Annotated in this window: 53 protein-coding genes (2 of these 53 only partly in view); 23 read left to right on the top strand and 30 right to left on the bottom strand. The window is 63.6% G+C overall.

Annotated features, from left to right (window positions below):
• On the top strand, nt 1-295 hold the 3' portion of the coding sequence (locus ACFPK0_RS01405) for a sugar kinase (protein ID WP_377337858.1). 725 nt of this gene lie to the left of the window's left edge; only the last 295 of its 1,020 coding nucleotides appear in the window; its start codon lies beyond the left edge, outside the window; its stop codon occupies nt 293-295.
• A gap of 112 nt (nt 296-407) precedes the next feature.
• On the opposite strand, the gene ACFPK0_RS01400 is transcribed toward ACFPK0_RS01405, so the two are convergent.
• On the bottom strand, nt 408-896 hold the full coding sequence (locus tag ACFPK0_RS01400) for a GNAT family N-acetyltransferase (protein WP_377337856.1): 489 nt from the start codon (nt 894-896) through the stop codon (nt 408-410).
• Nucleotides 897-1,102: 206 nt separating this feature from the next.
• Here ACFPK0_RS01400 and ACFPK0_RS01395 point away from each other — a divergent pair, with 206 nt between their 5' ends.
• Nucleotides 1,103-2,587: a RimK family protein gene (locus ACFPK0_RS01395; protein ID WP_377337854.1), complete on the top strand. Its 1,485-nt coding sequence runs from the start codon at nt 1,103-1,105 to the stop codon at nt 2,585-2,587.
• Nucleotides 2,588-2,613: 26 nt separating this feature from the next.
• Here the strand turns inward: ACFPK0_RS01395 and ACFPK0_RS01390 are convergent, their stop codons facing one another.
• Nucleotides 2,614-2,862, bottom strand: a complete 249-nt coding sequence (locus ACFPK0_RS01390; protein ID WP_056606647.1) for a hypothetical protein — start codon at nt 2,860-2,862, stop codon at nt 2,614-2,616.
• A gap of 244 nt (nt 2,863-3,106) precedes the next feature.
• On the opposite strand from ACFPK0_RS01390, the gene aroE reads away from it, so the two are divergent.
• From aroE to ACFPK0_RS01375, 3 genes are all read left to right on the top strand, one after another.
• Nucleotides 3,107-3,937: a shikimate dehydrogenase gene (gene aroE / locus ACFPK0_RS01385; protein WP_056082894.1), complete on the top strand. Its 831-nt coding sequence runs from the start codon at nt 3,107-3,109 to the stop codon at nt 3,935-3,937.
• Nucleotides 3,937-4,200, top strand: coding sequence for a YkgJ family cysteine cluster protein (locus tag ACFPK0_RS01380; protein ID WP_377337851.1), 264 nt, complete (start codon nt 3,937-3,939; stop codon nt 4,198-4,200). Before aroE ends, ACFPK0_RS01380 begins: the two co-directional genes overlap by 1 nt.
• Nucleotides 4,201-4,308: 108 nt before the next feature.
• Nucleotides 4,309-4,845: an energy transducer TonB gene (locus tag ACFPK0_RS01375; RefSeq protein WP_377337849.1), complete on the top strand. Its 537-nt coding sequence runs from the start codon at nt 4,309-4,311 to the stop codon at nt 4,843-4,845.
• A gap of 32 nt (nt 4,846-4,877) precedes the next feature.
• On the opposite strand, the gene ACFPK0_RS01370 is transcribed toward ACFPK0_RS01375, so the two are convergent.
• Nucleotides 4,878-5,411 (bottom strand): gamma carbonic anhydrase family protein, encoded by a 534-nt coding sequence (locus tag ACFPK0_RS01370; protein ID WP_056606659.1) that lies wholly within the window; start codon nt 5,409-5,411, stop codon nt 4,878-4,880.
• 102 nt (nt 5,412-5,513) lie between these two features.
• On the opposite strand from ACFPK0_RS01370, the gene ACFPK0_RS01365 reads away from it, so the two are divergent.
• On the top strand, nt 5,514-7,571 hold the full coding sequence (locus tag ACFPK0_RS01365; RefSeq protein ID WP_377337847.1) for a M3 family metallopeptidase: 2,058 nt from the start codon (nt 5,514-5,516) through the stop codon (nt 7,569-7,571).
• A 49-nt stretch (nt 7,572-7,620) separates the two neighbouring features.
• Here ACFPK0_RS01365 and ACFPK0_RS01360 read toward each other — a convergent pair whose 3' ends face one another.
• Nucleotides 7,621-8,244 (bottom strand): NAD(P)-dependent oxidoreductase, encoded by a 624-nt coding sequence (locus tag ACFPK0_RS01360; RefSeq protein WP_377337845.1) that lies wholly within the window; start codon nt 8,242-8,244, stop codon nt 7,621-7,623.
• A gap of 101 nt (nt 8,245-8,345) precedes the next feature.
• Between ACFPK0_RS01360 and ACFPK0_RS01355 the strand changes: the two genes are divergently transcribed.
• Nucleotides 8,346-8,717, top strand: coding sequence for a winged helix-turn-helix transcriptional regulator (locus ACFPK0_RS01355; RefSeq protein ID WP_056082912.1), 372 nt, complete (start codon nt 8,346-8,348; stop codon nt 8,715-8,717).
• A 76-nt stretch (nt 8,718-8,793) separates the two neighbouring features.
• Here ACFPK0_RS01355 and ACFPK0_RS01350 read toward each other — a convergent pair whose 3' ends face one another.
• The gene (locus ACFPK0_RS01350; RefSeq protein ID WP_007809889.1) at nt 8,794-9,003 is read right to left on the bottom strand and encodes a cold-shock protein; all 210 of its coding nucleotides are present in this window, start codon (nt 9,001-9,003) and stop codon (nt 8,794-8,796) included.
• A gap of 259 nt (nt 9,004-9,262) precedes the next feature.
• Between ACFPK0_RS01350 and xth the strand changes: the two genes are divergently transcribed.
• From xth to ACFPK0_RS01330, 4 genes are all read left to right on the top strand, one after another.
• Complete coding sequence (gene xth, locus ACFPK0_RS01345; RefSeq protein WP_377337842.1) at nt 9,263-10,042, top strand: exodeoxyribonuclease III; 780 nt, start codon at nt 9,263-9,265, stop codon at nt 10,040-10,042.
• 109 nt (nt 10,043-10,151) lie between these two features.
• Nucleotides 10,152-10,829, top strand: a complete 678-nt coding sequence (locus ACFPK0_RS01340; RefSeq protein ID WP_056082916.1) for a YecA/YgfB family protein — start codon at nt 10,152-10,154, stop codon at nt 10,827-10,829.
• Between the two features lie 38 nt (nt 10,830-10,867).
• Nucleotides 10,868-11,614 carry a DUF4336 domain-containing protein gene (locus ACFPK0_RS01335; RefSeq protein WP_377337840.1) on the top strand — a complete coding sequence of 249 codons (747 nt, stop codon included), beginning with the start codon at nt 10,868-10,870 and terminating at the stop codon, nt 11,612-11,614.
• A gap of 106 nt (nt 11,615-11,720) precedes the next feature.
• On the top strand, nt 11,721-12,554 hold the full coding sequence (locus ACFPK0_RS01330) for a pirin family protein (RefSeq protein ID WP_377337838.1): 834 nt from the start codon (nt 11,721-11,723) through the stop codon (nt 12,552-12,554).
• A 55-nt stretch (nt 12,555-12,609) separates the two neighbouring features.
• Here ACFPK0_RS01330 and ACFPK0_RS01325 read toward each other — a convergent pair whose 3' ends face one another.
• Nucleotides 12,610-13,170: a gluconokinase gene (locus tag ACFPK0_RS01325; protein WP_377337836.1), complete on the bottom strand. Its 561-nt coding sequence runs from the start codon at nt 13,168-13,170 to the stop codon at nt 12,610-12,612.
• Nucleotides 13,171-13,562: 392 nt separating this feature from the next.
• Between ACFPK0_RS01325 and ACFPK0_RS01320 the strand changes: the two genes are divergently transcribed.
• The 4 genes from ACFPK0_RS01320 to ACFPK0_RS01305 all read left to right on the top strand — a co-directional run bounded on the left by ACFPK0_RS01320 (nt 13,563) and on the right by ACFPK0_RS01305 (nt 16,636).
• The gene (locus ACFPK0_RS01320) at nt 13,563-14,030 is read left to right on the top strand and encodes an SPFH domain-containing protein (protein ID WP_377337834.1); all 468 of its coding nucleotides are present in this window, start codon (nt 13,563-13,565) and stop codon (nt 14,028-14,030) included.
• A 177-nt stretch (nt 14,031-14,207) separates the two neighbouring features.
• Nucleotides 14,208-14,846 carry a 16S rRNA (guanine(527)-N(7))-methyltransferase RsmG gene (rsmG, locus tag ACFPK0_RS01315; protein ID WP_377337832.1) on the top strand — a complete coding sequence of 213 codons (639 nt, stop codon included), beginning with the start codon at nt 14,208-14,210 and terminating at the stop codon, nt 14,844-14,846.
• Between the two features lie 63 nt (nt 14,847-14,909).
• Nucleotides 14,910-15,764: a ParA family protein gene (locus tag ACFPK0_RS01310; protein WP_056082938.1), complete on the top strand. Its 855-nt coding sequence runs from the start codon at nt 14,910-14,912 to the stop codon at nt 15,762-15,764.
• A 2-nt stretch (nt 15,765-15,766) separates the two neighbouring features.
• The gene (locus ACFPK0_RS01305; protein WP_056606677.1) at nt 15,767-16,636 is read left to right on the top strand and encodes a ParB/RepB/Spo0J family partition protein; all 870 of its coding nucleotides are present in this window, start codon (nt 15,767-15,769) and stop codon (nt 16,634-16,636) included.
• A 120-nt stretch (nt 16,637-16,756) separates the two neighbouring features.
• Here ACFPK0_RS01305 and ACFPK0_RS01300 read toward each other — a convergent pair whose 3' ends face one another.
• The 13 genes from ACFPK0_RS01300 to ACFPK0_RS01240 form a co-directional block, all read right to left on the bottom strand.
• Nucleotides 16,757-17,290 carry a hypothetical protein gene (locus tag ACFPK0_RS01300; RefSeq protein ID WP_235578719.1) on the bottom strand — a complete coding sequence of 178 codons (534 nt, stop codon included), beginning with the start codon at nt 17,288-17,290 and terminating at the stop codon, nt 16,757-16,759.
• 95 nt (nt 17,291-17,385) lie between these two features.
• Nucleotides 17,386-17,811, bottom strand: coding sequence for a F0F1 ATP synthase subunit epsilon (locus tag ACFPK0_RS01295; protein ID WP_056082948.1), 426 nt, complete (start codon nt 17,809-17,811; stop codon nt 17,386-17,388).
• A gap of 117 nt (nt 17,812-17,928) precedes the next feature.
• Nucleotides 17,929-19,362, bottom strand: coding sequence for a F0F1 ATP synthase subunit beta (atpD, locus tag ACFPK0_RS01290; protein WP_056606683.1), 1,434 nt, complete (start codon nt 19,360-19,362; stop codon nt 17,929-17,931).
• A 125-nt stretch (nt 19,363-19,487) separates the two neighbouring features.
• The gene (atpG, locus tag ACFPK0_RS01285; RefSeq protein WP_056606686.1) at nt 19,488-20,405 is read right to left on the bottom strand and encodes a F0F1 ATP synthase subunit gamma; all 918 of its coding nucleotides are present in this window, start codon (nt 20,403-20,405) and stop codon (nt 19,488-19,490) included.
• A gap of 127 nt (nt 20,406-20,532) precedes the next feature.
• Nucleotides 20,533-22,083, bottom strand: coding sequence for a F0F1 ATP synthase subunit alpha (gene atpA, locus ACFPK0_RS01280; RefSeq protein WP_056606689.1), 1,551 nt, complete (start codon nt 22,081-22,083; stop codon nt 20,533-20,535).
• 151 nt (nt 22,084-22,234) lie between these two features.
• A complete protein-coding gene (locus ACFPK0_RS01275; protein ID WP_377337827.1) occupies nt 22,235-22,765 on the bottom strand; it encodes a F0F1 ATP synthase subunit delta in 531 nt (176 codons plus the stop codon).
• 2 nt (nt 22,766-22,767) lie between these two features.
• Nucleotides 22,768-23,238 carry a F0F1 ATP synthase subunit B gene (locus tag ACFPK0_RS01270; RefSeq protein ID WP_007082360.1) on the bottom strand — a complete coding sequence of 157 codons (471 nt, stop codon included), beginning with the start codon at nt 23,236-23,238 and terminating at the stop codon, nt 22,768-22,770.
• Between the two features lie 102 nt (nt 23,239-23,340).
• Nucleotides 23,341-23,634 (bottom strand): F0F1 ATP synthase subunit C, encoded by a 294-nt coding sequence (gene atpE, locus ACFPK0_RS01265; RefSeq protein WP_007082359.1) that lies wholly within the window; start codon nt 23,632-23,634, stop codon nt 23,341-23,343.
• Nucleotides 23,635-23,700: 66 nt separating this feature from the next.
• Nucleotides 23,701-24,519, bottom strand: coding sequence for a F0F1 ATP synthase subunit A (atpB, locus tag ACFPK0_RS01260; RefSeq protein ID WP_056082963.1), 819 nt, complete (start codon nt 24,517-24,519; stop codon nt 23,701-23,703).
• A 3-nt stretch (nt 24,520-24,522) separates the two neighbouring features.
• Entirely contained in the window at nt 24,523-24,888 is a 366-nt protein-coding gene (locus ACFPK0_RS01255) for a hypothetical protein (protein WP_056082966.1), read from the bottom strand.
• A gap of 242 nt (nt 24,889-25,130) precedes the next feature.
• Nucleotides 25,131-25,508, bottom strand: a complete 378-nt coding sequence (locus ACFPK0_RS01250; protein ID WP_007082356.1) for a phasin family protein — start codon at nt 25,506-25,508, stop codon at nt 25,131-25,133.
• Between the two features lie 247 nt (nt 25,509-25,755).
• Nucleotides 25,756-26,124, bottom strand: coding sequence for a 6-carboxytetrahydropterin synthase QueD (gene queD / locus ACFPK0_RS01245; protein WP_377337822.1), 369 nt, complete (start codon nt 26,122-26,124; stop codon nt 25,756-25,758).
• Nucleotides 26,125-26,261: 137 nt separating this feature from the next.
• Nucleotides 26,262-29,114 carry a TonB-dependent receptor gene (locus tag ACFPK0_RS01240; RefSeq protein WP_377337820.1) on the bottom strand — a complete coding sequence of 951 codons (2,853 nt, stop codon included), beginning with the start codon at nt 29,112-29,114 and terminating at the stop codon, nt 26,262-26,264.
• 137 nt (nt 29,115-29,251) lie between these two features.
• Here ACFPK0_RS01240 and ACFPK0_RS01235 point away from each other — a divergent pair, with 137 nt between their 5' ends.
• The gene (locus ACFPK0_RS01235; protein WP_056082975.1) at nt 29,252-30,031 is read left to right on the top strand and encodes a DeoR/GlpR family DNA-binding transcription regulator; all 780 of its coding nucleotides are present in this window, start codon (nt 29,252-29,254) and stop codon (nt 30,029-30,031) included.
• A 16-nt stretch (nt 30,032-30,047) separates the two neighbouring features.
• Here ACFPK0_RS01235 and ACFPK0_RS01230 read toward each other — a convergent pair whose 3' ends face one another.
• Complete coding sequence (locus ACFPK0_RS01230; RefSeq protein ID WP_377337818.1) at nt 30,048-31,169, bottom strand: amidohydrolase family protein; 1,122 nt, start codon at nt 31,167-31,169, stop codon at nt 30,048-30,050.
• A gap of 113 nt (nt 31,170-31,282) precedes the next feature.
• Between ACFPK0_RS01230 and ACFPK0_RS01225 the strand changes: the two genes are divergently transcribed.
• The 7 genes from ACFPK0_RS01225 (at nt 31,283) to hutH (ending at nt 40,217) form a co-directional block, all read left to right on the top strand.
• The gene (locus ACFPK0_RS01225; RefSeq protein ID WP_377337816.1) at nt 31,283-33,391 is read left to right on the top strand and encodes a glycoside hydrolase family 36 protein; all 2,109 of its coding nucleotides are present in this window, start codon (nt 31,283-31,285) and stop codon (nt 33,389-33,391) included.
• A complete protein-coding gene (locus tag ACFPK0_RS01220; protein ID WP_377337814.1) occupies nt 33,388-34,314 on the top strand; it encodes an EamA family transporter in 927 nt (308 codons plus the stop codon). Before ACFPK0_RS01225 ends, ACFPK0_RS01220 begins: the two co-directional genes overlap by 4 nt.
• 15 nt (nt 34,315-34,329) lie before the next feature.
• A complete protein-coding gene (locus tag ACFPK0_RS01215) occupies nt 34,330-35,616 on the top strand; it encodes a D-tagatose-bisphosphate aldolase, class II, non-catalytic subunit (RefSeq protein WP_377337812.1) in 1,287 nt (428 codons plus the stop codon).
• Nucleotides 35,591-36,763, top strand: coding sequence for an SIS domain-containing protein (locus ACFPK0_RS01210; protein ID WP_377337810.1), 1,173 nt, complete (start codon nt 35,591-35,593; stop codon nt 36,761-36,763). The genes ACFPK0_RS01215 and ACFPK0_RS01210 overlap by 26 nt, the downstream gene beginning before the upstream one ends.
• Nucleotides 36,760-37,704, top strand: a complete 945-nt coding sequence (locus ACFPK0_RS01205) for an N-acetylglucosamine kinase (RefSeq protein WP_377337808.1) — start codon at nt 36,760-36,762, stop codon at nt 37,702-37,704. Before ACFPK0_RS01210 ends, ACFPK0_RS01205 begins: the two co-directional genes overlap by 4 nt.
• 187 nt (nt 37,705-37,891) lie before the next feature.
• Nucleotides 37,892-38,617: a histidine utilization repressor gene (gene hutC, locus ACFPK0_RS01200; RefSeq protein WP_056606717.1), complete on the top strand. Its 726-nt coding sequence runs from the start codon at nt 37,892-37,894 to the stop codon at nt 38,615-38,617.
• Nucleotides 38,618-38,687: 70 nt separating this feature from the next.
• Nucleotides 38,688-40,217: a histidine ammonia-lyase gene (gene hutH, locus ACFPK0_RS01195; RefSeq protein WP_377337806.1), complete on the top strand. Its 1,530-nt coding sequence runs from the start codon at nt 38,688-38,690 to the stop codon at nt 40,215-40,217.
• A 265-nt stretch (nt 40,218-40,482) separates the two neighbouring features.
• Here the strand turns inward: hutH and brxL are convergent, their stop codons facing one another.
• The 10 genes in view from brxL to ACFPK0_RS01145 are tightly spaced (at most 59 nt apart) and all read right to left on the bottom strand, a layout consistent with a single transcriptional unit that may run on beyond the window.
• Complete coding sequence (gene brxL, locus ACFPK0_RS01190) at nt 40,483-42,531, bottom strand: BREX system Lon protease-like protein BrxL (RefSeq protein WP_377337805.1); 2,049 nt, start codon at nt 42,529-42,531, stop codon at nt 40,483-40,485.
• Nucleotides 42,532-42,534: 3 nt separating this feature from the next.
• Nucleotides 42,535-44,880, bottom strand: coding sequence for a BREX-1 system phosphatase PglZ type B (gene pglZ / locus ACFPK0_RS01185; RefSeq protein WP_377337803.1), 2,346 nt, complete (start codon nt 44,878-44,880; stop codon nt 42,535-42,537).
• 5 nt (nt 44,881-44,885) lie between these two features.
• Entirely contained in the window at nt 44,886-46,571 is a 1,686-nt protein-coding gene (locus tag ACFPK0_RS01180; RefSeq protein WP_377337801.1) for a DUF262 domain-containing protein, read from the bottom strand.
• The gene (locus tag ACFPK0_RS01175; RefSeq protein WP_377337799.1) at nt 46,568-49,912 is read right to left on the bottom strand and encodes an Eco57I restriction-modification methylase domain-containing protein; all 3,345 of its coding nucleotides are present in this window, start codon (nt 49,910-49,912) and stop codon (nt 46,568-46,570) included. The genes ACFPK0_RS01180 and ACFPK0_RS01175 overlap by 4 nt, the downstream gene beginning before the upstream one ends.
• 13 nt (nt 49,913-49,925) lie before the next feature.
• Nucleotides 49,926-53,366: a BREX system P-loop protein BrxC gene (gene brxC / locus ACFPK0_RS01170; protein WP_377337797.1), complete on the bottom strand. Its 3,441-nt coding sequence runs from the start codon at nt 53,364-53,366 to the stop codon at nt 49,926-49,928.
• A 15-nt stretch (nt 53,367-53,381) separates the two neighbouring features.
• Nucleotides 53,382-53,933 carry a BREX protein BrxB domain-containing protein gene (locus ACFPK0_RS01165; protein ID WP_377337795.1) on the bottom strand — a complete coding sequence of 184 codons (552 nt, stop codon included), beginning with the start codon at nt 53,931-53,933 and terminating at the stop codon, nt 53,382-53,384.
• The gene (locus tag ACFPK0_RS01160) at nt 53,920-54,813 is read right to left on the bottom strand and encodes a hypothetical protein (protein ID WP_377337793.1); all 894 of its coding nucleotides are present in this window, start codon (nt 54,811-54,813) and stop codon (nt 53,920-53,922) included. The genes ACFPK0_RS01165 and ACFPK0_RS01160 overlap by 14 nt, the downstream gene beginning before the upstream one ends.
• Nucleotides 54,800-55,099, bottom strand: coding sequence for a type II toxin-antitoxin system RelE/ParE family toxin (locus ACFPK0_RS01155; RefSeq protein WP_377337791.1), 300 nt, complete (start codon nt 55,097-55,099; stop codon nt 54,800-54,802). Before ACFPK0_RS01155 ends, ACFPK0_RS01160 begins: the two co-directional genes overlap by 14 nt.
• The gene (locus ACFPK0_RS01150; RefSeq protein WP_377337789.1) at nt 55,096-55,371 is read right to left on the bottom strand and encodes a YlcI/YnfO family protein; all 276 of its coding nucleotides are present in this window, start codon (nt 55,369-55,371) and stop codon (nt 55,096-55,098) included. The genes ACFPK0_RS01155 and ACFPK0_RS01150 overlap by 4 nt, the downstream gene beginning before the upstream one ends.
• 59 nt (nt 55,372-55,430) lie before the next feature.
• Nucleotides 55,431-56,563, bottom strand: partial view of a tyrosine-type recombinase/integrase gene (locus ACFPK0_RS01145; protein ID WP_377337787.1) — the 3' portion only. 106 nt of this gene lie beyond the right edge of the window; only the last 1,133 of its 1,239 coding nucleotides appear in the window; the start codon falls outside the window, past its right edge; the stop codon is at nt 55,431-55,433.

The following is a 56,563-nucleotide window of genomic DNA, read 5'->3' as shown; positions in this document are numbered from 1 at the left end:
GGCATACAACGCCAGCCACCATGCGCTGGGCGCGATGCTGCTGGGTCGTGATGGCACCCGCGCGCTGGCACCGGTGCGGGAACTGGATGGCATCGTCGACCGCATCGGCGGCGGCGACGCCTTCGCCGCCGGCGTGTTGCATGGCCTGATGGAAGGTTTCGACGGCGCCACCACCATCCGCTTCGGCCTCGCCGCCGGCTGTCTGAAACACTCCATCCCCGGTGATTTCTGCCCGGTCGGCGTGGCCGATGTCATGGCCTTGATGGACGGGGAAACGTTCGACGTTCGTCGTTGATGATGCGCCTCTAACCTGTGGGAGCGACTTCAGTCGCGATGCTCTTGCTCTGGAGCCCCAAGGAAGGAGCATCGCGACTGAAGTCGCTCCTACAAAAAACCGCTTTGCCCGCTCAGCTGGTTTCCGCCGCCAGGTTTCCCAGCACCCGCTCGTAGCGCCAGCCATCGGCGCCGTCTTCGTAGTAGCCAGGCAGCTGGTCGATACGGCGATAACCCTGCCGCTCGTAGAGGTCGATGGCGGCAACGTTGTCGGCGCGCACCTCCAGTCGCAGGACGCGGCAGCCACGATCGCGGGCGGCCTTCGTGGTCGCCGCCATCAGCGCCGAGGCCACACCCTTGCCGCGCGCCTCGGCGGCCGTGGCCAGCGAATACAGACGCGCCACCACGCTCCCTTTGCGGAAGAACACCACGGCGGCTCCGGCCAGGAATGGGCCGGCACCATCGACCACCAACACCAGTGCAGAGTCGCTGGCCAGATGCCGCCGGTACTGCGCGCGGCTGAGCTGGTCGCTGTCGAAGGTGTGCTGCTCCAAGGCGACCAGGGCGTCGAGGTCGGCGGAGGTAGCGTGGCGGACGATGCGAGGAGGAGGTGTGGGTTGCACGTTTCGGAGTGCGGTGATGGGGAGATTTGCAGTTTAGGGGAAAGCAGGAGCGGCCCCTTCCAAAAACACCCCACCCACCCATTTACCAAACCTTCAGCGCCCACCCTTGTACCCCGCCAACGCTGTGCCAAACTGCGCGCTTTGCGCCAGCCGGCCACCTGTCATCGGGTTCGCCGCCGAAAGTCGAACATCGCCCGAGTGGTGTCATGGCCCGTTTGGTCATCGTTGTGGAAAAAGCCTCCGACTGGGGCTCGTACTACCCGTCCGTCGATGTCATGAGTGCGATGGATTACCTGCGCCAGCCGGTGGCCGCCGACGATGAACGCACCCACGTCATCAATCTTTGCCGCAGCTACAAATACCTGGGCACGGGCTATTACGTGTCGCTGCTGGCCGAGGCGCGCGGGCACAAGGTGATGCCCTCGGTGCGCACGGTGAACGACCTGCGCCGGCGCTCGCTGTACGGGCTGGACATCGTCGACCTCAACCAGAAGCTCACCCACTTCCTGCCCGCCGGCGGCCGCGACACCACCGACTTCGGCATCCTGGTCTACTTCGGCGAGACCGCGTACCCCGCGTTGCAGGATCTGGCGCGGCAGGTGTTCGAGATGTTCCCCTGCCCGCTGTTGCGGATCGAGTTCGAGCGCGATCGCGTGTGGCAGGTCAGCTCGATCAAGCCGGTGGGCCTGCACACGCTGGACGATGCGCAGGAGGACGCCTTCGCGCAGGAGCTGGACCGCTTCTCCAGGAAGCTGTGGCGCAAGCCGCGGGCGCGCAAGCTGTACCGCTACGACATCGCGATGCTGGTGGACCCGAACGAGGCGATGCCGCCGTCGAACAAGCGCGCGCTGAAATCGTTCATCGCCGCCGGCCGCGAGCTGGGCATCGAAGTCGACCCGATCGACAAGAACGACTACCAGCGGCTGGCCGAATACGACGGCCTGTTCATCCGCGAAACCACCGCCTCGGACAACCACACCTACCGCTTCTCCCACCGTGCGGAGAAGGAAGGCATGGTGGTGATCGACGACCCCACCTCGATCCTCCGCTGCACCAACAAGATCTTCCTCAACGACCTGATGGTGTCGCGCAAGCTTGCCGTCCCCCGTACGGAAATCCTCTACCGCGACGACGCCAAGGGCACGCACGAGGTGGTGGAGCGGCTGGGTTTTCCGCTGGTGCTGAAGATTCCCGACGGTTCGTTCTCGCGCGGCGTGGTGAAGGTGGAAAACGAACAGGCGCTGGCCGAGGCGGCGGGCCGGCTGTTCCAGCACAGCGCGCTGGTGCTGGCGCAGGAATACGTCTACACCGAGTTCGACTGGCGCATCGGCGTGCTCAACCGCGAGCCGTTGTATGCCTGCAAATACTTCATGTCACGCGGCCACTGGCAGATCTACAACCACGGCGCCAAGGGCACGGCCAAGAGCGGCGGCTTCGAGACGATCGCGGTGGCCGACGCGCCGCCGGAGGTGGTCAAGCTGGCCCTGAAAGCCACCCATCCGATCGGCAACGGCCTTTACGGCGTCGACCTGAAACAGGTCGGCAGCAAGCCGGTGGTGATCGAGGTGAACGACAACCCCTCGATCGACGCCGGCGTGGAAGACGCGCACCTGGGCGATGAGCTCTACCTGCGGATCATGCGCGAATTCCTGCGCCGGATGGAGCACAAGCGCCAGGGCAGCAGCCGCTGATTGGCGCCCGATTCAATCCCACACTTTCAATGCCACACGGCGCCGTGGGTGACGCGTCGGCGCCGGCGCGCCAACAACGACAGCAGCGCCGGCTCCAATCCCAGCAGCGCGACAATGGGCGCGCCGATCAGCCAGAACAACGGCGTCCAGCCCAGCAGTTCGGTGTGCGCTGGCACCAGCGTGGTCAACAGCAAAACGGCGCCGGCGACGAGCCAAAGAACCGCGATGACGAACAACCGTGGATGATGCGGGTAAGGCAACGGTGAAGTGCGCATGGCGCGGTCCGATCAGTGATGGAGGCTGCAGCCTGCAGCGCGTCCATCTCATGGATTGCGACCCGTCTGCTTTCACCAATTGCGTGTGGCATGGCCCCGAGATGACGGAGCGTTCGCCATAGTGTAGGAGCGCACCCTATGCGCGATGCTTTTCGTGACGTGGCCAATAGCAATCGCGCACAGGGTGCGCTCCTACAAAAGTGGCAACTTGTAGAATGGTTGCAGTCACCATCAGGGAATCCGCATGCCAGCCGCCCAGTTCGCCGTGTTCGGCCACCCCATCAGCCACAGCCTGTCGCCGCAGATCCATCATGCCTTCGGGCAGCAGTTCGGCATCGAGCTGGAGTACCGCGCCATCGACGCCGCGCCCGAGGCGTTTGCCGAGGCGGTGCGGCGTTTTTTCCTCGATGGCGGCCGCGGCGCCAACGTCACCCTGCCGCACAAGGCCGCCGCGTTTGCGCTGGCGAACCAGCGTAGCGAGTCGGCCATTCGCGTGGGCAGCGCCAACGTGCTGACCCTGCAGGGCGACGGCACGCTGGCCGCGCACAACACCGACGGCGACGGCATGGTGCGCGACATCACCGAGCGCCACAGCACCGACCTGCGCGGCCACACCGCCCTGCTGCTGGGCGCCGGCGGCGCGGCGCGCGGCGTGGCGTGGCATCTGCTGGACGCGGGCGTGGCCACGCTGACCATCGTCAACCGCTCGCCCGCGCCGGCCGACGCGCTGGCCGATGCCATCGGCGATCCCGCACGGGCGCATACCCGCTACTGGCAGGATCTGGCCGACATCGGCAGCTTCGACCTGATCATCAACGCCACCTCCGCCGGCGTACTCGGCACTTCGCTGCAACTGCCGTTTTCCCTCGTCGGCGCGCGGGCACTTTGCTACGACCTGTCCTACGGCGCGGCGGCCGGCAGCTTCCTGGCCTGGGCGAAAACCGCCGGTGCCCGCTATGCGTTCGACGGCCTGGGCATGCTGGTGGAAACCGCCGCCGACGCATTCGAACTGTGGCATGGCAAGCGACCGGATACCGATCCGGTCTACCACGCGTTGCGCCAGCAGTTCGGCTGATGGATGCACTGGCCTGCCGCAGCGGTTGCGGCGCCTGCTGCATCGCGCCGTCGATCAGCTCGCCCATCCCCGGCATGCCACATGGCAAACCCGCCGGCGTGCGCTGCGTGCAGCTGACCGCCGACAACCGCTGCGCGATTTTCGGCCGCGCCGACCGCCCCGCCGTATGCGCCAGCCTGCGACCGGAGCCGGCGATGTGCGGCAGTGATCGCCGCCACGCGCTGGCCTGGCTGGCGCAACTGGAAGCGGCGTCAGCGGGCTGAAACACCGGCCGCCACAGGACTGAAACACATCGTCGCTACCGTGGCGCCCACCGCCGGGGTGCGCCGCAGGCGCCGGCCCTGCGAGCGGTCGCCCATGCAGCAGGTGTCATGTTCCGTTCCCTTCTGGCCACGTCGCGTCGCCACGCCCTGGTACTCATTCCACTGGCGCTTCTGCTGGTGTCGGCCTGCGGCATCGTCTGGTACAGCCGCGTCAGCGTGGCGGCGTCGATAGCCGATATCGGCACACCCATGGCCACCGGGGCGAATGCCACCGGCGATGCCGACAGCGGGGTCACCATCCTGCTGGACCTTGCCCGCGATGCGATGCGCGACGGGCGACTGGTGGCGCCGCAAGGCAGCAATGCGTTCGAGTTCTATCTCAGCGTGCTGCAGCTCGACCCGTCGAACCTCACCGCACAGGAGGCGTTGCGCGAAACCTTTCCGCGCGCCGCGGTGGAGATCGAAGGCACCATCAACGGCGGCGAACTGGAAGAGGCCCGCCGCGAGATCGACCTGTTGCGCGAATTCGATCGCGACAACTTCACGCTGGCCCTGCTCGGCGGCAAACTTTCCGCCGCGCGCAACATCCTGACCCAGCAGCATGAGATGGAAGCCGAGCGTATCCAGGCCGCCCGCCGACGCTGAAGCCGCCACCGCGGGAAACGATCACACTCGCGCTATCCGGCGGACAGATAGACGTCTTTCAGCCGCACGTAGTGGTCGGCCGAATAGTGCAGCTGCTCGACCTGCGCATCGCTGAGCAGCCGTACGAAACGCGCCGGGTTGCCCAGCCACAACTCGCGCTCACCCACCACCTTGCCCGGCGGCACCAGCGCGCCGGCGCCCACGAAGCCGTACTTCTTCACCACCGCGCCATCCATCACGCTGGCGTGCATGCCGATCAGGCAGTAGTCGCCGATGGTGCAGGCATGCACCACGGCGGCATGACCGATGGTGACGCCCTCGCCGATCAGACAGGGAAAGCCGGGGCCGTACGGGCCGGCGTGGGCGACATGCACGATGCTGCCGTCCTGGATGCTGGTGCGCGCGCCCACGCGGATGTGGTTGACGTCGCCGCGCAGCACCGCGCCGGGCCAGATCGATACGTCGTCGCCCAGCACCACGTCGCCGATCACGCTGGCGGCGGGGTCGACGTACACACGATCACCGAGAACGGGCGCGATGCCCTTGAAGCTGCGCAGGGAATTCATCGGTCCATTCTAGCGGCGTGCGTCGCTGCAGCCTTCGTCACGCCGCCACGCTTGATTTCGCCCCGCGCGGTCGCCACGCTGGGTGCCTGAAAAGGAGCGTTCATGAGCCACGACAACCCCCTGCTTGCCGACGACACCTTGCCGGCGTTCTCGCAGATTCGACCCGAACACGTGGAGCCGGCGATCGACGCGATCCTGGCCGATTACCGCGCTGGCATCGACGCCCTCGTCGCACCCGACGCGCCGCGCGATTTCGCCACCGTGATGCTGACCCAGGAACGGCTGGAACAGCGCCTGGCGCGCGCTTGGGCGCCGGTTTCCCACCTGCATTCGGTGGCCGACAGCGAAGCCTTGCGCGAGGTGTACGGGCCGGCGGAGGAGAAGCTTACCGACTACGCGATGGAGCTGGGCCAGAACCGCCCGTTGTTCGCCGCGGTGCAGGCGTTGGCCGACGCGCCGGATTTCGCCACGCTGCCGCGCCCGCAGCGCGCCTTGGTGGAACATTCATTGCGCGACTTCCGGCTTTCCGGCATTGCGCTGGAGGAGCCGGCGCGGTCGCGCTTCCGCGAGATCGGGGTGGAACTGAGCAAGCTTTCCACCGAATTCTCCAACGCGGTGCTCGACGCCAGCGAAGCGTGGCACGAACAGATCACCGACGAACGCGACCTGGCCGGCATCCCCGAATCCGGCCGCGCGGTGTTGCGCCAGTACGCGCAGGACCGGGATCTGGACGGTTATCTGGTGACGCTGAAACAACCCAGCGTGCAGGCCGTCCTGAGCTACGCCGACAACCGCGCACTGCGCGAGCGGGTGTACTGGGCCTACCAGACCCGCGCCTCCGACCAGGGCCCGAACGCGGGCAAGTTCGACAACAGCGCGCGCATCGAGAAGATCATGGCGCTGCGCCACGAAGCGGCGCAGCTGCTGGGTTTCGCCAATGCGGCGGAGGAGTCGCTGGCGACCAAGATGGCCGGCTCGCCCACCGAGGTGATGGAATTCCTGCACGACCTGGCCACCCGCGCAAAACCCGTGGCCCAGCAGGAGCTGGCCACGCTGCGCGCGTTCGCCCATGACGAGTTGCAGCTGGACAACCTCGAACCGTGGGACGTGGGCTACGCCTCCGAGAAACTGCGCCAGCAGCAATACGCGCTGGACGAGGAGCAGCTGAAACCCTACTTCCCGCTGCCCGCCGTCATCGACGGATTGTTCGCGCTTACCGGCAAGCTCTACGGCATCACGCTGGCGCAGCGCGACGACGTCGACGTGTGGCATCCCGACGTGCGCTATTACGACGTGCGCGACGCGGCCGGCCGCATTTTCGCCGGTGCCTACGTCGACCTGTACGCGCGCAACGGCAAGCGCGGCGGCGCCTGGATGGACGTGTGCCGCGCCCGCTTCGACGATGGCGAGCACATGCAGTTGCCAGTGGCCTTCCTCACCTGCAATTTCGCCCCGCCCACCGGCGACAAACCGGCGTTGCTCACCCACGACGACGTGCTCACCCTGTTCCATGAATTCGGCCACGGCCTGCACCACCTGCTGACCGAGATCACGCTGCCGTCGATCGGCGGCATCGACGGCGTGGAGTGGGACGCGGTCGAATTGCCCAGCCAGTTCATGGAGAACTTCGGCTGGAACCGGCAGGCGCTGGACCTGTTCGCGAAGCACTACGAGACCGGCGAAAAGCTGCCGCACGAATTGTTCGAACGCATGCTGGCCGCCCGCCATTTCCACGCCGGTTTGTTCCTGGTGCGGCAGCTGGAATTCGCGCTGTTCGACTTCCTGCTGCACCTGGAATACGACCCCGCCGCCGGCGCCCGACCACTGGCCGTACTGGAGCAGGTGCGCAAGGAAGTGGCCGTCCTGCATCCGCCGGCGTGGCAGCGCTTTCCGCACGGCTTCAGCCACATCTTCGCCGGCGGTTACGCGGCCGGTTACTACAGCTACCTGTGGGCGGAGCTGTTGAGCACCGACGCGTTCGGCGAGTTCGAGGAACGCGCAGGCGAGAGCGGCGAGGTGATCGACCGGGCCACCGGCGAACGTTTCCGCAAGGAATTCCTGGCGGTAGGTGCCAGCCGTCCGGCGCTGGAAAGCTTCATCGCGTTCCGCGGCCGCAAGCCCGAACCCGAGGCCTTGCTACGCAGTCACGGGTTGGCCTGATCCAGCTTCAACCGGCTTGCCCGAGCGCGTGGGCAAGCCGTGCGGGTGCTCAATAACCGATGGTGAAGCGGGCGCGCGAATGCGCCGGCTTTTCCAGTTCGTCCACGAGGGCAATGGCGAAATCCTCGAAGGAAATGCTGCTGCCGCTCTCGTTCGACAGCAGCAAGTCGGTGCCGAGTCGGAACGTGCCGGTCCGCTCGCCGGGGATGAACATCGCCGACGGCGACAGGAACGTCCAGTCCAGCTGTTCCTCCGCGCGCAGCAGATCGAGGAAAACGCATCCGGCCGCCGCATCCGGCTTGTAGGCCTCGGGGAAATTCGGCGCATCGATCAGCAGCAAGCCCAACGGGAAGTCACCCAGGGCCACCTCAAGGCTGCCCGCACCACCGACCACGAGGTAACGCGGCACGCCGGCGGCGCGCACGGTTGCGATCAGCCTGGCGGCATCGGTGGTGGCAAAGGGCACGGCGCTGACGACCGCATCGTGACCGGCCAGAAGCGCCGCGAGACCCGTCGCATCGGCGACATCCCCCGCCTTTGCCTCGACGCCGGACAACACCGGCACCCGGGCCGGGTCACGCACGATGGCGGTGACCGTGTGTCCGCGCTGGACCAGCTCGGCAAGAATGCGTGATCCGGCATTGCCGGAGGCACCGATAAGCGCGACGTGCATGTTGATTTCCTTGATGGTCTCTTTTGGTAATTAGGCTCCAGAACGTATACTGGTGTAAATAAGGAACCTGCACCTTACCTGGTTACCTCAAGGAAACCACCATGAATATCGCCAACCCGTATTCGTCCAACTGTCCCACGCGCAAGGTGCTGGATCGCGTTGCCGACAAATGGGCGGTGCTGGTGCTGGGGCTGCTGATCGAGGGCCCGATCCGCTTCAACCGGTTGCGCCGGGCGGTTGAGGGCATTTCCCAGAAGATGCTCTCGCAGACGCTCAAGAGCCTGGAACGCGATGGACTGGTCAGCCGCAAGGCCTTCGCAACCGTGCCGGTCACGGTCGAGTACGCGATCACGCCCCTGGGCCAGACACTCGCCGCCACGCTGGATGCCTTGCGGGTCTGGGCCGAGACCCACATGGAGGAAGTGACCGCCAATCAGCAGCGGTACGACGCGGGCGCCAAGTCCGACGCGTGAGCGTGGCGCGGTACGACAGCCATAAAAAAAGCCCGCCGAAGCGGGCTTTTCAAAGATCGCTCAAGTCCGGCTGGACTCAGGCAACCTGGACTTCCTCAGCCTGCAGGCCTTTCTGGCCCTTGGTGACGACGAACGTGACGCGCTGGCCTTCCTGCAGGGACTTGAAGCCCGTGCCCTGGATCGCGCGGAAATGCACGAACAGGTCGTCACCGCTTTCCGGGGTGATGAAGCCAAAACCTTTGGCGTCGTTGAACCACTTGACTGTACCGCTCTGACGATCCGACATGTAACATTACCTTTGAAGCATTGATGGTTTGCGGCTTGGAGCGAAATGCACTTGACCGCAATAGAAGCAGGCACTCTGGGTTGCCCCAAACCCCTGCCTCGCCAGCATACACTGGAATGCAAGCTTTTGGTGAATATAGTTTCCCGTGGGTTTTGCGCCTCGTCGGCACCACTGGAACACGCCGCCCGACAAGCCTGCCAAACCGCCTGACGGCGCCGTTTCCTCCGGTTTCCATCCGTTCATCGCCTACAATGGCTGAATGAAAATTGCCTCGTGGAACGTCAACTCACTGAAGGTACGGCTGCCGCACCTGACCCAGTGGCTGGCCGATGCGCAGCCCGATGTGGTGGCGCTGCAGGAAACCAAGCTGGAAGACGCGAAGTTTCCCGTCGACGAGCTGGCGGCTGCCGGATATCAAGCGGTGTTTTCCGGCCAGAAAACCTACAACGGCGTCGCCATCCTGGCCCGCGACGAGCCGCGCGACATCGTCACCGACATCCCCGGCCTGGACGACCCGCAGCGGCGCATCCTGGCTGCCAGCGTGAGCGGGTTGCGCGTGGTGAACCTGTACGTCGTCAACGGCAAGGCAGTGGGCGACCCGAAATACGCGTACAAGCTGGACTGGCTGGCGCGGGTGCGCGACTTCCTGGCCGACGAACTGACCCGTCATCCACGACTGGTCGTGCTGGGCGATTTCAACATCTGCCCGGACGACCGCGACGTCTACGACGCGGCGGCATGGGGCGAGGACATCCTGTGCTCACCGCCGGAGCGGGCGGGCCTGAAGGCCATCACCGACCTGGGCCTGCACGACAGCTTCCGCCTGTTCGAATCCGAACCCGGCCACTACAGCTGGTGGGATTACCGCCAGGCCGCGTTCCGCCGCAATTTGGGCCTGCGCATCGACCTGATCCTGATCGGCGAAGCCCTCAAATCCGTCGCCCGCGCCGCCACCATCGACCGTGAACCACGACGCTGGGAGCGGCCCTCCGATCACACCCCGGTGATGCTCGAGCTCGATCTGGAGGCCTGCCGGTGAACGCGTCCGCCTGCCTCGTCATCCGGCGATCATCCGGCACCGACGTACACTTTCCCTGCCGCCCGTGCTGCCCGCAACGGGCGCGATGCGACCACGAACAGGTTTTGAGATGACTGCCAAGAGTGAATGGCCCAGCTCGCTGGACGACAGCGAACTGGATGAACTGGACCGCTACCTGCGCGCCCACACGGGCGCGGACGACCTGCTGCTCGACGGCGTGCACGGCCTGCTCAGCGCGCTGGCGGTCGGCCCCCTGCTGGTTCTGCCGGAGGAGTGGCTGCCCGAAGTGCTGCACGAACCCTTCGCCGACGAGGCCGAGGGCAACCGCGTGCTGGCGTTGCTGGCCAAGCTCAACGACTCGATCAGCGCCGAGCTCGACGTGGATGCGTACGAGCCGATCCTGGGTGAGGTGGAACTGGAAACCGGCATGATGCTGTCCGCCGCGGGCTGGTGCGAAGGCTTCAGCCGCGGTATCGACCTGCGTGCCGGCCTGTGGGAAAGCCGCCTCAGCGAAGACCCGCAACTGATGGAACTGCTGGGGCCGGTGATGGCGCTGGCGGTCGACGAAGGCGTGCTCAGCGCCGACGCCGAGTTCGAGAAACTCAGCGACGACGAATACGACGAATGCCTGGCACAGGTGGCTGCCGTGCTGGTGGCGGTCAACCAGTACTGGCAAGCCAAGCCGGCCACCGAGGCCGAGGTGGAGACGATGGTGCTGCAGCAGCGCCCGGGCAACGACGACGACCACTCGCCGCCGCGCCAGCGCAGCGGTCACTGGGTGCACTGACAGAACATTGCGGGGACGGGAATCTGGCGAGGTGATCCATGTCGGCAATGGGCCTGTACACACCGCTGAATATCCTCAAACCGGTGGCGGCCGGGATATGGATCGCCGATGGCCCGCTCGTGTACACGGCTGCATTCGGCATGCGCGCGCCGTTCCCCACCCGCATGACGCTGGTTCAACTGGCCGATGGCGAGCTGTGGTGCCATTCCCCGATCGCGCCGGATCAGGCCTTGTTCGCGGCCATCGACGCGCTCGGCCCGGTGCGCCACCTGGTGTCGCCGAACCTGCTGCATTACGCGCACATCGCCGCGTGGAAACAGCGCTACCCGCAGGCGCACGCGTGGGCCTCGCCCGGCGTGCGCGAGCGCGCCGCCAGCCAACACATCGAGGTGCACTTCGATGCCGACCTCGACGATGCGCCACCACCGGACTGGGCTGCCACGATCGACCAGTTGCACTTTCGTGGCAGCCGGGCGATGCAGGAAATCGTGTTTCTGCACCGCGCCAGCGCCACGCTGATCCTGGCTGACCTGATCGAGAACTTCGAGGCCGAAAAACTGCCGACAGCGATGCGCTGGATGGCGCGGCTCGGCGGCGTGATCGATCCCGACGGCAAGGCACCGCTGGACCTGCGCTTGACCTACGCCGGGCACAAGGCCCAGGCCCGCGCATCGCTTGCACGCATGCGGGCATGGCAACCGCAACGGGTGATCCTTGCCCATGGCCGCTGCTATCTGGAAAACGCGGCGACCGAGCTGGCCCGTGCGTTTCGCTGGCTGGAATGACCTCAGCGTTGCACCCCGGGAACAATCCGTTCCCGCGCCGATGCTTGGATAAGCGGCCGAACGGGGCCATCTTGGCGGGCAATCCCACCCTTTACCGGAGCAAGCCATGAGCGACCGCCACATCACACGCCGCATCCGCGGCATGGACACCGCCGACGGCGCCGGCGTGAAGCTGAAACGCATCATCGGCCAGCCCGGACTGGACATGCTCGACCCGTTCCTGCTGCTGGACGAATTCCGTTCCGACAGTGCCGACGACTACATCGCCGGCTTCCCCGAGCATCCGCATCGCGGCTTCGAAACCGTCACCTACATGCTGGCTGGCCGCATGCAGCATCACGACAACCACGGCAACAGGGGTGACCTCACACCCGGCAGCGTGCAGTGGATGACGGCCGGTCGCGGCATCCTGCATTCGGAGATGCCGCAGCAGGAGAACGGCCTGATGTGGGGTTTCCAGCTCTGGGTGAACCTGCCGGCCAGCGACAAGATGACGGCCCCACGCTACCAGGACATCGGCCCCGAGCGGATTCCGGTGGTGCACCCGGCCGAGGGTGTCGAGGTCAAGGTGATCGCCGGTGAACTGGCCGGCGCCACCGGCCCGGTCGAAGGCGTGGTCACCGCACCGATCTATCTCGACATCGCGCTGCAACCGGGCGCACAGCTGGCGCTGGACTTGCCCGCCGGCCACCACGGTTTCGCCTATGTGTTCGAGGGCGAATCAGCCATCGTTGGCGGCGAACAGCTGCAGCGCAGCGAGCTGGGCGTGTTGTCCGACGGCGACACGCTGCAACTGACCGGCGGCGCGCAACCCTCACGCCTGCTGGTGGTCGCCGGCAAACCGCTCAACGAGCGCGTCGCGCGCTACGGACCGTTCGTGATGAATACACCCGAGCAGATCCAGGAAGCCATCGCCGACTTCCGCGCCGGCAAGTTCTGAGGCGAACCCTGCCGGCGCCATCACCTCGCATCGAGGGATGCGCCGGCAAACCGGTTTATCGTTCGTCCGCCGGTGCGCTCGCATGGGCGGACGGACGGCAGGCCCAGTCGATAATGGCGGCCAGACTTGCCTCCACGCCATGTTCCTCGGTGACCCGCAAAGCATCCTCGTCCGCGCCCGGTTCTTCCAGCGTGGCCAGTTGGCTGTCCAGCAGCGACGGCGGCATGAAGTGGTTGCGGCTGCGCATGCGCCGGGCCAGCTCGTCGTGGGGTACGTGCAGGTAGGCGAAACGCACGCCGGCGCCGGCCTGGCGCAAGCAGTCGCGGTAGATGCGGCGCAGTGCCGAGCACGCCACGACGGCGCTTTCACCGCGTTGCAGCCGCTGCGACATCCATTCGGCGATCGCCTGCAGCCACGGCCAGCGATCCTCGTCGTTCAGCGGCGTGCCCGCGCTCATCTTTGCGACGTTCGCCGGCGGATGCACGCTGTCGCCCTCGAGGAACGCCCAGCCCAGCTTCTGCGCCAGCTCCCGGGCCATGGTGGTCTTGCCCGAACCGGATACGCCCATGACCACGACGACCGTGGCCTGATCACCCTGCTGCCTCTCGCCTGTCACGTGCTCGCTGCCTCTGTGTCGCGGGCCGTTACCTTACTTCACCTGCCGCACGCCGGCCACGGCGGGCACTTTTCTTGCTTCGAACGGGTGGCGGCAGCGCGCCACGCCCGTGGCGAGCGAAATCCGATGCGCGATTGACGTGCGGTGACACAAAAGATCGCCAAGCGTCAAGCATCGGCTAAAGATCTCCGGGCGCCGGCCGAAGCGTTAAGTAAGCGTTTCTACGAAAAACGAGCCGGATGAGGGATGAAAAGGGGCGCCGTTGGCTACAGGCCTTGTTTCGGTCTGGCTCTCGGGTTAAATGTCCGTTAATATTTCACACCAGGTCCGCCTGTACCCTTAAGTTGTTGTACTGGACGAGGAAATAACAGCCAAGTGGCTGTTTTAAAAAGATGAACACGCTCATTTCGGTCATGGTTCTGGGGTCCGCACTGGCATTGCTCGCCAGCGCGATCAAGCATGTGCCCGCCGGACAGGTCTACAGCCTGCATCGGCTCGGGAAGCCGGCGCGGCTGCTGCAGCCGGGCGTGCACATGGTGATGCCGCTGCTGGAGCGCGTGGCGCACAAGATCAACCTCGCCGGCCAGGTGCTGCGGCTGGAAGAGTCGGCGGCCGACAACGCCCATGATGTTCGCGGCACGGTGTATTGGCAGGTGCTGGAGCCCGAGCGCGCCGATGCGGTGTTCGACCAGGTCGATCAGTTGATCCGCCGTGGCGCCATCGCCGCCATGAATGACGAGCCGCTGGCCGCTGAAGCCGCCGACCGCCGCGTAATGGGCACGCGGATGAAGCAGGCGTTGAACAGTGCCCTGCGCGAACGCGGCATGATGGTCACGCGGGTGGATCTCGACCTGGCTTGATCACATCAGGCACCCAGCGCGAACCGACCCGCCGTCCGGCGGGTTTTTGTTGGGCGACGCGCTGGCATCCGTGCCGCGTGAACGGGATACTGCCGCGGCACCGCAGCGACTCGACCGCCACCACCGTGCGCGGTCGCGATTGAAGTCGCTCCTACCACCCACGTTTCAGGAATCACCATGGCAGCGCGCGACGCCTTGCAGGCACGGCTCGAACAGGGCATCGATCAACTGGGTTTGCAACTGCCGGCCGACGCGGTGTCACGGCTGCTGGATTACCAGGCGCTGCTGGAGCGCTGGAACGCCACCTACAACCTCACCGCCGTGCGCGATCCGGCGGAAATGGTCACCCGCCACCTGCTGGATTCGCTGGCGATCCTGCCCTACGTGCAAGGCGCCACCCTGGCCGACCTGGGCACCGGCCCGGGGCTGCCGGGGATCGTGCTGGCGATCGCCGCGCCGGGGCGCGAGATCCTGCTGGTGGACTCCAACGGCAAGAAGGTGCGCTTCCTGCGCGAGGCAATTCGCTCGCTCAAACTCGAAGGCGTGCGTGCGTTGCAGTCGCGCGTGGAAGACGTCGAGGGCCAATACGATTGCGTGACCGCGCGCGCTTTCGCCAGCCTCGCCGACATGCTGGGCTGGGGTGGGCAGTTGCTGGCGCCGGACGGCATCTGGTTGGCAATGAAGGGGAAGCGCCCTGACGACGAACTGCCCGGCATCCCGCCCGGCTTCGCCGTTCGCAGCACGCATGAACTGGCCGTGCCGGGCCTGCCGGCCGAACGCCACCTGCTGGTGATCGGGCGCACATCCGCCAGGTGACGGACAGCGCGGGGCTGGGCGACGCATTACACTAGGGGTTCCCGCGCACGGTAGCTACCATCCATGGCCCGCATCATCGCTGTCGCCAACCAGAAGGGCGGCGTCGGCAAGACCACCACGGCAGTCAACCTCGCTGCGGCATTGGCCGCCGCGAAACGCAAGGTATTGCTGGTGGACCTGGACCCGCAGGGCAACGCCACGATGGCGTCGGGGATCAGCAAGCGCGACCACCGCCCCAACGGTTGCGACGTGTTGCTGGAAGAGGCCACCGTCGCCGAAGCTATCGTGGCCACCGACGCACACTACGACCTGCTGCCCGGCAACGGCGACCTCACCGCCGCCGAGCTGAAGCTGATGGACGCGTTGGCGCGCGAGCACCGGTTGAAGGAACAACTGGCGAAGGTGACCGGCGACTACGACACCATCCTGATCGACTGCCCGCCCTCACTGAACCTGCTGACCTTGAATGCGTTGACCGCCGCCAATGGCGTGCTGATTCCGGTGCAATGCGAGTATTTCGCGCTGGAAGGCCTGTCCAGCCTGCTCGAAACCATCAAGGCGGTGCGCCAACGCCTGAACCCCACGCTGGAAGTGGAAGGCCTGCTGCGCACCATGTACGACGTGCGCAACAACCTGGGCAACGAGGTTTCCGCCCAGCTCACCCAGCATTTCGGCGACAAGGTGCTGCGCTCGATCATCCCGCGCAACGTGCGCCTGGCCGAAGCGCCCAGCCACGGCCAGCCGATTCATCTGTACGACCGCAGCTCGCGTGGCGCGATCGCCTATGTCGGCCTGGCCGGCGAGATGATCCGGCGTGAACGCAATCAGGCCGCCGCCGGCGCGGCAGCCGATGCCGCCACGCATGATCACGAACACCCGGTAACGCATGACGCCGTCGCCGGCATTCACCAGGAATAAGCATGGCCGCTGCAAAAAAACGTGGGCTTGGACGCGGGCTCGACGCCCTGCTCGGCGGCGACGGCCCGGACACCCCGCCGCTGACCGAACAGGAAGGCGAGCTGCGCGTGCTGCCGATCCAGCAGATCCAGCCCGGCAAATACCAGCCGCGGCGGCACTGGAACGAAGAGGCGCTGGAGGAGTTGGCCGCGTCGATCAAGGCGCAGGGCCTGATCCAGCCGGTGGTGGTGCGGGCGCTGGGCAAGAACAGCTACGAGCTGATCGCCGGTGAGCGGCGCTGGCGTGCGGCGCAACGCGCGCAATTGGCCGAACTGCCCGCGCTGGTCAAGCGCGTACCGGAAGAATCCGTGCCCGCGATGGCACTGATCGAGAACATCCAGCGCGAGGATCTCACCCCGCTGGAAGAGGCCGACGCGCTGAAGCGGCTGATCGACGATTTCGACCTCACCCACCAGCAAGCCGCCGATGCCGTGGGCCGCTCGCGCGCCGCGGTCTCCAACCTGCTGCGGCTCACCGAACTGCCCGCCTCGATCAAGAAACTACTGGACGAGGGCAAGCTGGAAATGGGCCACGCCCGCTGCCTGCTGACCCTGCCCGAGCGCGATGCCGAAGCGCTGGCGCTGGAAGCCTCGCGCAACGGCTGGACGGTACGCGAGCTGGAGGAGGCCGCACGCCGCGCGCAGACCGAGCCGAAGGGCAAGGCGAAGAACAGCCCGTCCCGCGACCCCAACGTCACCGACCTGGAACGCGAACTGGGCGAGCGCCTGGCCGCGCGGGTGGAACTGGCGCAAGGCCGCGGTGGCCGCGGCAAGCTGGTGATCCACTACCACAGCAACGACGAGCTCGAAGGCATCCTGAGCAAGATCCGCTGACACAAGGCGGAGCGGGGTCTTCACTACTTCCTTTGTGGGAGCGACTTCAGTCGCGATGCTCTTTCTTTGGGGCTCCAGGGCAGAAGCATCGCGACTGAAGTCGCTCCCACAGAAGCAGTTTCAGGACTTCGTCGGCGCTGTCGATACCGCCGCCTTGCCGGCGTGGCATTCGAAGTGGAATACGTAGTCGAGACTGAACGGCTTGGTCTCGCTTTCCACCACATGGCTCTCGCCTTCGGCATCAGCCGCCCAGCGGTCGATGGTCAGCGGGTTGAATTCCCATTGCAGCGCGGCGGCGCGTACGGCAGCGATGAACGCACGGCGGCCCGCATCAGCCTGCGCCTCGCCCGCCACGCGCACCTCGCTCACCGCTCCCTTGTCATCCACGATCAGCATGGCCTGCACGTCCTGCGGCGGCGGGCAGGTGCTGAGCAGGCTGGCCGGGTAGGTGGGGGTCACGCGCTTGAATGGCGTGGCGCCGCTGGACACTTCGCCCATCGCCAGCTGGTAGTGCTCCGTGCCGGGCTCGGCCACCTCATGCCAGGAGGCTTCGCCGGTGGGCGGGGGTGTCGGTAGCGGCTTGGTGGCCACGCAACCGGCCAGCCATACCAGCAGGCTGCCGAAGCTGATGCGCACCATGGTTGCCCGTTTCATCATCGGCGTCCTTCCCTGCGGCCAAAGCTGCATGGTGCCCACACGAAAACGCCGGCACAAGGCCGGCGCTTCGTGGCTTTCCGATGGACCGGAAATCAGTGCTTGAGGGTCTTGCGCAGACGCTCGAGCGCCTGCAGCTGGGCCATCGCCTCGGCCAGCTTGGTCTGCGCCTCGGCGACATCCAGCGCCTCGGTGCGATTGGCCAGGGCGGCTTCGGCCTCCTGCTTGGCGCGCAACGCGGACGCCTCGTCCAGGTCGCTGGCACGCGCGGCGGTGTCAGCCAGCACGGTGACGACCTGTGGCTGCACTTCCAGCATGCCGCCGGAAACATAGAACTGCTGCCGTTCGCCACCGGCCAGCAGCACATCGACGTGGCCGGGTTTGAGGCGGGTGATCAGCGGCGCGTGGCGCGGCGTGATGCCCAGCTCGCCCAGCTCGCCGGTGGCCACGACCATCGTCGCGTCGCCGGAGAAAATCTCGGCTTCGGCACTGACGATGTCGACGCGAATGGTTTGAGTCATGGGTTTTCTCGCTACGCTCGAAGGGAATGGGGAATAGGGATTGGGGAATCGTAGAAGCGGGATGGGTTGCGGCTGTTCCGATTCCCTATTCCCGATTCACGATTCCCGAAAGCCGCCTCAGGCGGCTTTCTTGGCCCCCATTTCCTCGGCTTTCTTGATTGCGTCGTCGATGCCGCCGACCATGTAGAACGCCTGCTCGGGGATGTGGTCGACGTCGCCGTCGACGATCATCTTGAAGCCGCGGATGGTTTCGGCCAGCGACACGTACTTGCCCGGCGAGCCGGTGAACACTTCGGCCACGTGGAACGGCTGCGAGAAGAAGCGCTCGCATTTGCGCGCACGCGACACGGCCTGCTTGTCTTCCTCGGAGAGCTCGTCCATGCCGAGAATCGCGATGATGTCCTTCAGCTCCTTGTAGCGCTGCAGCGTGCCCTGCACGCGGCGGGCGACATCGTAGTGCTCCTGACCGATCACCAGCGGATCGAGCTGGCGGCTGGTCGAGGCCAGCGGATCCACCGCCGGGTAGATGCCCAGGCTGGCGATGTCGCGCGACAGCGCCACGGTCGAGTCCAGATGCGCGAAGGTGGTGGCCGGCGACGGATCGGTGTAGTCATCCGCGGGCACGTACACGGCCTGGATCGAGGTGATGGAGCCGGTCTTGGTCGAGGTGATGCGCTCCTGCAGCACGCCCATCTCGTCGGCCAGGGTCGGCTGGTAGCCCACCGCGGACGGCATGCGGCCCAGCAGCGCGGACACTTCGGTACCGGCCAGCGTGTAGCGGTAGATGTTGTCCACGAAGAACAGCACGTCCTTGCCCTTGCCGTTCTCGTCCTTCTCGTCGCGGAAGTATTCCGCCATGGTCAGGCCGGTCAGCGCCACGCGCAGGCGGTTGCCCGGCGGCTCGTTCATCTGGCCGTAGACCATCGCCACTTTCGATTCGGGCAGGTTGTCGATTTTCACGACGCCTGCTTCCTGCATCTCGTGGTAGAAGTCGTTGCCTTCGCGGGTGCGCTCGCCCACGCCGGCGAACACCGACAGACCGGCGTGCTGGGTGGCGATGTTGTTGATCAGCTCCAGCATGTTCACGGTCTTGCCGACGCCGGCGCCACCGAACAGGCCGACCTTGCCGCCCTTGGCGAACGGGCAGACCAGATCGATCACCTTGATGCCGGTTTCCAGCAGGTCGTTCGCGGCGGCCTGCTCGTCGTACGTCGGCGCTTCGCGGTGGATGACCCACTGATCCTCGGCCTCGATCGGACCGACTTCGTCGATCGGGTTGCCGAGCACGTCCATGATGCGGCCCAGCGTGGCCTTGCCGACCGGCACCTTGATGCCTTCGCCGGTGTTGCGCGCCTGCAGGCCGCGCTTCAGGCCTTCGGTGGAACCCAGCGCGATGGTACGCACGATGCCGTCGCCGAGCTGCTGCTGCACTTCCAGCGTGATGTCGGTGCCGTCGATTTTCAGTGCGTCGTACACCTGCGGCACCTGGTCACGCGGGAATTCCACGTCGACGACCGCGCCGATGATCTGAACAACTTTGCCCTGGCTCATGCTGATAGCTCCGGATGTAACTCTTGAGGTTCTTTACAAAGCGCCGATGATGCGTCGCTCTTACTAGGAGTGCGGCCATGGATGGCCGCTTTTTGATCTTGCTTTGCGATCACGGACGATCGCACTTATACCGCCGCCGCGCCGCCGACGATTTCCGAGATTTCCTGCGTGATCGCGGCCTGGCGTGCCTTGTTGTAGACCAGCGTCAGTTCGTCGATCACCTTGTTCGCGTTGTCCGACGCGGCCTTCATGGCCACCATGCGCGCGGCGTGCTCGCTGGCCAGGTTCTCCAGCGCCGACTGGTACACCACCGACTCGATGTAGCGTCCCAGCACGTGTTCCAGCACGGTCTGCGCGTCGGGCTCGTACAGGTAGTCCCAGTCGTTGGTCGCTTCCAGCTTCACACCGGCGTAGGCCGATTCACCGGCCTCCTGGTGTGCCTCCATCTCCGCGGCCACCAGCGGCAGCGGCAACAGCGCATCGATCGTCGGCTTCTGCACCATCGTGTTGACGAAGTCGTTGTAGGCCAGGAACACGCGGTCCAGCCCGTTGGCCTGGTACGCGTCCATCATCACCTTGATCACGCCCACCAGCTGTTCCAGCTTCGGCTTCTCGCCCAGATGGGTCACGCTGCCGATCAGGTTGACGCCCTTGATGCGACGGAAGAACGCGACCGCCTTCTGCCCGACCGCCACCACGTCCACCTGCACACCCTGCTTCTGCCAGTCGGCAATCGCCGGCAACAGGCGGCGGAACAGGTTGGAGTTGAGGCCGCCGCACAGGCCGCGATCGGTCGACACCACGATGTAGCCGACCCGCGCCACGTTGTTGCGCTCGGTCAGGAACGGATGGCTGAAATCCGTGCTGGCCTGGGCCACGTGCGCGATCACCTTGCGCATGGCGCGGGCATACGGGCGCGAGGCCTTCATCAGGTCCTGCGCGCGGCGGATCTTGGCAGCCGAGACCATTTCGAGCGCGCGCGTCACCTTGCGCATGTTCTGCGTGCTCTTGATCTTGGTTTTGATTTCGCGTCCGCTGGCCATGCTTTACTCGCTCGCTTTGCTCACTTCGTGGGAATCGGGAATGGGGAATCGGGAATGGTTCAAAGCGAAGCGCGCCGCGCCGTTGCTCTTCCGATTCCCTATTCCCGATTCTCTATTCCCTGCTCTCTTACCAACTACCGGTTTTCTTGTACTCGTCCAGCGAGGCCTTGAAGGTGGCTTCGATGTCCTTGTCCCAGTTGCCGGTGGCGACGATGGTCTTCATCAGGTCGGCGTGGTTCTGGTGCATGAAGGCGTGCAGGCCTTTCTCGAACGGCAGCACCTTGGCGACCGGCAGGTCGTCCAGGTAGCCCTTCTCGGCCGCGTACACCGACAAGGCCAGCTCGGCGATCGACAGCGGCGCGTACTGGCCCTGCTTCATCAGCTCGACCACGCGCTGGCCACGGTCCAGCTGGGCGCGGGTGGCCGGGTCCAGGTCCGAGGCGAACTGTGCGAAGGCGGCCAGCTCGCGGTACTGCGCCAGCGCCAGCTTCACGCCGCCGGACAGCTTCTTCACGATCTTGGTCTGCGCGGCGCCGCCGACGCGGGACACCGAGATACCGGCGTTCACGGCGGGACGGATACCGGCGTTGAACAGGTCGGTTTCCAGGAAGATCTGACCGTCGGTGATCGAGATCACGTTGGTCGGCACGAACGCCGAAACGTCGCCGCCCTGGGTTTCGATGATCGGCAGCGCGGTCAGCGAGCCGGTCTTGCCCTTCACTTCGCCGTTGGTGAATTTCTCGACGTAGGCTTCGGACACGCGCGAGGCGCGCTCGAGCAGACGCGAGTGGAGATAAAATACGTCGCCCGGATACGCCTCACGGCCCGGCGGACGCTTCAGCAGCAGCGAGATCTGGCGATACGCCACCGCCTGCTTGGACAGATCGTCGTACACGATCAGCGCGTCTTCGCCGCGATCGCGGAAGTACTCGCCCATCGCGCAACCGGCATACGGCGCCACGTACTGCAGCGCGGCCGACTCGGAGGCCGAGGCCACCACCACGATGGTGTGCGCCAGCGCGCCGTGCGCTTCCAGCTTGCGCACCACGTTGGCCACCGACGAACGCTTCTGGCCGATCGCCACGTAGATGCACTTAACGCCCGAACCCTTCTGCGCGATGATCGCGTCGATCGCCACCGCGGTCTTGCCGGTCTGGCGGTCGCCGATGATCAGCTCGCGCTGACCACGACCGACCGGGATCATCGCGTCGATCGACTTGTAGCCCGTCTGCAGCGGCTGGTCGACCGATTTGCGCCAGATCACGCCGGGCGCGACCTTCTCGACTTCGGCGGTGAGCTTGGCGTTGATCGGACCCTTGCCGTCGATCGGGTTGCCCAGCGCGTCGACGACGCGGCCAAGCAGCTCCGGGCCAACCGGCACTTCGAGGATGCGGCCGGTGGTCTTGGCGGTGTCGCCTTCGCGCAGGTGCTGGTACTCACCCAGCACCACGGCGCCGACCGAGTCGCGCTCCAGGTTCAGCGCCAGCGCGAACGCGTTGCCCGGCAGCTCGATCATTTCGCCCTGCATCGCGTCGGCCAGGCCGTGGATGCGCACGATGCCGTCGGACACGCTGATGATCGTGCCTTCGTTGCGTGCTTCGGCGCCGAGCTTGAACTGCTCAATGCGGCTCTTGATCAGTTCGCTGATCTCGGACGGATTCAGTGTTGTACTGGACATGGTTGCCTATCCCGGATTTTGAATGCTTTTTCGAAGCGTCCGGTCATGCATGACCGGTTGTGCTCTCCGCGAAACAGACTTCGCGTTTAATCAATTTTTCCGGCCATGAATGGCCAGTTTTTGCCCTTCGCGAAACGGACTTCGCGTCTATTCAACCCAGCGCGCCGGCCAGCTGCGCGAGACGTCCGCGCGCCGAGCCGTCGATCACTTCCGTGCCGGTGTCGATGATGGCGCCAGCCAGCAGCGTGGCATCGACCGAGGTTTCCAGTTCGATCTCGCGATGGAAGCGGCGCTTCAGCGACGCCTTCAACTGCTCGGCCTGCGCCGCGTCCAGTGCCATCGCGCTGGTCACCTTGACCAGCAGCTGCGACTCGGACTCGCGTTTGAGCGTCTCGAACAATTCAGCCACCTCGGGCAGCAAGCCCAGGCGACGCTGTTCAGCCATCTCGGTCAGGAACTGGCCGAACGGCGCATCGACCGCCACGCCAGCCGGCAGATGCAGCGCCACCAGTTGCGACGGCAGTACCCGCGGATCATTGCCGAGGCCGCTCACGCGCGCGTCGCCCGCCACCGCTGCGGCAAACGCCAGCGATTGCGACCACGCGCCCAGCGAGCCAGCCGCGCGCGCTACTTCGAAAGCGGCACGCGCGTAGGGACGGGCGAGAGTGACGGATTGCGCCATGGTCAGATCTCGGCCGCGAGCTGGTCGAGCAGGGCCTTGTGCGTCGAGGCATCAACCTCGCGCTGCACGATCTTGCTGGCTCCCTGCACCGCCAACGCACCAACCTGCTCGCGCAGCTGGTCGCGGGCGCGCTGCGCCATCGAGGCGATGTCGTCCTGCGCGGTGGCCTTCAGCCGGTTGATCTCGGCAACCGCATCACCGCGGGCCTTGTCGATGATCTGGTTGGCCTGCTGCTGGGCCTTGTCGATGATCTCGGAGGCCTGCTGACGCGCCACCTTGATCTCGGCCTGCACTTTCACGTCGGCGCTTTTCAGCTCGGCGTGCGCACGCTCGGCCGCACTCAGACCTTCGGCGATCTTTACTTGCCGGTCTTCAATGGCCTTGGTGATATGCGGCCAGATGAAGTGGACGCAGAACCAGATCAAGATGGCGAACGAAAGCATTTCGCCAATCAAGGTCGCGTTGAAATTCATCGCTGCGTTACCTGTAAATACGGAGTGGAACGGACCCGGGCTTCATGCAGCCCAGGCCGGAAACACGGTGGCGCCGCAACGGCGCCACCGGAAGAGCGTTGCTTACTGGCCCGCGCCAGCAGCCGACAGCACCGAACCCAGCAGCGGGTTGGCCACGGCGAAGTACATCGCCAGCGCCACACCGATCAGGAACGCCGCGTCGATCAGGCCGGCCAGCAGGAACATGCGGCCCTGCAGCAGCGGCACCAGCTCAGGCTGACGGGCGGCGGCTTCGAGGAACTTCGAACCCATGATGCCGATACCGATACAGGCACCGAGCGCACCGAAGCCGATGATCAGGCCGAGCGCGATAGCGGTGAAGCCCTGGATTTGTGCAAACTGAACGAGATGTTCCACGGTGATCTCCTGAGAAATACAAGCTGAAGTCAAAACGGATGAAGCGAAGAATTCGAGGTGCGCGGATCAGTGGTGATCGTGTGCCATCGAGATGTAGACGATCGTCAGCACCATGAAGATAAATGCCTGAATCGAGATGATCAGGATGTGGAAAATGCCCCACACCGTGTAGCCGATGATGCCCGCGCCATACAAGGCCCAGCCCGCCAGGCCGGCACCGGCGCTGAACAGGCCGGCGATCAGCATGAACACCAGCTCGCCCGCGTACATGTTGCCGAACAGTCGCATCGCCAGGCTGACCGGCTTGGACGCCAGCTCGACCAGGTTCAGTGCGAAGTTGGGCAGCCACAGCAGCGGGTGCTTGCCGAACGGGGCGGTGAACAGCTCGCGCATGTAGCCGCCGGCGCCCTTGGCCTTGAAGCTGTAGAAGATGATCAGCACGAACACCGTCAGCGACATCGCGAAGGTCATGTTGATATCGGCGGTGGGCACGGCGCGGAAATGGCCGATGCCGAACATCTCGGTGATCCACGGCAGCAGATCCACCGGCAGCAGATCCATCGCGTTCATCAGGAATACCCAGATGAACACGGTCAGCGCCAGCGGGCCCAGCACGCGACGATCGCCATGGAACACGTCCTTGACCTGGCCGTCGACGAACTCCAGCACGATCTCCACGAACGCCTGGCCCTTGCCCGGCACGCCGGCCGTGGCCTTGCGCGCCTTCAGCCAGAACCACAGGCAGAACAGCACGCCCAGCGCCAGCGAAATCGTGACCGAATCGAGATGCACTGCCCAGAAGCCATCGGGGCTCGAATGCGGCACGAGATGGGTCAGGTGGTGCTGGATGTATTCGGTGAGGCCGCCAGTCGGCTCGCTTGCCATGTCTCAACCCTTGAATCTGAACGCCAGCAGATAAACCGCGAAGGCAGCCACCAGCCCGGTAATGGCAGCCGGTGGCGGCAACTTGAATTGGAACAGGATCACGACCAGCCCCCCGACGATCACGATCCACTTCAGGAGCATGCCCGTCAGCAAGCGGCTCAACGCCATGCGCGCACCGTGCAAGCCACTGAAAAACCGCACCGACAACAGCGCGGTACCCAGCGCCACCATCGTTGCAGCTGCAGCGGCCGCTATCGCCTCGCGAGGTCCCTGTGCCAGAAATGCCACTCCGGCCAAAACTGCCACAGCAAGCTGCAGCAGCGAGGTACGCAAAGCGAGACGGCGACCGGTGGCAAGACTGTTGAGCACGCAAGGCCTCCGCGCGGTTTACACCAGGCGGCACCGATAGCTACGGGCCACGATCCGATCCGGCGAAGTATATCAGTGGGCGCATTCCAGCGACAAGCCGCCGGGGTGCGACATTTTGTTCTTCACCCTGCCGTGCGGCGGCTTGCAGACCACTCGCGAGCCAGGAATCGATGGCAAAGAAAGGGCCGGACAGTGGGGATCTGTCCGGCCCAAGACTCGCACACGGGGGGAGTTTTTACAGATTACTTGGCGGCAGCCTTGCGACCGACCGGCGCAGCGGCGTCATTCGCGGCCTGGCGCTGTTCCTGCACCAGGGCGCCCAGCGACTGGGCGGTCTTCTGCGAGATGGCGATCACTTCCTGCGACACGGCAACGGCCTGCTCGGCGTTCTCGCGGCTCACGCTGGCGCCCTTTTCCCACAGGCTGCGCAGACCGTCGATGTCACGGGTTTCCTGCACGGCCGCAACGAAGTCGGCGGTCGCGCCGGCCTGGCGCTGCAATTCCTTGAACTGCAGTTCGGCGACCGTCTGCAGGCCCTTCAGGGCGAGCGTCTGCGCCTTGAAGGCGTTGTCGGAGAACTGTTTGGCGTAGTCGAAAAACTGATTGATCTGCTGCGTCATGATCTAAGTCCTCGTTGAGGATGGGGTAGTGAGGCAAAGATTAGCGGCAATCTTTGTGCATTGCAACATATTTCTTCAGCCACCCCGGCCTCAGTTGGAAAATATTCATTTAACGCTTGCACTTATCTATCGAAGCCCGCTCTTTCGCATCGCGTCAGAAATGAGCCGACGAAGTGCCGAGGGAGGTCGAAGTGACCCGATGAGCCGCAGGCGGCGTGGCGGGCAAGCCGGCCTGCTGGCGCGAACCTCAACGCGCAGCGGATGGCCCGCGGTAGCGACATCCCGAGGTGCAGGTTTCATGCACCACGACTTCGGACAACAGCGGCAACGCCGGCTTCAGGCGATCCCATATCCAGATCGACAGGCGCTCGCTGGTGGGGTTGTCCAGCCCCTCGATGTCGTTGAGGTAGTGATGGTCGAGCTGGTCGTAGATCGGTGCGAACGCGGCCTTGACGTCGGCGAAGTCCATCACCCAGCCGGTGTCGGCACCCGGCTCGCCACTGACGTGGATTTCCACCCGGAACGAGTGGCCGTGCAGGCGCGAACATTTGTGCCCGGCCGGAACATTCGGCAGCCGATGCGCCGCTTCGATGTTGAAGACTTTGAAGATATCCATGCCGCATTGTACCGCCGGGCCCATGCCGCGCCCGCGTTTGATCCGCTGCGCCAAACACCTTCCCCCGCCCCGCCGCCGACCGGGGGAGGACGGTCAGCGACGAGACAGGGGAAAGATCGGGATGCGACTGACGTCGGCTAGAACCGGAAGCTCACGCCCAGCGTGTAGGAGCGGCCGTAGCGGTAGTAGCTCTGGGTCAGCAGCGGATTGCCATTGATGCTGGTGGTCTGCGCCTCGTCCAGCAGGTTGTTGCCGTCGAGCGTGACGCTGAACATGTCGTTGATGTCGTACGACACGTGCGCCGTCAGCCAGGTGAGCGGGTCGGCCTTCTCGTTGTAGCCGGTGCCCAGGACGTTGATCGCGGAGACGAAGCCGTCGGTGCGATCGGCATTGACACCCAACGACCACTTGCCCTTCTCGTACATCACGCCCAGCGAATACGTTGCCGGGGCAATACCTTCCAGCGGACGCTTCTCGCCCTCCACCCAGCTGCTCGAGAGATTGCGGGTGTACTGGCCGCGCACGCCGAAACCGTTGTCCCAGAAGTGCTGCAGGCCCAGCTCCAGACCCTTGACCTTGGCGTGATCGCCGTTGATCGGGCGCATCACATTGAACAGGTATCCCGGCACGCCGATGTCCTGACCCGGCTCCCAGCTGGTGGTGATCTGGTTCTTGATGTCCTTGTAGAACACGGCCACGTTGGCGATGGAGTGATCCGAGAAATACCACTCCAGCGACAGGTCGCCCTGCGTCGCCGTGTAGGGCTTCAGATCCACGTTGCCGCCGTAGATCTGGGTGAACTCGCCCCAGGAGACGCTTTCGGTGGTGTTGGTGGGCGCCAGCGTATCGACCGACGGACGCGCCATGGTCTTGGCCACGCCCGCGCGCAATTGCAGGTCGTCGGTGAAGTGCCAGGTGAAGTTGGCCGACGGCAACACATAGGTGTAGTCCGCGTCTTCGCTGATCGGCGTCGGCTCCGCGTAGGTCGCGGTGTAGTTGAACGCACCGTTCTCGACGATGCCGAGGATCTTGGCGTCCCACGCCTGCGCGTTGGTGTTCGTCTTGACCAGGCGCACGCCCACGTCGCCATCCCAGTGATCGCCCGACATGTCGGCCTGGACGAAGAAGGCATTGGTCTTCTCGCTGACCCGGTAGCTCTGCAGCGGGTTCCACGCCGGCGCCGCCATGGAGAAGTCGTAGGTACCGCCGCCCGGACGCGGATGACCGTCATACGCGCGCAACTGCGCCAGGTAATTGGGTACGTCGAACGCCAGGAAGCTGCGCGGGAAGCTGCTGTGCACGCCATCCATGAAATGCGGCACGTTGAACGTGTGCGAGATCACGTTGCCGCCCAGGTCGCCCACGTTGATGGCGTAGTTGTCCGCGTAGTAATCCGCGCCGCCGTTGAGGGTGTTGTTGACCAGGTCGCGCGATTTCTCGCGCTCGGTGCGGGTCACGCCAAAGCGCAGCTGGTCCACGCCGAATTTACCGATGAACAGCTTGCCGGACACGGTGGCGCCGGTGATCTTGTCGTCGATGTTGTCGCCACGCAGCTCCATGTAATGGCTGTTGAGGTCCGACTCGGTGAACTGGCCGTCGGCCAGCCCGGTGGCAAGGTCGCGACCGTCGTCGAAATGGATGTCGACATTGGGCACCGCGTTGGGCCCCAGGCTGATGTGCGCCGTGTTCGGCTTGTTCATGCGCAGGACGACGTAAGTGTCCTGGCCACCGGAATGACGCTTCGAGGTGGAGCGGTAGACGTCGCCGGTCAGGGTCAGGTCGGGGGTGACCTTCCATTCGCCGTTGAGGCCGTAGAGCTCGGTGTCGACCACGCGGTATTCGGTCTGGTTCAGCAGCTCCGGGTTGAGCCGCTGATCCGGGTCCGGGTTGTTCATGGTGAAGTCGGTGACGATGCCGTTCTTCACCGTCATGTCGGACCAGCGGCCCGGCGCGAACAGCGTGTAGTACGACTGCTGGTAGGACACCTGCGGCGAATCCAGGCGGGTTTTCAGGCCATCCACCACGATGCGCACGGTGTCGCTCGGGTGCCACTCGAACTTGCCGGAATAGGCACTGCGCTTCTTGTCTTCCAGGATCGACCCGACGCGGAACTGGCCCGGGGCGATGAGGCCGTACTCGTTCGGGTCCAGCTCGTCGTTGCCGTTGAGGTCGATGTTGCCGCCCCAGGCATTGCCGCCCCAGTTCGGGTCGCTGGGATCGGGGTTGCGCGTCCAGCCACCGTCGTTGCCGGCGACATCGGTGCGGTCCTTGCGCTTGGCTTCGACCACGCCCAGCAGCACGCCCATGGTGTCGTTGGCGAAGGTGGTGCTGAAGGTGGCCGAGAGCTTGCGCCCGTTGAGCTCGGACATCTGGTTGCGATCGCCCTCCAGCCGCACGATGCCGTGGGTGCCCTTTTTGTCGAACGGGCTGGCCGAGCGCAGGTTGATCAGGCCGCCGATCGCGCCTTCGGTCAGCGACGCCTGGGCGCCCTTGATCACGTCGGCGCCACTGATGACGTCGGCGGGCAACACGTCGAACGCGAAATCGCGGCCGGCGCCGTCGGTGGCGAGGATGCGATTGTTGAACGTGGTCAGCGTGTATTCCGGCCCCAGGCCGCGCACGCTCACCCGCTGACCTTCGCCGCCGGCGGTGCGCGTAATGGCCACGCCGGTGATGTGGCTGAGCGAATCGGCCACGTTGTTGTCGGGGAACTTGCCCAGTTCCAGGGCACTGATGGAATCCTGCACCGTGCTCGCGTAGCGCTTGAGATCGGCCGAGCGCGCCAGGCTGGCCTGGACGCCCGTCACCGTGATGGCACCCAGGGCGACGGCGTCATCGCCTGATGCAGCCGTCGACTCGGGCTGCGTCTGCGAATCCGGCGCCCCGTTTGTGTTTCCCGGCACGGTCTGGGATAGAGCCACCGTCGGCGCCAACAGGGCAAGCGCTACGGCATAAAACAACATGTTCTGGCGGAAGGATGCGGCATTCACGGGGTTCTCTCCTCGGAAGCGGGTGTTTGGGCCTAACGTCTAAACAACGAAATCGAGCCTAAAGCATGTTTCGTTTTGTATCAATAGCGAAATATATCGAAATGCGGCATACTTTCACCCACCCGTCGGAACACTCCATGGCCGCGACCCGCGACACTAGTCAACGACGCCTCCAGATCAGCGAACTCGTCCGCCAGCAAGGAAGCGTCCAGGTCTCCACCCTCGTCGATCGTTTCGGCGTGAGTGCGCAAACCGTGCGCAAGGACTTGCGTTATCTGGCCGAACGCGGGGTGATGTCGCGCGCTTACGGCGGCGCGATCGACAGCGGCGTCATCAACGGCACGCTGGCCGAGCCCAACTACGAAGCGAAAAGCACCACCCATCTGGACGAAAAGCGCCGCATCGGCGTCTGCGCCGCGGCCCTGGTCAATGTGGGTGACACCATCGCCATCGACTCGGGCACCACCGCCATCGAGCTGGCCAAGGCCTTGCCGGATGCGGAAATCACCGTGGTCACCAACGACTTCGGCGTGCTGACGGCGCTGGCGCCAAAGCACAACATCAACATCGTGATGCTTGGCGGCGAACTGCGCCGCCGCAACATGGCGTTCTACGGCGGGCTGACCATCGAGGCGCTGGACGCCTTGCATGTGGACAAGCTTTTCCTGGGCGTGGACGGCTTCGACCTGGAGCGCGGCATCACCACGCATTACGAGCCCGAGGCGCTGCTCAATCGCAAGATGGTGGAAGCCGCCGGCCTGGTGGTTTCGATCACCGACAGCTCGAAATTCGGCCGGGTCTGCCTGCATCGCATCGTCCCCGTCACCGCGCTGGACATGCTGATCACGGACACCAACGCGCCGGAAGATATCGTCCAGGCCAGCCATCAGCTCGGCTTCAAGCTGCAGCTGGCGTAGGGAGCGGCCGGCACGCTCAATCGGCCGGCCGGGACACGGCAAAAACCCGCACCGCATTGGCGTAGTAGATCTTGTCGATCACCGCGCGCGGCAACGCCAGGCCCGCTACGTCGGCGTGGATCATGTCGATCCGCTGGGTTTCGCCGGTGGCAAGGTAACGCCAGTCGGACGTCCACGCGCCGTGCGCTTCGCGCTTGAATTCCTCGGCCTTGGCGTCCGGGCCGAAGGTCAGGTCGGTGCCGTACAGCAGCCGGTCCTGATAGCGGATGAAGAAGTTGCGCACTTTCTCGCGGTCGCGCACCGACTGGTACTGCACCTGGCTCATGCGTGCGGCCAGGTCGACGGTCGCATTGGGAAACCGGTCCAGGAACGCGCCCAGCCGGTCGACGTCGTATTCCAGGCTGGCCATGTGCGCGCCCACGAAACGCAGCTTCGGGTTGGCGGCCACGAAGCGGTCGCGCGCGGCCATCAGGTCCTCGTAGCCAGGCATCTCCGGGTGCAGGTACATGTAGTAATCGGGATGATTGCTGAAGTACTCGCGATCGTTGTCGGTGGTCATCTGATCCAGCGGCAGCCAGCAATTGCGCGGCTCGCCCTGATGGTCGATCAAGGCCATGCCAAGCGTGCGCACCTGCTCGACCACCGGCACCAGACCCGGGTCGTCCAGCATGATCAGCTTGCCGGCGGCGTTCCGCTCCACCAGCCCCACGTTCTTCCAGATCTTCACCGCGAGCGCGCCGCTGGCCACGTCCTGCGCCAGCTTCGCGTCGACCTTGTCGGCCCAGCCCGGCGTGCCGAAGCCCTTCATCGAAAACGTGGTGGCCCAATGGAAATGCGCCGGATCCTTCGCCGCCAGCGCCAGCGCGACCGTGTGTTGCTGCGCGATGCTGGGGAAATCCGGGTAGTCGACGTTGATCGACAACACCTGGAAACCGTCCTCGCGCAGCAGCTCCAGCAGCGCCGGGTCGGCATTGTTGGCGTGGAAATGGGCGTCGTACTTGCGCACCTGCGCGAAGTCGGCCATCGAGTAGCTGTTCGAAACACCCGCGCCCGCCGACTGCGCCGGGGCAGCCGCAATCGAAAACGGAACGGTTGCCGCCAGCACGCCGGCGATCAGATGGCGGAAAACTCGGTTCATCACATCCCCTTCGCTACATAACGAAACATATTTGCACCATACCGAAACGAAACGCTTGCATCAACACCGATCACTGACGCAGAATCGGTACAACACTTTTGCAGGAGTTCGCCATGGAACCGATGGGACGCCGCACGGTATTGAAGCTGGTCGCTGGCAGCGTAGCCGGCGGCATGGCCATGGCTCTCCTGCCGAAAGCCATGGCCGCCGCGATCCGCAGCGGCGGCGCGGTGGCAGGCGCGGATGCCGTGGCCCAGGACACCGTCCTGACCATCGCCTTCGACCGCAAACTCCACAGCAGCCTGCTCGTCAAAGGCGGCGCCATCACGCCGTACCAGCCCAGCGAAAGCCTGCTGCTGGCCAATGGCGCGCTGGACGATTTCGCCCTCACCGATCATCGCGAGGAAGCGATCCGCGACCCACGCCACGGTGCCGGCCGTCAGGTGATCGTCACCGGCCGCTCCAGCGGACATGTCGAAAAGCAGGTGGCGGTGACGTTCTTCGACAGCCTGCCCGGCTTTGCCGTGCTGCAGACGCGCTACCGCAACAGCGGCACCGCACCGCTCAAGGTCGCTGGCTGGCGCAACGCCGCGCACGAACTGGCCGACGCGCCGGGCGGCTTCTGGAGCTTCTCCGGCACCACCCACACCGACCGCCGCGACTGGGTGCAGCCGATGGGTGCCGATTTCGATCAGCGCAACAAGCTGTCCATGGATTCGTCCGACTACGGCGGCGGCACGCCGGTGGCCAATATCTGGCGCCGCGACGTCGGCATCGCCGTGGGCCACGTGGAGCCGGTGGTGCGACCGCTGGATCTGCCGGTGAAGAAAACAGCCAAGGGCGCGCACATCGCGGTCGAGCTGCTGCAGGAATCCACGCTGGCGCCGGGCGAAACCCTGATCACCGAACGCACCCTGCTCGCCGTGCACACCGGCGATCACTACGCACCGTTGCAGCAGTACAAAACCTACATGCAGGCCGAAGGCCTGGTGGCGCCGCAGGCACCCGCCTCCGCGTTCGCGCCGATCTGGTGCGCATGGGGCTACGGGCGCGACTTCACCATCAAGCAGATCCTGGACACCCTGCCCAAGGCCCGCGACCTGGGCTTCGAATGGGTGGTGATGGACGATGGCTGGCAGACCAACGAGGGCGACTGGCGCATCGACAAGCGCAAGTTCCCGCGCGGCGACGCCGACATGCGCGCGTTCACCGCCGAGGTGCGTCGCCAGGGCATGCGACCGCGCCTGTGGGTGGCTCCGCTGGCCGCCGACCCGGGCAGCGATGTGTTGCACGACCACACCGACATGCTGTTGCTGGACGAAGGCGGCGCGTTCCAGACCGTGACCTGGTGGAACGCGTTGACCCAGTGCCCCGCCTATCAGCCCACCATCGACTTCTACGTGGCGCTGGTGAAAAAGATCATTGGCGACTGGGGTTTCGAGGGCATCAAGTTCGACGGCCAGCACCTCAACAGCGTGGCTCCCTGCTACAACCCCGCGCACAAGCATGCGCACCCCAGCGATTCGGTCGAGGGGCTGGCCACGTTCTGGAAGGCCATTTACGACGCCATCCACGAAGCCAATCCGCAGGCCGTGGTGGAGTTGTGCCCGTGTGGCACCGCGTTCGACTTCCACAATCTTCCGGCCACCGACCAGTACCCGGCTTCCGACCCGACCTCGTCATGGCAGGTGCGCAGCAAGGGCAAGTCGATGAAGGCGTTGATGGGCTCGCGCAGCAGTTATGCGGGCGATCACGTGGAGCTGTCCGATCGCGGCGACGACTTTGCCTCCAGCGTGGGCATCGGTGCGGTGGTCTCGACCAAGTTCACCTGGCCCAAAGACACCGAGCATCCCTCCGAGCCGCTGCCGCCCGGTGGGTTGGTGCTCAATCCGCAGCGGGAAGCGCTGTGGCGCAAATGGGTGACGCTGTACAAGCAGCACATGCTGCCCAAGGGCGAATACCGTGGCGAGCTTTACGACATCGGCTTCGACCGGCCCGAGGCGCACGCCATCGCCAAGGACGGAGCCATGTATTACACGTTCTACGCCGACACCTTCAGCGGTGCCGTGTCATTGCGCGGCCTGGCGCCGGGTCGCTACCGCGTGCACGATCTGTTCAACGAGGTCGATCTGGGCGAGGTGGATGCGGACGCCGCCAAGCTGCGCGTGGCGTTCAAGCACTTCGTGCTGTTGCAGGCCACACCCGTCGGGGCGCGCGCATGAGTGTGCCGGCCGCGGCCCTCACCGCCACCTCGCCGCGTCGACCGTGGCTGGGTTTCGCGCTGGCGACCGTCGCGCTGTGGGGCGTATGGGGCGCGTTGTCGCCGCTGTCGTCCGAGCACGGCTTCCCCGACACGCTGGTGTATGGCGTGTGGGCGCTGACGATGATCCCGCCCGCGCTGTACATCCTGTGGCGCCGCGGCTGGCAGCTCGAACGTTCGCCGCGTGCGATCGCCTACGGCATGACCATCGGCCTGCTGGGTGCCGGCGGCCAGATGCTGCTGTTCCATACGTTGACGATCGGGCCGGCGTACTTCGTCTTCCCGATCATCTCGCTGTCGCCGGTGGTCACCATCGCGCTGTCATTCCTGTTCCTGCGCGAGCGTACGGGCTGGATGGGCACGGCCGGCATCGTGCTGGCGCTGGTGGCGTTGCCGATGCTGGACCTGTCCTTCGGCCGCAGCGCCGACGGCGGCCTGGGCTGGTTCCTGCAGTCGCTGCTGATCATGCTGGCGTGGGGCCTGCAGGCTTATTTCATGCGCCTGGCGAATGACACCGTGCGGGCGGAAAGCATTTTCTTCTACATGACCGTTGGCGCGTTGCTGCTGGTGCCGGTGGCGCTGGCGATGACCGACTGGAGCCAGCCGGTGAACATGGGCCTGGATGGCCCGTGGATGACCGCCGGCATTCAGGTGCTCAACGCCATCGGCGCATTGACCCTCGTCTACGCCTTCCGCCACGGCAAGGCGATCGTGGTGGCGCCGCTGACCAATGCCGGCGCACCGCTGGTGACAGCGGTGCTGTCGCTGATCTTCGCCAGCGTCGTGCCGGGCCCGCTGAAGATGGTGGGCCTGGTGCTGGCGCTGATCGCCTCGCTGCTGCTGGTGCTCGAACCCGAACGCGATCCACCCGCTCCCCTTCCCTGACCGGAGCCCGTCCCCATGCAAGTCCTTCTCGACCTCATCGCCCGACACAAGCAGGGGCACGCCACCGGCGTGACCTCGATCTGCTCGGCCCACCCCATCGTCATCGAAGCCAGCCTGCACCAGGCGCAACGCACCGGGCAGGCCTTCGTGCTGTTCGAGGCAACCTGCAACCAGGTCAACCAGGATGGCGGCTACACCGGCATGACCCCGGCCAACTTTGTCGCCTTCGTCCACGGCATTGCCGACCGCGTCGGTTTCGACCGCGCACGCATTGCACTGGGTGGCGATCACCTGGGCCCCAACCCGTGGACGGCGCTGACCGCTGACGCGGCAATGGATAAGGCCGAAGTGATGGTGGGCGCCTATGTGGCGGCCGGTTTCCGCAAGATCCATCTGGACTGCTCGATGGCCTGCGCCGGTGACCCCGAGCCGCTGCCGGAAGCGGAGATCGTGCGCCGCGCAGTGCGCCTGTGCCGCGCCGCCGAAACCGCCTACGCCAACGCCGGCGGCGAGGCACCGGTGTACGTGATCGGCACCGAGGTGCCGGTTCCCGGCGGCGCCACCGAAGCCATCGAAGGGCTGGCCGTCACCACGCCGCAGGCTGCGCTGGCGACGATCGAGGCGCACCGGCAAGCGTTTGTCGACGCCGGCCTGGAAGCCGCCTGGCATCGCGTGATCGCCTCGGTGGTGCAGCCGGGCGTGGAGTTCGATCATCACAACGTGGTCGATTACCAGCCGCAGAAAGCCCGCGAACTGAGCCACGCCATCACCGCCGTGCCGGGCATGGTGTTCGAGGCGCACTCCACCGATTACCAGACCCGCGACGGCCTGGCCGCGCTGGTGCGCGATCACTTCGCGATCCTCAAGGTCGGCCCCGGCCTGACCTTCGCCCTGCGCGAGGCGCTGTGGGCGCTGGATGCGATCGAGCGCGAATGGGTCGACGAGGCGTACCGCGCCAACCTGCGCGACGTGGTGTTGCGACGCATGCGCGCCGAGCCCGGCTACTGGCAACGCTACTACCACGGCGAAGGCCACGCGCTGACCATCGATCTTCAATACAGCCTCAGCGACCGCATCCGCTATTACTGGCCCGACCCGGTGATCGAGCAAGCCCGCCAGCGCCTGTTCGACAACCTGCGCGAGAGCCCGCCGCCGTTGCCGCTGATTAGCCAATTCCTCCCCCACGCACTGCATGCGCTGCGCAACGGAACCGCCTCGCGCGATCCGCTGTCGCTGGCCATGGCCCACATCAGTGCCGCCCTCGACGACTACCACCATGCATGCCATCACCATGACCACTGACTATCTGGGCCTCACCGAATCCGAGTTGATCGCCTCCGGCGCGATCGCCACCGCGCGCGAAATCACGCAGCAACCGCGCATGCTGGAGCAGACCCACGCGCTGGTTGCCGCCCTGCACGAGAAGATCCAGGTCTTCGCGGGCGGACTGACCAGCAACCCGGCCGCGCGGGTGATCCTCACCGGCGCAGGCAGCTCGGCCTACATCGGCCAATGCGTGGCGCCGCTGCTGGATCGCCAACTGGCCGCCCGCGTGGATGCGGTGCCGACCACCGACATCGTCTGCGCGCCGCATCTGTATCTCGACCCCGAGCAGCCGCTGCTGCTGGTGTCGTTCGGCCGCTCCGGCAACAGCCCGGAAAGCCTGGCCGCGGTGAAACTGGCCGAATCGCTGGTGCGCGACGTGCGCCACCTGGTCGTGCTGTGCAACGCTGACGGCGAACTCGCCAAGCTGGCCGTCGCCCACGCCATGACCCTGCTGCTGCCGCCGGAAACCCACGACACCAGTTTCGCGATGACCTCCAGCTTCAGCTGCATGATGTACGCCGTGGTGGCCGCACTGCTGCCCGCTGGAACCATGGACAGCCGCATCAAGGCCATCGCCAACGCCACCGGCCGCAGCATCCACGACGCGCTGCCGGTACTTGACGCGCTTGCACTGGAGCAGCACCAACGCGTCGCCTACCTGGGCAGCGGCGTGCTGCAGGGGCTGGCGCGCGAGGCAGCACTGAAACTGGGCGAGCTGACCAACGGCGCCGTCGCCACCTGCTTCGATTCCCCGCTGGGTTTCCGCCACGGCCCCAAGACTTTCGTCAACGCGCACACGCTGGTGGTGGTGTTTGTCTCCAACGATCCGCTTACCCGCCGCTACGATCTGGACCTGATCGACGAACTGCGCCGCGACGGCTGCGCCGGCCGCATCATCGAGGTCACCGCGCAACCGCGCGCCGATGCCGGCGCCGAAAGCATCGTGGTACCCGACATAACCACTGCCGCCGACCTCGACCTGCTGTGGCCGTACATCGCCATCGCGCAGGTCTATGCCTTCTTCACTTCGCGCGCGATGGGCGTGACACCCGACAACCCCAACCCCGCCGGCATCGTCAACCGCGTGGTGCAAGGCGTGCGCCTGCACGCGCTGAGCGCATGAACGGACCGGTCTACCTGGGCGTCGACGGCGGCGGCACCAAGACCCGCTTCGCCCTGATCGACGGCGACGGCCAGTTGCTGGCCGAAGCGCAACGGGGCACCACCTACCACCCGCACGTCGGCCTGGACGGCGTGCGCGCCATCCTCGCCGACGGCGTGGCCGACGTGCTGGCCGCCGCGAAACGCACCCCCGCCGACATCGCCCACGCCTTCTTCGGCCTGCCCGCCTACGGCGAAGACAGCCACGCCACCGCGTTGCTGCAAACCTTCCCCGAAGCGATCCTGGGCCACCGCCGCTACACCTGCGACAACGACATGGTCTGCGGCTGGGCCGGCTCGCTGGCCTGCGCCGACGGCATCAACATCGTCGCCGGCACCGGCTCCATCGGCTACGGCCAGCGCCACGGCACCGCCGCCCGCGCCGGCGGCTGGGGCGAAGCGTTTTCCGACGAAGGCTCCGCCTACTGGATCGCCATCCGCGGCCTCAACGCCTACTCGCGCATGAGCGACGGCCGCCTGCCCAAGGGTCCGCTGCACGGCATCCTCAACGCGCACTTCAAGCTCGACAACGACCTCGACATCTGCGCCCACATCTACGGCGAAAAAGCCTCCCCGCGCAGCGACCTGGCGCAACTGTCCCGCCAGGTGGCCGATGCCGCGGGCGCGGGCGACGCGGCGGCGATCGCCATCTTCCACGATGCAGGCCGCGAGCTGGCGCAGATCTGCGACGCGCTGCGGCTGGCGCTGCATTTCGAAGCGGGCGAACCGGTACCCGTGTCGTATTCCGGCGGGGCCTTCAACGCCGGCGACCTGCTGCTGACACCGTTCCGCGATGCACTTCGCGCGGCAAGCTCCGCCTTCGAGATCCGGCTTCCCCTGCACGCACCGGATTACGGCGCGGCGCTCTACGCGATCAGGTTGGGGCAGGGCAGCGCACGATAACGCCAGCGGGCCGGCCGACGCCGGTATCGGCGTTCCTCGGATTCCGCGTGGAAATCCCGCTTGTCGCAACAGCCTGACCGCGGCGCGGCCGGTAAACAGCGGCGCGGACTTCACCACCACGCTGGCGCCCTGGCGGGGAAGCTTCACGGCCTTTCATCGGCTTGTATAGACATGTCATCCTAAGCGGATGAACGAGCCCGCGCCCGCGTACCTGAAGCTGAAGCGCTACCTGCTTCAGCACATCGTCAACGGCGACTACCCGCCGCAAAGCCGCCTTCCCAGCGAGAAGGATCTCGTCATGAAGTTCGGCGTGTCGCGCATGACCGTGAACCGGGCCATGCGCGAGCTCACCAGCGCGGGCGTGATCACGCGCGTGCAAGGCGTGGGATCGTTCGTGGCCGACCCCAAGGTCGAGTCGGCCCTGCTCGACGTGCGCAGCATCCGCAGCGAGATCGCGGCGCGCGGCGAGACCCATACGGTCGACGTGCTGGTCAGCGAATCGGTCGCCGCCAGCCCGACCATCGCCCGCCAGTTCGGCATTGCTTCAGGCGAGCCGCTGTTCCACTCGCGTCTGCTGCACCGGGCCGACGGAAAGCCGCTGCAGCTGGAAGACCGTTTCGTCAGCCCGGCGTGTGCGCCCGGTTACCTGGACATCGATTTCCAGCTGGAAATCCCGCATCACTACCTCATGCGCACGGCGCCGTTGCAGCGCACCGAGCACGTGATCGAAGCGGAGGCGGCAAACCGACGCCTGGCGAAATGGCTGGACGTCAGCGTGGGCGCGCCGCTGCTCGTGCTGGGCCGCCGCACCTGGTCGCGCGACCGCGTCGCCAGCGTCGCGCGGCTCACCCACCCCGCAGCAAAATACCGTTTCGTCGGCAGCTTCCACGTCGGCGACGCGCTGCATGCGTGACGCAGCGTTCAATGGCCGCCGGCCCGCGAACATGCGTTGCACCCGATCTTGATCACCGGACAAACCCGCCATGCAAATCCTGATTCCCGGACACATGCCCCTGGCCCAGTTGCGCGACATCGCCGCGACGTTCGAGCCGATTCGACTGGATGACGCCTGCACGGCCGGCATCCACGCGGCGGCGCAAACCGTGCAAGGCATCGTGGCTGCCGGCCAGCCGGCCTATGGCATCAACACCGGTTTCGGCAAGCTGGCCAAGGTGCATGTCCCGGCCGATCAGCTGGAACAATTGCAGACCAACCTGGTGCGCTCCCACGCGGCGGGCGTGGGCCCGCTGCTGGACGACACCGCCGTGCGCATGATCCTGGCCTTGAAGATCGCCTCGCTGGCGCGCGGCTACTCCGGCGTGCGGATGCAGGTCATCGACACCCTGCTGGCGATGTACAACGCCGAGCTGTGGCCTTGCATTCCATGCCAGGGCTCGGTGGGCGCCAGCGGCGATCTCGCGCCGCTGGCGCATCTGGCGCTGGCCGCGATGGGCGAAGGCAAGCTGCGTTGCCGCGGCGAAATCATGGATGCCGCCGATGGCCTGCGCCGCGCGGGAATCTCCCCGCTGCGACTGGCGGCCAAGGAGGGCCTGGCCCTGCTCAATGGCACCCAGATATCCACCGGCATCGCGCTGATGGCCCTGTTCGGCGCCGAGCAGGTTTTTGCCGCCGCCGTGCTGGCCGGCGCCCTGAGCGTCGACGCCGCCTGCGGTTCGGATGCGCCGTTCGACGCGCGCATCCACGCCGTGCGCGGACAACCGGGGCAGATCGAAGTGGCCGCGCTCTACCGGCAACTGCTGCAAGGCAGCGCCATCCGCGAATCGCACCGCGTCGGCGACCCGCGCGTGCAAGACCCCTACAGCCTGCGCTGCCAGCCGCAGGTGATGGGCGCCTGTCGCGACCTGCTGCGGCAGACCGCGTGCACGCTGGAGATCGAGGCCAACGCCGTCTCCGACAACCCGTTGCTGTTTCCGGAAACCGGCGACGTGATCTCCGGCGGCAACTTCCACGCCGAGCCGGTGGCCTTCGCCGCCGACCAGCTCGCCATCGCCGTGGCGGAAATCGGCTCGCTGTCAGAACGCCGCATCGCCATGCTGGTCGACGCCAGCATCTCCGGCCTGCCGGCCTTCCTGGTGCAGGACTCGGGCATCAATTCCGGCTTCATGATCGCCCACGTCACCGCCGCCTCGCTGGCCAGCGAAAACAAGACCCTGGCACACCCCGCCAGCGTCGATTCACTGCCCACCTCCGCCAACCAGGAAGACCACGTCAGCATGGCCACCTTCGCCGCGCGCAAATCCGTCGACATCGTCGACAACGTGCGCAAGATCGTAGCCATCGAACTGATGGCCGCCGCCCAAGGCATCGACTTCCGCCGCCCCCTGCGCTCATCCGACGTACTGGAATCAGCACACGCCCGCATCCGCGAAGCCGTGCCGCACTACGGCGACGACCGCTACCTGGCACCCGACATCGAAGCGTTGAACGCGCTGATCGACAGCTCGGCGCTCCACGAATTTTTGGCCCTGCCGCTGGCATCGACGGTGCGGTGATGGAAGGAAAGACAAACCTTCGACCGACGGCGAGGCTCGGCATCTGCGCAATACGGAGCATCGCCAGCCCTTGCGATCGACAAGCGACCGACATCATCCATGCAGACGGGAAATTCCGACACAAAAAAAACCCGCATCGGCGGGCTTGATCGCTCGCCAATGAGCCTTAGTTAGGTCGATAGCCTTCTCCAGATGTATCCAGCCAATGGGTGTTCCGCGCCTCTCCGGGATCGAACATGCGTGCCCAAAGCCACGACTCTTGGGCTCACTCGGCCATGGCCTTTATGAGCGCATCCCTGGCATCAGAGTAGAATTGAATGTCGATTTTTGTCGCCATGTCATCAGACAAGTCGACCAGTTGCCGTCGACAGGCGACTGGCATCAGCAGGGACCCCGCACCCTTCTCGACTGCGATTTCGGCAATCGTGACCGCGTTATGAACCGGCTCGATTGAACCACCCAGGTTGATTTCGCCAACGATGATCAACCCGCCACGCACACTGCGCTTCAACAGCGACGTGCAGAGGGCGATCAGCGCGGCCACGCCGAGCTTTGCACCTGATCGCGCTGCATCAAACGCCCGCAGTTGGACAGTGAACTCATGATGCCGAGGATCTTTGTCACCCACCATCTGAAGCGATCTGGCGTAGAGGTTCTGTTCGGCGAAGCCAATGCTTTCTCGGAAAGCAGGAGGGATGGGCTTGTTAAGCACCTTTACCCCAGTTCCGGGACCCTCGTTGACCTCAATACGGTAAAGGCCAGAATTGTCCTCACCTCCACCAGGACTGATGGCCCAAACCTGGCCAGGCTCTAACGGGTCACCGCCGATGCTGTTGTCGCTCTGAAGCTCGGGAGTGGAGACGAATTTCTCGACACCGTCCGCGCCAAGGATGTAACTGAAATGCGTGTTCCGAAATTCGGCGGCGCCGACGCGCTTTTGCTGCTCCTTTACCCGGCGGCGCGCCTCCATGGCGATACGGACCGCCCACTCCAGCTCTTCTTCGGGTACTGCAACATCGCCACTGGGATACAGCAGCTTCAGCAAACCACTTACTGTCTTGTTGACTGCGTTCGTATCGCGGCCAGATAGCGCACCGCCGAAGAAGACACGGTTCTGCAGCTCACTTACGCGGCTCTGGTTGCGCAGCTGGCTCCAACACTCGGATAGGAAATCGCTGACCAGGCCGAAGTGATTGGTGACCAAGTCTTTGTTGATCTTGGGCACATCCCACCCGGGCAAGAAGGCATGGATACGGTCCATGAAGGCCGTGTCATCACGCATTTCTGGCGGCATAGGGCCAAACAAGTGCCCCACACGCTGTTGGTGCTCCACATCGACGTCAAAGTTGCCCACCAGCACGATACTGCCGTCTGCGCGGATGCTCTCCTTGCCACGGCTGAACTCACCGGACTCCATGTAGCCCTTCATGATGTTCACGCCGTCCTTCTGGTCGAAGGAAATACCGGAGACCTCGTCAAAACAGACTACGTCGTACTGGCACACCAGGCCCCGGCGACCCTTAGCGGTGTTCTCCACGAACATCTTGGCCACGGTGGCCTTACCGCCTGAAATGAGGTGCGCGTAGGGCGAAACCTGCTGGAACAGGTGACTCTTGCCGGTGCCGCGGGGTCCTAGTTCCACCAGGTTGTAGTTACGCTCCACAAACGGAACCATGCGCAGTAAAAACGCGTTGCGCTGGCGGTCGCTCAGCTCGCTGGATTCAATGCCGATAGATCGGAGCAGGAAGCACTTCCATTCTTCGGTGGTGAACGCCTGGCGGGCCTGCGCCAAGGTGTCCAATACGTCGCGCTTGGAAAGTTGAATTTCCCGCAGGGAGGTGATCCCAAACGGGCGCCCTTTGCTTTCCTGGGCAATGGCCACATCGAACGTCACACTAAGCTCGGCATAGAAACCGCCGGTCAGCATGCGTTCGTGCTGATTGACCAGCTCGCTGCTGATGCGCACGTCCGTCAGACGCAAGCTGGGCAGGCTGGCCACGTACTCACCTTTGTTGTCCACGCGCGCCGTCACGAGGTCGATGATCTTCACCTCGCCCGTTTCAAGTGCCTTAGCCTTGAACAGCTCCTCCTCGCCAGCCCGCACGGTGCGGGACTTGAGCTGGCGTTGAACAATCTCCAGCCCCTCGTCGATTTCCTCCTGATCAATACTCGCGCAATAGCGCCCGAGCATGAACTCGACGACATAGGTAGGTACCGGAAATTGTCGGCTGAAGGTACGCACCAAGTCCTTTCGAACCAGATACCCGTCAAGTACCGAGGCAGCTTTTTTGTCTATCTGGTCCAGTTCGATCATTGATCATGCTCCGCCGATCACGGTGTTCGCTTCGGCCACCAACTCGCCTGATGCGCTGAGCAGAACCAGAAACGCCTTGCGGCCTTGCAGTTCTTCGTTTTCAACAACCACCGATGCGGTGCCGTTGTCTTTGAGTGGTTTCACGCTCACGACCACACTCGACGACGGGTCGCCTGCCTGCGTCCGAATGTCTAGTGACAGATTCGCGTACTGGCCGTCCACGCCCACCGTGCAACGCAAGCCCTTCCAAGCGATGTCGGTTACCTCAGCCAACTGCTTACCTGACGCGCTCCCGCTTTGGGTGACCACCAGATCCAAGGTGAGGCATTCCTGAAGGCTTAGTCCGCCATGGTTGTAGTCCACCGATTTACCGTAGCAACCCACGCCGTCGGCCAAGGCAAACTGCTGGCTCGGGTTCCAAAACCACGGGTACAGCCGCTCGCCCGAGGAAGCACCCGGCTTGATCGACGCGCAGCGCCCCCACTTGTTATCGGTAAGGTCTTTGGACATTTGAATTGTGGGTAGCTTGCCCGGCATGAGCAGCCAGCCGTGGTCAGTCACCACCCGTACGCTGCTCCAACCTGCGGCCAACAAGGCGGAAATGCGCTCAGAAATTTCTGCGAGGAGCGAGTCCAAGTGCTTCGCAAGCTTCCAGCCGCGCGTATGCCCCTCACCGTCGATGTCTCCGAATTCGCACCACGCGTTGCCCTGACCATCGCCGCTTTCGGTGCGGTCTAGTACCTTCCAGTGGTTGTCGTTCAACAGCTTCTTCAGGTGGTATCCGCCCTTAAGCGACTGCCCCGTCGCGGCGACACAAGGCTCAAAGTCATCGCAATCATCGGTACCTTTGATCATGCTTCTAACGGGTGATACAGCAGCCTTTCCCGTAGCGGTAACGCTAGGCAAAGCTGTCCAATTCACAGACTCCACAACCTGGCAGCCGCTCGTTTCCAACACTGTCGAAAGTCGGCGAGCCGCATCAAAACGCAGACCATCCACAAACAGAACGCATTGCCCGTCGACCCTGTAAAACGCGGGTGCTTCTGCGATTCGCCCGCCGGGGTAAATTGCACCGTCAACCAACTTTTGCAGGTAGCGTGCAGACTCTTCTAGCCAGGATAAGTAGATGGCTCGCGTCGCTACCGTCACAGCCTCTACATCAGCCGCTCTTTCCACGCAGGCGAGCGCCGACAGTACTGCGTCATCCGCCCGCCAACCCTGCTTGGCGTATCCAGCTTGTAAGTCAGAAACCGTGCCGGCGGCCAAGCTTGTCTTGGTCACTTCTGCCATCACAGCCAGGTGTTTGATAGCCATAGCCAAGGGGGAATCCCCCAACTCCGCCCAAACAAGATCACGGCGGAGCGCGTGGGCTTTCTCAAGCTCTATCACACGCTTTCTAGCTTCGTGCGAAGGCAGCTCGCTCAGCACTAAGAGATCACGCTGGAGAGACTTCTCCTGCTCATCGTTCCATTGCGGCCAACCATTAAGTTTTTCTGCAGGCGTGTCGAAGATGCCCAGATCGGGCGGCTTGCATTGACGGATTCGACTCGGGATCTGGGGATAGCGCTTGGGTGCCTCGCTATACCGCTCCCACACCGAGGTCCACGGACCCTCGTGCATCGCCAGCTTGCTGGCGCCCGCTAGAAGGCCATCTGCCTGCGGATTGAACGCCAGTCGCGAGTTGCAGACCTCAACGAAGGCCTGCCATTCGTTTGCGCCACGGGTGGCTTGAAACGCGTCGCCCAGGTCCAGCCACTGCAGCAGGTCGCGCACCGGATCGCCCCCGGTGAGTAGGGTGTTGAAATAATCTTTGTCCAGCCGCTTCCCCTTCAGCAGCTCAAGTTCTTCATCCAGCAAACGGTACAGCGCCAGTTGCATGGCGTTCTTGGCGTCATTGTCCTGAGCTACATCCAACCCCATGCCGCCCTGGTCAGACTTCAGAAATGCCATCAGGGTCCAGTCCTTGGCGTTCGCCTGCGACCAGATCACTCCTCGGTACTGCAATTCGGCCAAGGGCTTCAGCAAGTCCGGACATTCTCCAATCGCTCGCAAATCCTGGCGGCTCACTCCTGGCAGGTAGAACACCGGCACCCGGTCGGGTGGCAGGATGACATCCGGCGCTTTGCCAGCGATCACGCAGCGCAACCAAATGGCCGGGCCGACGCGGCTCTCAGGGGCATAGTCGCCCAGTACTAGCAGCTCCCCCAGTTCGCTCTGCAGGCGCGGAATCGCTCCCGCCCAATGACCTTCTTTATCGGGCCAGAGCACGCACGCCGGAGACGCTTCGATCTCAGGATTGACGATCGCGGCGTTCTGAATCGTACGAATCAGCTGATCTATCAGCTTCATGCTCTTCAAAGTCTCCAGTGTTCGGCCAATACGTCGAGCACCTCTTTCTGCCGCTTCTTGACAGAATCCGGAGTCCACACTGGTGTCTTGAGAACCTGAGTCGTCAATACATACGACGACACACCCTTAGTGCCACCAAAATAGGCCGTCTTCTTTTTAGCGAAATCAAAATTCTGCGCTTGCGAGTTTCGGCGTTGATTGAGGGGAACCAGGTTAGCAAGGCGGTGTACCCACGCCGCCCGAAGGTCCTGATCTGGCCAGGCCCGCTCCCATTCGCTGCCGGCGCTGACCGTCTGCGGCAACACGTGCTCTATCGTAAGAATGGTGGGGTCGTAAGTGGCCGCACCATCGGCGAAGAACGAATCCAACCGAAGGATGAGATAGTTGCGGCGCCGCGGTGTCAGCTCGTAGATGTTGCCATCCAGAGCCTGCGAGAACTCCTCCCGTTCCGCGTCAGAAAGCTCGACCAAGGAGGCTGGGTGCGCTGCGGAATGAGGTACATCCTTCAGCTCGCCAACGATGGTGGCATAGCGTTCGATGCGATCGTTCACGTTCTTTCGGCACACGTGCATGTACGCGGCCAATCGCTCCAGGCGAGAGAAAAACCACTTGGTGTATTCCGCGTCCGCACCCTTTTGTGCAAGAAATAAGATTGCAGGCGGAAGCCAATCTGCGTTGTCGATGCGGTTCAACCATCGCAGCAGACCGTTGATTTCGTCCGCGTTGGCCGTGGAGAGGTAGCGGCTATTCTTGGCAACGAGGTACGCGTCCGCATACGGCTCGATGACAGTATCAATCAAAGCCTCGGGCGAGGTGGCCGATGCGAGCACGTGCTCGCGAAATTCCTCCAAAAGCGCCCGCTTGGCCTTCGCGCGCGCATAGATGGTTCGAATATGGCCAAACAATTCGACGAACCCGCCACGTCCGGTCTCGACTTCAAGCTCCTCCCACTTCTCCGTAAAAGCATCTTGGCGCGCCTCTGATATCCGACCAATGACATCTGACTTGATGATGTCGGTCGGCAACAAATCTAGACCGCGACTGTTCAGCACCGAGAACACGCGAAACGCCGACTGCTGGCTGGGCGTCGACACCGCCACGAGAAAGCAGCGTTGCACGATGAACGCGCCGAAAGCACATTTGGCATCAACATCATCGCCGAATGACGTCGCTAGGCGAGCCAGCAAAAGACGGGCATTAGCCTGCAAATTACGCTGCGACTCATTGTCGAGCTGAGCGGGTTCGAGCGCCATCAGACCGTCGAAGTCCAGGCCTTGCACGTAGTCGGCGAAGAATTCCCGATCCCGCTCGCGAAGCGCCAGCCTAGGCTTGGGCTTCAAGCCCTGTGAAGCCCTGCCGGGCTCGCGGATGTAATTTTCGAAATCTGCTTTGAGCTCGCCGCCGAACTGCGCCGTTATCGCTGAAAGAAGCAACGTCAGTGTAGTCAGCCGCTGCTGGCCATCGATCACCTCAGCGCTGGGTTTATTTTCCTCCTTGATCAGGACAATCGAGCCGAGGAAGTAGGTGTCTTCGGGCTCCTTCAGGAAGAAGTCGTAGAGGTCATCGAACAACTCGGAGGTCTGGTCTACCGTCCACGCGTAGGGCCGTTGGTACGATGGAATGACATAGTCGAAGTCAGAACTGAAAATCTTCGCCAAAGGGTATTCGGCACCACTGATCTTCTTGCTCACGGCGCACTCCTTGCTTTGCGCTTCTGTTCCAGCGTCAGATGATGGTTGTTGATGCGGTCGCCGACCTTGCCGTCGTACTGCAGTCCGAGGTCATACCAGGGCGCGGACGGCACATCACTGCCACGATCCTTTTCCCATTTGATGTTCGGCTTGTCGCGCAGCACGCCAGCACCGCGCTTGCCCACATCGGGTACCGAGAGGAAGGGGCGAATGTTGAGGCGCACGCCGTCGTTCAGATCGGGGTTCCAGCCGATGGGCTGTTCTTCGATCGGCTTCCAGCGCACGAAGATGTCGTGTGGTTTCTCGCCTGCCAGGATCAGTTCCAGGCGTTTCTTCAGCACCTCGGCGGCGGCCAGCTTTTCCTCGGAACCGTCTACACCGTTGTCGGCATCTTTCTTTTGCCGACGCATCCAATCACTTTCCAGGTAGGTGTAGATCAAAGTCTCCAACGTCTTGTGGTCGAGTTTGTGATAGTTCACCAGGGCGGAGAATCCATCCGGCAGGCCATCCCACACATGCCATACAAAGGGTCGATTGCCAAACAGTGCGCAGTGCTGGGAGAAGAACTTGTCGCGCAGCCAAGTTTCCAGCGATTTACCGACGTGATCGACAGCAGTTAGCAGCTGCGCCAGGACGTCGCTGCCCCAGTCTGCTCCATAGGCATCGGCCAACAGATTTAGCAGGCGATCGCTGGCCGGTGACTCACGGCCTACAGGCGGAATGCAGACGATGCCGTCTTTGTCCGCATGAGATACGAGGGCCTCGCTGCGGACGATCCATGCGCGAGCCTCATCGGACAACTCCACCTTGTCGTCGGACTCTGCTGGCCAGCTGTATCCTACCAAGCGCGCGACTGCTACTTGGAGTGGATCCTTGGACGGAACTGGATGGCCATGGAATACCCACTGCGTTGGATCATCCGAGTATGGTTTTGGCAGGCCATGAGGATAGCGATCGGCCGCTTCTTCCCGCCACCTTGAAAAATCGACTTCAATCTTTGAAACGTACCCGTTATCAACACTTAATTTTTGATTAATTGCTCGCAGCCCGTCAAAGAATTCCACGGAGGTGCAAAAGCACCAGACCGCAGACAAGTCTTCTGGGTCCTTTGGGATAATTACTGGAGTTGAGTTTGAGAAGAAATGGCCGGAGTAAAGGGTGGCAGGTAGGTTACGCATTTGGCCGATAGCCACCCCCTTCCTCCCCCATGCGGAATCGCCGCGAATTGCGACTCCTTCAAATTCCTCCACTTCGCTCCACAGCACAACAGATTCACGTCCACCGTAAGGCTTTGTCTTGTTGCTTGGCCCTTGGAAAAATCGTGCGGCCGTCAAATCGCCGCATTCCCAAAAGAAGCGAACGAAACGGAAGTTATCGCCGGTGGATGTGCCTTGAAAGCAGCCTGCATACTTGGCGAAGAGTGTTTGCCCGGCAAACTCATCCAGAGACACGATCGCGTCGGGATTTTGAAGTAATTTTCTCTGATTGACAGGGACTAATTTGCCAGCCCGCAAAAATGCAGCTTTCTCTTGTGGGGACGTAAAAGCGCTGGCATCTATACCCTGCAGCGCCTCGTCTGGTCCAGCTGGCGAATTTGTGGTTGTCAACAGTATAGTGAATGCACCTGCAGCTTGCGGGCTATCGAAGCCGTGCTCATCGATGCGTGCAAGTAGATTCCAGCGAAGCCTTTTCAGAAGCTGCTCACGTTGTTTTTTGTACGTAGTTAGGAACAGCCAGTTTTGGGGCATCACAATTTGTACGACCCCTGCGGAACTTTGCTGGCCTAGTTCAATGCAGCGATCGAGAAACACATTCGCAAGGTCCCCCTTTGTGGTGGGGTAATTTTTTTCGCAAAAATCCCTCAACTCATCGCAAAGTTCGTTAATTTTCTTGTAGGGGACATTCGTAATTACTAAGTTGTATCGCGCGTCTAGTAGATGCGCCGCTTCGAGCAATCCTTGCGCACTCAGCGCCAACTCCCAGCGATCAGCGTCCTCGTTCAAGAGATAGGGCGGCCGTTCAGTGGCCAGGGCTTTACGCAACAACGTTTGCAGCGTCTCGTAACTGGAGGTGACTAGGTCATTCTTCAGGCTGCGCGCCGGGTCCAGCAAACTACCTAGCAGTGGCGCTCCCGAGAAGCTCGTGTGCAATTGACGCAACTCTTGGCGCACGTACTCGACATTGGGCGACTCATCAGGCACCAAGGCCTCCCAGTCCTGCGCCTTGGCCGCCACTTTTAGCCCACAGCACGCGATGTTGGGCGCGGGGATCTCCCGTACACCGAGCGGCTTGTCCGATGCGTCCGGATAGCGCCAGGCTTCCAGCGCCACAGCGAACACGGCGATCTCCACGCAGCGCTGGTCCAGCTCTAGCCCATGGATGTTCTCGGCCAAGACGCGGTTAACCGCCTCTTTGGCACTCAGGCCCTCCGACGCCATGCGCATCGGCACCAGCATGAGGAAGGAGGCCACCAGGAAGTGACCCGAGCCGCAGCACGGATCGAGCAACTTGAAGTCCGCCAGCGAGTCGGGCCAGCCATCGAACTTGCCGGACGCCGGGGTGCCGTCTTCCAGCGTGCGGAAGTAGTCGAGGTTGACCGGACATGGTTTGCCCGGATGCCGCGTGGCCCACCAGGCGCCGAGCGAGTTATGCAGTAAGAAGGCCACCATGTATGGCTCGGTGAAGAGCTGGGTGACGGCGGGCAACTCGTCGGCGCCGATCTTCACTTCCGACTTGTTGATCCGCTCCTTGTTGTCGGCCTGCCAGAACTGGTAGACCCAGCCGAGGCTGTCGCTGGCTTTGAACACGGCATCGGGCAGGTCCTTCAGCAGGCGTTCCAGCTCGCTCTGATGTTCGGGTGCAAAGATCAGCTCAAACACCGGCGAGCCGGGCTTGAACACCTGTGGCAGCATGCGGGCGGCCAGCCTGCCGGCAAGCTCCCAGCCGTTTTTCGCGCCTTCGTCGGGGGCCAGCTCGTCGCATTCCTCGATGGTGACGGCGACGCCGTCGTACATCAGCAGGTTGTTGTCAGCCAGGAAGCGCGCGAACAACATACGGTGCCAGTGCTGGTAGGCCACCTCTTGCACCAGATGCTGCATCTCTTGCTTGCCATAGGTCGGGTTGGTGCTCTTCGAGTCGCGGCCGTCACCGAGCCGCTTGCCGTGGGTCCGCAGGCGGTTGCGCAGTGCCTTCTCGGCATCGCTAAGAAACGCTTCTGGCTTGTCGTGGCCAACGCCAAGTTGGTCTACCGCCGCGTGCGCAGCAGCTTCAGCGACCGTGCGGGCTGCTTTAACCGTTTTCTCCAGCGCGCTGCGCAGGTCTTTATCCAGTGCTTGCATCATGCGTGTTCAGGCCTCAGTGAAGAACGACCGGGCCGTTTTTCAGGGCCTGCGCGATGGTCCGTTTGGCATCCTGCAGCCAGGCCTCGATGTCTTCTTCCGTCTTGATGGTGCGGCTGGGCAGCTTGACGAACTGTGCCTTGGGTTCCATCAGCTCGGCGGCAGCCACCAGCACGGCGTCGAAGCGCGAGTCAATGGCGGCGACGCGGTCGGCGAACGACGAGAGTGAAAGTCGATCCACCGTGGCCAGCACCTCGTCGGTGTTGGCCACTTGCACTTTGGGTGCGTCCGTGAGGGTGAGTTTCTGAGTCGCCAGCAGGCTGTTGCGCTGCTCGGGCTCCAGCTGCTTCCAGTTGGTGTCGGCGTCCAGGCGTGCCATGCCGCTCTTGTGGCGAGCCTGGTAGTCGGTATACAGACGGTTTACTTCATCACGCAGCAACTGGGTGAGGCTAGCTACTAGCGGCTTGACGAGGTCGGGGTCTTCAAGCAGCTGCCGCTGTTGCTCCAGGTGTGTGACCTGCGCAATCAGGACGTCGGTACCGGACAATCCTTTGCCTTGCGCCAGCAGGCGTTGGAGCGTGCTCCAGGCGGGAATACGCTTTTCGATACGCTCAGCCAGGTCAGACCAGTTTTCGATGGCAGCGCTGAGTTCGTCGCGCTGGTTGTACAGGGCCAGCAACTGTTCGTTGCCTGCGGTGAGGCGAATTTCTTCTAACCCGGCAGTATCTGGGCGTGCTGGGCGTGGAGCGTCGCCGCCCGCACGGCTAGCCAGCTCTTGCGCGTTGACCAAGAACTGCGGCACGTAAGCCAGCTCTTCGCCTTGCTTAGCCGTGAGGCCGACCTTCTGCAGCACCTTGCGGATCTGGATGCGCTGCGCAGCTGTCACGATGGCGGACTCGACCTTGAACATGGTCTTGCCGATGGCTTTGCGCTCCAGGTCCTTCGGGTCGATGGTTTGCCCCTTTTCGTCCTGGGCGCGAATGAGCCCGGCCACCAGCAGCACCTGCAGGCCACCGTCCACGGCATCACCTGGCCAGCCGTAGACGGCACCTTCGAAGTTCTTGCGGAGATCGATGCCTTTCTTGCCGCCGGCAATAAAGGCCAGGATGGCTTTACAGACAGGGTTTTTGGCGGGCTCGCCGTCGTCACCCACGCTCTTGAGCGCATCCGGCGCACCTTTCTGCGCCTTTTCGTAGACCTTGGACCAGCCGGCGTGGTCCGCGATGTGGAACTGCGGGTAGAGTCTTTGCAGCGCATTGGTGGCGGCGTCTAGGACCATGTCCTGCAGGTCGGTACCCAGAATCTCATTGCCGCCGCCTTGGAAAATACGGGCGCCCGAGAAGGCCTCTTGCAGAAGTTCGCGGATCTTGCCTTCGGCAATTTGCCTGGTCGTCTTCATGGCATCGCAGGCTTCGATGCCTTCTGCGGTGTTGGGCACACCGCGCTTGTCCAGCGTGGCGCTGGATGCTTTGAAATCAATCAGGTAGTGACGCAGGTCGTCTGCCGAGCGTTTGGGGATAAATACGAACACAGTGGGTGACTGGTTACCCGCCTGACGTGCATCGGCACGCACCGAGTTCTCATCAGAGCTCCAACCATCACGCACCCAAATGCAGACCTTCTCGTTGGCATCGCCCGGCAGCTGGGCATCGAACACCGGGAAAATGTCGCGTGTGACCTTAGACGTACCTTGGGTGAGCGACAGCTTGCGCACCATTTCGCCGAAGCGGCGGCGGATACGATCGTCGCGCTCCGCATCCACGCGATGGGCTTCGTTCGCCAGGCTGTTGCGCTGGCTGAGGAACTCGTCATTCCAGGCGGCGCTTTCTTCGGTCTGGATGCGGTACTCGTCACCGACTTTCATCAACAACTCGCACTTGTCGAGCAACCCCGGAAGCTTGCTACGCAGTGCGCTGGAGCCTTGGGTAAGATCTTCGACTAACAGGTCGGCAAGCGTATCGGCGGTGGCGTGTATACCTATTTCGTTGTTGTTGCTGGCCAGCTTATTGATCAGGAAGACCAAGCCACAGGCGCGCGCCATCAGGCGCTGGTCATCCGTGCCTTTGGCCCAGACCATGGTTTTTTCATGAACCTTGCGCGGGAGAATGCGCGACTGGAGCAGTTTGTCGGCGGCGTCGAAGTAGAGGTAGTCCGCTGGCACCACACTGCCGACCGGGGCATCCACATTGGTCTGGATGACTTTGTGGATCATTGATAGTTGGTTACGCAACTGGCTGTCGGTGCCGGTCTGGTCCAGCACGCGCAAGGTGTTCTCCCAGAAGCGCCGGCGCACCGGAAGGATAGGGTAGTCCTGCGGAAAGAACTGGATGTCGTCGGCGCGGTGACCGATGGTGGTGCCGGCCAGGTGGCGCGAGATTTCGCCCAGGTTGGTTTGCATCACCTTTTCAACCGGGGCCTTGGCCTCCGGCTTCTTGGCCAGGATGACTTTTCGGATCACCGCGTCCACATCCGCGTCAGACAATTCCACGCGAACGGTGAAGCGGCCTTCGAGCTTTTTGAGGTTGGAAGTCCCGGTAACAGCGGTCTGGCCGGTGCCGATGAAGAGCATCTTGCCGCCGATGTTCTTGCAACAGGCCTCGACCACTTCCTGCACATCGATAGATCGCTGGCTGTCTTCGCCGATGTACTGCTGCACCTCGTCCAGCACCACCACGGTCAGGGGAAACTTGCCGTCGCGGGTCAGCGCCTGACGGATAGCCTTGAGCATGTCGCCGCTGGAAACGTCCTGCACGTAGGGGTACAGGTTGTTCAAGGTCTCGACGCAGGACGCTGCGGAAGTGAAGAGGTTCGGCTTAGCTTTAACCAAGGCCTCGTGCAAACCCTCAGCGACGTAGAAGTTGTCGAGTTCTTCGCTCCAGTCGAGGCCACTCTTCTCAACGTGGCTGCGGACGGCATCGTAGATGCCTTCATGCTGAAGCCACATGACGAAGCGCGCTACCGGATATTGCTCAGGTAGGCCGACAGATTTGAACAGGATGCCCAGCAGCGCCATGCGAACCGACTTGTCGCGGGAGCTGGAGCCCAGCGTTCCAGATGCGGCGTGCAGGCCGCCATGGCGCTTGGCTTGGGTTGTGAGCTCTTTTAGCTGGTCGCTCACATTCTGGGGCAAAGTGGCGATGCCGCGTGCTGTGGCGCCGTCGTCAAACGCGCTATCTACCCAAAGAGCGCGCAGCATCTTGACCAGATGCGACTTACCCGATCCGTAGAAGCCGCTAACCCATACGGCGGGTTGTTCAGCCTGTTCGATGTTCTTCAGGTAGACGTCAAGGATGTGCTCCAGGCCTTTTTCATACTGGCCGTCGCAGACAAAGGTTTCCAGCTCGTACCGCAGGACGGACAGCGCCTGGTTGGTCTTTTCGTCATTGACGCTAGCCACGCCCTCGTTGACCAGCTTTTGGGTCGACGGATCTTTTTGGTAGATATCGCGATTGAGCATGAGATTCCCCCTGAATCAAAATTCTTTATCTGCGGTGATGGGTATCGCCAGATAGTTCCAGCCGTCGTACCCGTCCAGCAGGCGATAGTTGTTGTCTTCGTAACTGCCGGGGAAAAACACCAGCAAGCGGCCTTTCACCTTGGGTGCGAGCTTGTCCACGACTTCCTTGACCTTCAGGAAACCGAACAGGCTGCCAACGCCCTGGAGCGCTACGACGAAATCCTCGCTGACGCCTTTGGCCTGTAGGAAGGCCTCGAACTCAGCTTCGATATAGCCGAGATACTTGGGCAGCAATGTGGTCAGCAGGTTGGGCTTTTGGAAGTAGCTCTTGGCGTAGCGCTGAGATGCGAGCCAACTCGGGAACGAGTCCGTCAGGTCAAACAAGGCCCAGCCATGGCCCGCGGCACGGGTAGCGATTTCAAACTCGTCGACTTTGGCGCGCAGACGGAGCTCTTCCGTCTCGTGGTAGACGCAGAAGATCACTCGCTGAGCGGCGGCGGCATCATCGCGCCACGGCACTGCTACATACTTACCGTAAGACTGGATCAATCGTTTAATTTTGCTCACGTAGCCACTCCATTTCCTGCGTAGTGATCAGGCTTGGGAAAAGCACCTCGATCACCTGGCCGACACGCTTGACCGATATCCACCCACGGCGCGAAGCGTCTTCAGCCAACTCGATTGTCCTTTCGAATGAGCAGTCAAGCATCCGAGTGAAGTCGCTCTTGAAAAGCGATTCGCCACGCAGACCGCTGACGTACCCCAAAAGCAATGCAAAGGACACCGTACCCGGAGACGATACCGCGCAGGCGCGCACCTTGCGGACGCGGCCAGCTAGATGACCCGATTGAGTCCAGGACGAGTTGATATTTTGCGCAGTAGATTTGAGCGTGGCCTTGCTAAAGCGCCCCGGCTCTTGCGCATCGATGAACTCCTCCATCGCTTCACGAGTAACAGTGCCCCCTTCTTGAATCCCCAGAATAAAGGGAGCGGTCGCCCGAAAAAGAGGGTCGCGCACCAGGGAGCACAGCGCCGCCAACGACGGCTGCCCATCGAGGTCACGTTGCCAAAAGAAGCGTAGAGCGCGAAATACGAGCAGGCCTGGATCCAGCGCGTAGAGATCGGCCAAATGTCGAAAGGTCAACGTACGCGTTTTGCCAGAGCGTTTACCGAGGCAATTCGCTGCCTGGATCGCTTCCAGATACTCACCCTTGGCCGCGTCGGCCTGGTCCACATAAGACAACAAGGCGCGCAATTCGACCAGCATCATCGTCCGAGCAGTGTGGACTCCGCCACGCTCATAGCTAAATCCGAGGCGCTCCAGATTGTTACCTTGCTTTTGCTTCACTTGGAGTTCGCTTTCAATTTTCAATACGTCCAAATAGCCCGCTGCCGCAACACCGCATAGCGCTCCGTAAGCTGTCGTGTTTTGTTCAGTGGTAGTCATCTTCACGCTGATGGCGAACGGCAAGGATCGTCACAGTGTGATCTCCCTCAATCTCATAAAGTGCTACGTAACCTGACGCACCGAAGGAGACCAACAACTCGCGAAGAAACGGGTCATCTGGTTCGGCTTTGCGGCAGGTAAAGGGAAATGACCGAAGCAGCTCGACGCTCTTCTCGATGGCCTCCATTGCACCCTGCGCCGCCTTCATGTCCTGCTCCAGCAGGAAACCATACAACCGCAACAAGTCGTCGCGGGCTGCCCACGTGTAGCGGACGCGCCAAGTCACCGCTTGACCTTGCCTGCATTTGCTTTGGTTAGCATGCCTCGCAGTTCCGCATGCACCGTTTCGGCGTCGAAGTACTCACCCGTCCGTCGCGCTTCATCGCGCGAAGCCAGACCGCGCGCCACGAACTCGTCTTGAAGCTGGCGACGGGTCACCTGATCGCGCAGCGATTGCTCCATGAAGCTGGAAAGGCTCTCACCTTCGCGCAGAACGGCCTCAGCGGCTTGGCGCAACTCGGGATCAACTCGGAGGGAAGGCATTGAAGCGGATTTCATGGGCTCACCTATGCGTTGCATTTGCAACGCAAGGTTAGCACGTTGCTGAAGCACTGCGCTTATGCCGTTACTCCTTGGTGCGCGTTGCCTCCCATCTTTAGCATGTCCAAGTAGTCGGCCCATGCCTGCATGACCTTTCGTCGCTCGGGCAGATGCTGGGCCTTGTTGTACACACCAACGATTCCAGGCTCCTTGTGGGATAGCTGACGTTCCAAGGCTTCGGGATTCCACCCCAACTCCCCCAACAACGTTCGCGCCATGTGGCGGAACCCGTGGCCCGTAATGATGCCCTTGTAACCAATACGAGCCAGCGCCGCGTTTACTGCGCCATCTGACATATGACGCTTCGGATCGCGAGCCCCCGGAAACAGATAGCGCCCATGGCCCGTCAACTGGCGCAGTTCGCGAAGTATCTCCAGCGCCTGTCGACTCAAAGGCACGATATGCGGTGGCGTGGAGGGGTTTTCCTTGGCCGCCTTCTTCAGCTTTCGATTCATGGGCGGCACCGTGTAAGACGGGTGCTCGCCATCCAGGTCAAAGTGCGTCCACTCCGCCATGCGTATCTCGCCCGGCCGACAGAACCACAAGGGCGCCAACTTCAAGGCGCACTGCACAGGGAGAGTGCCCGTGAAACCATCGATTGCACGCATCAACTCACCCACACGTTCGGGGTCGGTGATCGTCGGATGATTCTGAGGATTACGGCTTGGCAAGGTGTCGCGTAGATCCGCCGCAGGGTCGCGACTGGCCCGCTCAGTGGCGACGGCAAATCGAAACACCCGACTGAGCTGATGGCGTAGGCGATGAGCCTGCTCGATGTGCCCCTGCTTGACCAGGTAAGCGAATAACGGGCGAATCTCTGCCACTCCTATGTCAGCGACCGGCAGGCCGCCGATCCTGGGGAAGGCGTGATTCTCCAATCGCCCGCATTCTTTGGCGAACTGGCCGGCTGTCCATTCAGGTTTCTTCACCGCCAGCCATTCGCGAGCAACAACCTCGAAACTGTTGGCGGCGCGATCCATGCCAGCAGCCTTTTCGGCCTTGCGTTGCACACCGGGATCGACGCCCTGGGCGAGCAGCTTACGCGCGGCATCGCGCCTCTCGCGTGCATCGGCCAAACCGGTGTCGGGATAGGTGCCAAGGGATAGCCGCTTCTCCTTGCCCGCAAACCGGTACTTGAGCCGCCACCACT

Source organism: Rhodanobacter ginsenosidimutans, from assembly GCF_042655685.1.
GTDB classification, from domain to species: Bacteria; Pseudomonadota; Gammaproteobacteria; order Xanthomonadales; family Rhodanobacteraceae; genus Rhodanobacter; species Rhodanobacter ginsenosidimutans.
This window is presented reverse-complemented; position numbering and strand designations above follow the sequence as displayed.

Excerpts from the sequence above, each read along its gene's own strand:
- ACFPK0_RS01395 (WP_377337854.1), top strand. The coding sequence starts at position 1,103 with ATGGCCCGTTTGGTCATCGTTGTGGAAAAAGCCTCCGACTGGGGCTCG.
- ACFPK0_RS01390 (WP_056606647.1), bottom strand. The coding sequence starts at position 2,862 with ATGCGCACTTCACCGTTGCCTTACCCGCATCATCCACGGTTGTTCGTC.
- aroE (WP_056082894.1), top strand. The coding sequence starts at position 3,107 with ATGCCAGCCGCCCAGTTCGCCGTGTTCGGCCACCCCATCAGCCACAGC.
- ACFPK0_RS01380 (WP_377337851.1), top strand. The coding sequence starts at position 3,937 with ATGGATGCACTGGCCTGCCGCAGCGGTTGCGGCGCCTGCTGCATCGCG.
- ACFPK0_RS01375 (WP_377337849.1), top strand. The coding sequence starts at position 4,309 with ATGTTCCGTTCCCTTCTGGCCACGTCGCGTCGCCACGCCCTGGTACTC.
- ACFPK0_RS01370 (WP_056606659.1), bottom strand. The coding sequence starts at position 5,411 with ATGAATTCCCTGCGCAGCTTCAAGGGCATCGCGCCCGTTCTCGGTGAT.
- ACFPK0_RS01365 (WP_377337847.1), top strand. The coding sequence starts at position 5,514 with ATGAGCCACGACAACCCCCTGCTTGCCGACGACACCTTGCCGGCGTTC.
- ACFPK0_RS01360 (WP_377337845.1), bottom strand. The coding sequence starts at position 8,244 with ATGCACGTCGCGCTTATCGGTGCCTCCGGCAATGCCGGATCACGCATT.
- ACFPK0_RS01355 (WP_056082912.1), top strand. The coding sequence starts at position 8,346 with ATGAATATCGCCAACCCGTATTCGTCCAACTGTCCCACGCGCAAGGTG.
- ACFPK0_RS01350 (WP_007809889.1), bottom strand. The coding sequence starts at position 9,003 with ATGTCGGATCGTCAGAGCGGTACAGTCAAGTGGTTCAACGACGCCAAA.
- xth (WP_377337842.1), top strand. The coding sequence starts at position 9,263 with ATGAAAATTGCCTCGTGGAACGTCAACTCACTGAAGGTACGGCTGCCG.
- ACFPK0_RS01340 (WP_056082916.1), top strand. The coding sequence starts at position 10,152 with ATGACTGCCAAGAGTGAATGGCCCAGCTCGCTGGACGACAGCGAACTG.
- ACFPK0_RS01335 (WP_377337840.1), top strand. The coding sequence starts at position 10,868 with ATGTCGGCAATGGGCCTGTACACACCGCTGAATATCCTCAAACCGGTG.
- ACFPK0_RS01330 (WP_377337838.1), top strand. The coding sequence starts at position 11,721 with ATGAGCGACCGCCACATCACACGCCGCATCCGCGGCATGGACACCGCC.
- ACFPK0_RS01320 (WP_377337834.1), top strand. The coding sequence starts at position 13,563 with ATGAACACGCTCATTTCGGTCATGGTTCTGGGGTCCGCACTGGCATTG.
- rsmG (WP_377337832.1), top strand. The coding sequence starts at position 14,208 with ATGGCAGCGCGCGACGCCTTGCAGGCACGGCTCGAACAGGGCATCGAT.
- ACFPK0_RS01310 (WP_056082938.1), top strand. The coding sequence starts at position 14,910 with ATGGCCCGCATCATCGCTGTCGCCAACCAGAAGGGCGGCGTCGGCAAG.
- ACFPK0_RS01305 (WP_056606677.1), top strand. The coding sequence starts at position 15,767 with ATGGCCGCTGCAAAAAAACGTGGGCTTGGACGCGGGCTCGACGCCCTG.
- ACFPK0_RS01300 (WP_235578719.1), bottom strand. The coding sequence starts at position 17,290 with ATGAAACGGGCAACCATGGTGCGCATCAGCTTCGGCAGCCTGCTGGTA.
- ACFPK0_RS01295 (WP_056082948.1), bottom strand. The coding sequence starts at position 17,811 with ATGACTCAAACCATTCGCGTCGACATCGTCAGTGCCGAAGCCGAGATT.
- atpD (WP_056606683.1), bottom strand. The coding sequence starts at position 19,362 with ATGAGCCAGGGCAAAGTTGTTCAGATCATCGGCGCGGTCGTCGACGTG.
- atpG (WP_056606686.1), bottom strand. The coding sequence starts at position 20,405 with ATGGCCAGCGGACGCGAAATCAAAACCAAGATCAAGAGCACGCAGAAC.
- atpA (WP_056606689.1), bottom strand. The coding sequence starts at position 22,083 with ATGTCCAGTACAACACTGAATCCGTCCGAGATCAGCGAACTGATCAAG.
- ACFPK0_RS01275 (WP_377337827.1), bottom strand. The coding sequence starts at position 22,765 with ATGGCGCAATCCGTCACTCTCGCCCGTCCCTACGCGCGTGCCGCTTTC.
- ACFPK0_RS01270 (WP_007082360.1), bottom strand. The coding sequence starts at position 23,238 with ATGAATTTCAACGCGACCTTGATTGGCGAAATGCTTTCGTTCGCCATC.
- atpB (WP_056082963.1), bottom strand. The coding sequence starts at position 24,519 with ATGGCAAGCGAGCCGACTGGCGGCCTCACCGAATACATCCAGCACCAC.
- ACFPK0_RS01250 (WP_007082356.1), bottom strand. The coding sequence starts at position 25,508 with ATGACGCAGCAGATCAATCAGTTTTTCGACTACGCCAAACAGTTCTCC.
- queD (WP_377337822.1), bottom strand. The coding sequence starts at position 26,124 with ATGGATATCTTCAAAGTCTTCAACATCGAAGCGGCGCATCGGCTGCCG.
- ACFPK0_RS01235 (WP_056082975.1), top strand. The coding sequence starts at position 29,252 with ATGGCCGCGACCCGCGACACTAGTCAACGACGCCTCCAGATCAGCGAA.
- ACFPK0_RS01230 (WP_377337818.1), bottom strand. The coding sequence starts at position 31,169 with ATGAACCGAGTTTTCCGCCATCTGATCGCCGGCGTGCTGGCGGCAACC.
- ACFPK0_RS01225 (WP_377337816.1), top strand. The coding sequence starts at position 31,283 with ATGGAACCGATGGGACGCCGCACGGTATTGAAGCTGGTCGCTGGCAGC.
- ACFPK0_RS01220 (WP_377337814.1), top strand. The coding sequence starts at position 33,388 with ATGAGTGTGCCGGCCGCGGCCCTCACCGCCACCTCGCCGCGTCGACCG.
- ACFPK0_RS01215 (WP_377337812.1), top strand. The coding sequence starts at position 34,330 with ATGCAAGTCCTTCTCGACCTCATCGCCCGACACAAGCAGGGGCACGCC.
- ACFPK0_RS01210 (WP_377337810.1), top strand. The coding sequence starts at position 35,591 with ATGCATGCCATCACCATGACCACTGACTATCTGGGCCTCACCGAATCC.
- ACFPK0_RS01205 (WP_377337808.1), top strand. The coding sequence starts at position 36,760 with ATGAACGGACCGGTCTACCTGGGCGTCGACGGCGGCGGCACCAAGACC.
- hutC (WP_056606717.1), top strand. The coding sequence starts at position 37,892 with ATGAACGAGCCCGCGCCCGCGTACCTGAAGCTGAAGCGCTACCTGCTT.
- hutH (WP_377337806.1), top strand. The coding sequence starts at position 38,688 with ATGCAAATCCTGATTCCCGGACACATGCCCCTGGCCCAGTTGCGCGAC.
- brxL (WP_377337805.1), bottom strand. The coding sequence starts at position 42,531 with ATGATCGAACTGGACCAGATAGACAAAAAAGCTGCCTCGGTACTTGAC.
- pglZ (WP_377337803.1), bottom strand. The coding sequence starts at position 44,880 with ATGAAGCTGATAGATCAGCTGATTCGTACGATTCAGAACGCCGCGATC.
- ACFPK0_RS01175 (WP_377337799.1), bottom strand. The coding sequence starts at position 49,912 with ATGATGCAAGCACTGGATAAAGACCTGCGCAGCGCGCTGGAGAAAACG.
- brxC (WP_377337797.1), bottom strand. The coding sequence starts at position 53,366 with ATGCTCAATCGCGATATCTACCAAAAAGATCCGTCGACCCAAAAGCTG.
- ACFPK0_RS01160 (WP_377337793.1), bottom strand. The coding sequence starts at position 54,813 with ATGACTACCACTGAACAAAACACGACAGCTTACGGAGCGCTATGCGGT.
- ACFPK0_RS01150 (WP_377337789.1), bottom strand. The coding sequence starts at position 55,371 with ATGAAATCCGCTTCAATGCCTTCCCTCCGAGTTGATCCCGAGTTGCGC.